Below are 57,671 nucleotides of genomic sequence, written 5' to 3' on the forward strand. Positions count from 1 at the left end.
ATTGCGAAATGCCATGAGAGCTAAGCCTGAAGCACTGACTAAAATTAAAAGGAAAATAAAGCCTCGATCTACAGGTCTTTGCTCACGGTCACCATGTAATGGGTGACGTTTAAGATTTAAATAGAGCAAGCCCGATGGTCCAATCACTAAGCCAATCCCACCCAAAGTACCCAAAATCACAGGCAAGCTAAAGATAGGGTAAGGCGCATGTAGGTCAAGAAAATAGTGATATAAAGTCGCTACACCCGTAGCTGCAAAGCAAAGCATAAAGCCATAAAACGTCAGGTGATGGAACACACGGCGGATTTGTGTATAACGGTCATCTTGTTCATTACAGCCTTTACCATGACCGCCATCTAAATATTTAAGTGTTAATACATTTTGAGTGGCTTGAACCAGATCTGGTTTCTCAACTTTGCCATGAATGACTTTAGAGGTTTGTCGCCAGAATTTGCTAACTCCAATGCCGAGTAAAACAATTGCAACTGTAAAGGTCGCTCCAAACAATAGTGCTAAAAAGTTATGCGGGAAAATCGCATAAAAATTACCTTGATAGCCTGCAAATAAGTCAGTGCCTTTCCACCACACTACAGCTAACATGCAAAAAAAGAAAATGAGTGTTAACGTCGAAACAAAAGGAATACCTACAGACTTATAAAGTCGACCTAAAGGCTGAGGTGTAGCAAATTCTTGATAAGTTTCTAAACGTACTTGTGCCATCGCTTTTGGAATATTTACACCAAACTCGTGTGGTGGAGCATATTGGCAAGCATGTAAACATGCACCACAGTTATGGCAGAGGTTTGCCATGTAATGAATATCGGCTTGGTTAAACTCAAGACGTTTGGTCATAGCCGCAAATACAGCACAAAATGACTCGCAGTAGCGACAAGCATTACAAATCTGTAGCGCTCTTTGAACTTCCTGCTCATGGTCAGAGAGCTGAACAACTGGAATTAGGGCTTTGGTACTAGCATTCATGTTCAACTCCTTGTGAAAGTGCATAGTGGGCGGCATTTTTTCCGGCAATTCTCCCAAAGATTGTGCCGATCGACATGCCGACACCTGCGGTATAACCCTGACCAAGTACGTTACCTGCCATCATTTCACCTGCGACGAACAGATTGCGGCTGGCTTTATTGTTAAAGCGTACCGCAGCATCGTCTTCGACTTTTAAACCTAAATAGGTAAAGGTAATGCCGGGTTTAAGGGCATAGGCATAGAAAGGTGGCTGGTCGAGAGGAACGGCCCAATGGGTTTTGTTGGGAATAATATTTTCGGTGGTGCAGTCATCTAAAACGGTATGGTTAAAGGTGCCTTGCACACAGGCTTGATTAAATTCTTCTACGGTATGGCATAAGGTTTTTGCATCCAGTCCGATTTTTTCGGCTAACTCTTGAATGCTATTTGCTTTTACACCCGCAAACACAGGGGGCATAAAGCGACCAATGGCTTTTGAGTCGATAATCGAATAGGCAATTTGCTGTGGCTGTTTGGCAACAAGACGGCCCCAAATCGCATAACGTTTTGGCCAGAAGTCTTCGCCTTCATCGTAAAAACGTTCAGCTTTGTTATTGACCACAATCCCCAAGGAAACGCAGTCAATACGAGTACAAATACCGCCGTCATATAACGGTGCGCGTGCATCTACGGCGACACAGTGCGATTGTGATGGATCACCAATAATATCGGCGCCTTGATCTATCATAAATCTGAGTAAGTTGCCCTGATTAAAACGGGTACCACGAATAATGAAATTATCGGCAGGCCATTCGCCGTTTTCATTTTGCCCCCATGCTTCTCTTAACCATTCGAGATTTGACTCAAAACCGCCTGCGGCCAATACACAGCTTTTTGCTTTAAACACACGGCCATCTTCCGCAATTGCAGCTTCAAAATGTCCTTGGTTTAACTTTAGATCTTTAATTTTTGTGTTGTATAAAATTTCGATGCCAAGTTCTTGGGCACTACGGTAGTACGCATTAATGAGGGCTTTACCGCCGCCCATAAAAAATGCATTGGTACGTGCAACATGCAAAGCACCTGATAGCGGTGGCTGAAAATTCACACCATGTTTACGCATCCAGTCACGACAGGTCGCCGTGCTACGAATCACTAGACGGGCTAAGTGTTCATTGGTTTTGCCCGCAGTCACTTTAAGTAGGTCTTGCCAATATTCTTCTTCGGGATAAGCATCGACCAATACGTCTTGAGGAGCATTATGCATACAGCGAAGGTTACGAGTGTGTTGTGAGTTACCACCACGCCACTCTTTGGGCGCTGCCTCTATTACCAGTACAGAAGCACCACTTTCTTTTGCTGTGAGCGCGGCACACAGTGCGGCATTCCCACCACCAATCACAATTACATCATGCATGGATTTCTCCCTTTCTCAGCTAGGGCTAATGTAGCTTCAAAAGGGAAGATGAAGTGAGAGGCTAGGCTTGAATGGGTGTTTAGTAAAAATAAACACTAATGGCTTAAGTGTTTATGAGTTCCGCACCGGGCCAGCGCTTTTCATTAATCAAGTTAGTTACACAGGCACGAATCACCACTTTCGTGGCTAAGGTGGCAGGTGAGAGCTCTTCTTCAGAGAGACTAATTAAATAGTTAATACGCTCAATAGCAGGTTCTACAACGCGCAGTAAACACAGGTCTTGCCGTGAGTTTAACGATGCACCCGCAGGTTGAATGGTTGCCATTTCGAGTTGGCTAATGCTTTCCATTAACAAGTGCAGCCCATCAATTTCATAGGCCACTTTAAGTTGGTGAATTTTCTGATCGAGCAATAAACGCAGTCCATGTCGTTGGCTCGGTAAAATCAGTGGAAGTTCTTTAAGCTGTGAATGATTAATGGTCTGAGTGTCGATACAGCTTTCAAGGTGGTATTGACCCAGCACTTCTTTAGGCGAGATTAAAAACATCTGTTCTTTGACTAAAGGCTGTATGGCCCACTGTGGGTCGACATCGTCACTAAAGATGATGGCAACATCGAGCTGCCTTGCATTTACCAAGGCTTTGAGGTCACCCGATAACCCTTCAATTAAACGGACTTTAATATCGGGGTAACGATTTCTCATGAGTTTTAAAAAATGCGTGCCTATAACAGCTGCCACACTCGGTGAAAAACCCACGGTGACATGACCACTTAAACGTGAGGAATGCGCAGAGTCTACGGCATGGTCTAGGTGTCTAAGTGCCAGTTGAACCTGTTGAAAAAAAGCTAAACCCGCAGGGGTGGGAACCGTACCCAAAGCGGTACGCTGTAAAAGGCGAATAGAAAGCTCGCTCTCTAATTTTGAGATTTGCTGACTTAATGCAGACGTTCCAATATCGAGATTTTTTGCAGCTTTACCCAAGCTTCCTGACTCGATCACTGCAATAAAATACTTTAATTGTTTAAGTTCCACGGCAAATTCTACTTTGACCTTTGTTAATTATTCTACACTGGTTTATTGCTCTACATTTTGTTCTATTACGCTGCGTAAACCGTTCAAAGAGTAAAGGCAACATCCTCTCAAAATGCTGCCTTTTAGAGCTTTTATTGTTTAACCTGCTCAAGACCCTGTTCTTCAATAATTTGTGTCGCTTGAGGCGATTTCACAAATTTAATTAACTCTTTTGCGACTTTTGCATGTTCCGAGTTTTTACCAATACCAGCAGCAAATACGGTAACTTTTTGGTAAGGCGCAGGGATTGGACCAACTAACTCAACTTGACCATATTTGCCGGTAAAAGGTTTGATTTCACTAATTTGCTGGAAACCAATATCAAACTGGCCTTCGGCAATACGTTTTGCAACGCGGTCGCCTACCACTTTTTCTGCTTTACTCGAAATTACTTTGTATTCGACAGGTGGAAAGCTTGGGAAAACATCTTTTTCAAGATGCGTACCACTCGCACTTGCTGAATAGCCTATGTGCTTGGCATTTAATAAAACTTTTTCAAATTTTGCCGCAGAGCTAATATCTGGTTTTGGTGCACCTTTAGGCACAGCCATGCCAATGCTTGAATTCACCAAAGCGCTTTGTGAGTTTGGGTCAACATAACCTTTTTCTGCGAGTTTGCTTAGTTCAGGAGCAGCCAAGACCACCACGTCAAAACGTTCACCACGATCGAGTCGATTTGGAATTGCAGTCGGTGATTCACCCATAGACGAACCAGATGAGAGGTGAACCGTGTGACCAGTTTGCTTTTCAAATATTGGAATGAGTTTTTCCATAGATGAATAGAAACCGCCTGAGCTAATTACTTCGAGCGTATCTGCATTGGCAAATGTAGATCCTAAGCCTGCACCAGCTAGGCAAATGGTTATGAAGATAGGGGACTTTTTCATGGTGCCTCACTTGAATTGCAAGAAAGCACAGTACGGAGACTTAAGATCTGCCGTACTGTTTATTAAAATTTCAGGTTAAGGAATGAGTTGTTTTAAGCGCTAACCTTTGCAGGTTCAGCAATTGCGTCAGGATCTTTCTGTTTAGAACCACGACATAAATACAAGCTTGAGATGAGACTGCATACTGCAGCGAGCATGAGCCAGAATGCTGGTGTGCTGGCATTACCTGTATTTTCGACAAGGAAGGTACAAGCCATTGGAGTCATACCACCAAAAATCGCGGCTGCAAGACTAAATGCTAAAGAGAAGCCAACGGTACGTACACGTTTTGGCATCACTTCGGCAAGCGTTGCGACCATAGTGCCGTTGTACATACCAAAGAAGAACGAGAAGTAAGCAAGGGTAATAAGTAGGTTTGAGAAGCTAATGTCGCTCACCAACCAGCTTAAAACCGGATAGCTGGTAAAGATCGCAAGTGTCGTAATACCCACTAATACTGGACGACGACCAATTTTGTCGGAAAGTAATCCACCCATTGGTAACCAGAAGAAATTCGATAAACCTACAAACACGGTTGCTAAAAGGCTATCTGTTACCGACATTTCTAAAGTGCGTTTTGCATACACGGTGGTGTAAACCGTAATAAAGTAGAACGTAGTAGTGGTCATGGCACTCATCATCATGCCGGCAAGTACAATACGCCAGTTGCTTACAAGTGTGCTGAAAATTTCTTTTGAAGATGGATGAGTTTTTTGCGCTTTAAAGTCTTCAGTTTCCTCTAAAGTACGACGGAACAAGAAGATTAAAGGAATAATTAAACAGCCAATTAAGAACGGAATACGCCAGCCCCATTCACCTACTTGAGCATGAGTTAAAATGGTGTTGAGCCAGTAACCAAGTAAGGCCGCAAATACAACCGCAATTTGTTGGCTACCAGACTGCCAGCTAGTAATAAAGCCACGGTTTTTATCGGTTGCAATTTCAGCGAGGTAAATTGAAACACCGCCAGATTCAACACCTGCCGAGAAGCCTTGTAATAGACGCCCAATTACCACCAAAATTGGCGCGATAATACCAATGGTTTCATAACCCGGCACAAAGGTAATTAAGATGGTGCCAATTGCCATAAGACTTAAAGTGACAATCAAACCTTTACGACGACCGACTTTGTCGACATAGGCACCCAAGAAAATAGCGCCGAGAGGACGCATAAGAAAACCCGCAGCAAATACGGTAAATGTCATCATTAAAGAGACATATTCATTATCAGAATGGAAAAACTTTGCTGCGATATAGGTGGCATAGAAACCAAAAAGAAAAAAATCGTACTGTTCTAAAAAGTTGCCACTCGTTACATTTAATATTTTTTTAAAAGTAGCCCTACGGTTATTAACGACATCCATTGGAGACCTCCTTGGCCTAACAAAATGGAAACATTCACGATCTTCAAGGTTTGGACGTAAACTGATTCAATCAATAAACCTAAATAGGAAATGGGTTAGAGATGAGGTTTAAAGGTGTCCTTCGTAGAAAATGTGATGCCTTGTTTCCAGTTCAAACTACACATCTATGTTTCGATAAACAGAAAACCACTTATCATTCGAAGGAAAATGTAATCTTAAAAAGCAGGAGGGAGTGAGAGGAGAAAATTAATTAGGTATTTAGAAAAATTAATGACCCTTTATAAAATAATTTCAGAACATGGCCAAATCTGGTTTTGAATCAATTCTTTCACACATGCCTTAATGGCTGACTTGGCAGCAAGTGCGGCAGGTGATAATTCTTCTTCGGCAAGGCTCACCAAATAGTTAATTCGTTCAACTTCAGGGTCGACGACCTTAAGCAATTGCAGCTTGTGTTTATACTCTTGTAAGCAAGCACTACCGGGCCTCACACTTGCAAGGTCAAGATGAATCAGACTGTCCATAAGCAAATGCAAGCCATCAATTTCATAGACGACATTGAGCTGCCCAATCTTGTGCTCAAGCAGTTTTCTTAAGCTATGACGCTGACGTGGCAACACTAAAGGAATATCGCCAATTTGCTGCGACTGAATAATTCCGCTTTTAATACATTCGCTAAGTCCGTATTTTTCGAGCACTTCTTTGCGTGCCATTAAATACATTTGCTCGCGTACCAAGGGTTGAATTGACCACTGTTTATCAATTTCATTGGTAAAAATAATGGCGATATCAAGCTGACGCGAATTAATCGACTGAATCAGGTTCCCCGACAGGGTTTCCACAATCTCTAAACGAATATCTGGATAACGTTCAGACATTAGTTTCATTAAAGGGATGCCAATTAAAGCGGTAATGGTCGGTGGAAAACCAAGGCTGACATGACCGGAAAGCCGTGCTGAATGTGCAGCATCTATGGCGAAGTTCACTTGACGCAAAATAAGTTGAGAGTGCTTTAAAAAGGCAAGGCCAGCAGGAGTTGGAGTCACACCAAAAGCATTACGCTGTAATAAGCGAATGCTTAACTCTTGCTCGAGCTTACTAATTTGCTGACTAATCGCCGAAGCACCCACATCGAGTTTTTGGGCAGCTTTTCCAATACTGCCCGATTCAACGACCGTCAAAAAATACTTTATTTGCTTGATTTCCATAATAAATGTATTCGCTCATCATCCTTGATTTATAGAGATATGAAGGATTGGGAAATCTATCATGCGTTTTAATATTAACAGCAATACAGGCAAAAAGTTCTTAAAAAAAATAACTTCTCATTTTAAAAGAACAATCGTTTTTAGGGTGATTGAAAAATAATATCCATGTTGTAGCTACACAAACTATAACTTTTCAATATGGCATCTACGGTCAAATTATTGGCGTTTTGAGCTAAGCATAATCGTTCAAATCTACATAAAGTGAGGAATCAAAATAAAAAAATATCCAGGATGGATCTATGAGTTTTGTTGTGAATAAAAAAATATTTATCTTAGGAATAGCATCGATTTGCACAAGCACATTACATGCTGCTGCATTTGATAAAACAGGGCAGTCTGTAGCGGCATTTTTACAACCGGGCAACTATTTTGAAGCAAGTTTAGGAATAACAGATGCCGATTTAAGTGGTGTAGAGTCGGGTACCAACCCTTCACATCATTCAATTTCAGATATCGCCAATACCGATTATCGGCCTACGGCAGCGTTAAAACTACAGTTGGCACCGCAGTATTCATTTGGTCTGTTATATGATCAGCCTTTTGGTGCTGACACGGAATATTCAGGTGTAAATGGCTTCGTTGCAACGCCAAAAGATACCGTTATGTTACCTGGAATTACAACCACAGGGCTTGCCAGCGCTACATTGGGCCATGCTCCTACAGGAAATGCAAAATCAGAATTTGATATACAAAATTTAAGCTTCATTTTGGGTTACCAACCCACAAAAAACTGGAATCTTTATGCGGGGCCAGTCTATCAAACTTTTAAAAGTCAGGTTGAATTAAGGGGTAATGTATTTAGTCTCTATAATGGATATGACTTTCATACTAAAACTGTAAGTGATTTAGGGTGGTTAGCAGGACTTGCTTACCAAATTCCAGAAAAAGCTGTGAAAGTCTCATTAACCTACCGTTCAGCCATTACCCATAAAGTAAACGCGACTGAAAACGCTCCTTTAATTGATATGTTAAGCACTCAACAAGGTCGTGATTTAGTTAATCAGCATCTAGATTTCATGATTTCTATTGGTCAGATGACTCCACAAAAGAAAGCTTACTTAAATCAGATTATTGCTAATTTGCCAGAACAAGAAGATACAGGTACAACAAAATTTAAATCTCCTGATTCAGTGAATTTGGAGTTCCAGACTGGACTGCGTCAGGGAACGTCACTATTTGGTAGTTTACGCTGGGTAAATTGGAGTGATCTTGCTTTGCAACCTTATCGCTTCGGTGAGATCTCAAAAGTTGTTGGCGTACTATCAACGCCAAGCCGTCCGGAAGGTTTTAATTTGGTTCGTTATTATGACGACCAATGGTCTTTAAATTTGGGTTTAGGACAACGCTTTTCGCCAAAATGGTTAGGTTCTGTGTCAGTTGGATGGGACTCTGGAGCAGGAGATAAAGTGTCAACGGGTGGCCCAACTAAAGGGTATTACAACTTGGGCGTGGGTGCTCAATATAGCCCGACATCGCGATACTTTATTTCTGGTGGTGTGAAGTATTACTGGTTAGGCGATGCAAAAGCTCAGCTTGGCGCACAGGCGGGTAGTGACTATTATGTAGGTGAGTTTAAGGATAACCACTCAGTCAGCTATGGCTTAAAAATTGGATATAAATTTTAAAATTAAATCAGTCATTTATAAGGTTTTAATTACATGAATAAAATCATTAAAAACGGTATGTTTTTAGGGTTGTCGACTTTGATTTCAGGTTATGGAACTCTTCTCCATGCGGAAGCAAGTCCAACAAATTTACCCGCAGTTTCACAAAAAGCGTTAACCATTATTGATAGGCAAACCGAGTGGTTAAATAAGGTCTATAAAGACATTCATGAACACCCTGAACTTGGGTTTATGGAAAAGCGTACTTCTGCCATTGTTGCCAAAGAGCTTAAGTCACTAGGTTTTGACGTTAAAACGGGAATAGCCAAAACAGGCGTGGTCGGCATTTTAAAAAATGGTGAAGGGCCAACGGTTATGTACCGTGCCGATATGGATGCCAACACTGTTGAAGAGGCAACTGGTCTACCATACGCGAGTAAAGTGCGCGTAAAACTTGATGATGGAACCGAAACGCCTGTAGCCCATATGTGTGGTCATGATGCACATGTGACATGGATGCTTAGCATGGCAAAAACATTAGTCGCTTTAAAAAAGGAATGGAGCGGAACTATTATTTTAGTTGCACAGCCTGCTGAAGAGCCGATCACAGGTGCAAAAGCTATGGTGACCGATGGCTTGTGGACAAAATATAACTTGCCAAAACCTGATTATTTCTTTGCAGTGCATACAACACCTGCACCTGTGGGCGTGGTCATCAATGCACCGGGGCCACGTATGGCAGGAACCGATCAGCTTGATGTTTTATTTAAAGGTGTGGGTGGGCATGGCTCATTACCGATGCTCACCAAGAACCCGATTAGCATGGCGGCCAATGCACTAAATCAATATCAAACCATTATGGGTAATGCAGTTGATCCGCAACAAGCGGCAGTGTTATCAATTGGCTCAATCCAAGCTGGAAATTCGAATAACGTGATTCCTTCTACGGCCTTGGTCAAAATGAATTTGCGCTGGTTTGATCCAAAAGTACGCGAGACCATGTTAAATAACATTAAGTCTATGAGTGAAGGCGCGGCTCAAATGCAGGGGATGGGTAAAGACCAAATGCCGACCTTTACTTTTAAAGGTTCAAGCACACCTGTAATTAACAATAAAGAATTTTCTGCACGTTTAAATGGGCCTTTAAAAGCACTATTGGGAGATAAACATGTTCTAACTGAATATCCTGCGGTTATGGGGTCAGAAGATGTTCATCATTTATTGGGCGAACAAAAAGACATTCCTTTTAACTTTATGTTTATTGGTGTGGCAGACCCAGTTGTGTTTACAAATGCAGTCAAGCAAGGCAAACCTGTGCCTTATATTCCACATAGTCCAAACTACATTGTTGACTTAAAAGCTTTACCAGTGGGAGCCAAAGTCACTACAGTTTCGATGCTAGAACTACTTACTAAAAAATAAGTTACTCATAAAAAAAAGATGCACTTACATGCATCTTTTTTGTCTAAGTTTTTAAAAGTTAAGAGCAAGCCAGATATTTTTCTCGATAATGGATAGGTGATAAATCGGTCCAGCGGCGAAATGCGCGGGTAAAACTACTGACATCAGTAAAGCCAAGAATATAAGCAATCTCAGTAATATTGTGGCTTGAATTTTTAATATACGATAAGGCGAGTTCGTGCCGAGTCTGATCCAGTAACTCACTATAAGAGGTGTTTTCGGCAGAAAGTTTGCGTTGCAGACTCCGTATGCTTAAGCCCAGACTTTTCGCAACATCTTGTTGTTGAAAATCACCTGTAGATAATTTTTCGATTAATTTTACTTTCACTCGTGCCAATATATTTTCTTTATCGAACCGCGCCAGATAACGATTAATAATTTCATCATATTCTTGGGTGAGAGTCGGATTTGCACCTTCTAGTGGTTGTTCTATGGTTGCCGTGTCAAACACAATCATGTCTTTGGGTGCATTAAACACAATCGGGGCTTTTAAAATACTCTGAAAAGTTTCTAGATCTTCTGGCTCTGAGCGTCTAAGTTCAATGCGTAAGGGTGAAAAAACAGAGCCTTGTAAGGCACGACTTGAGCGAATAAAAACGGAAATAAATGCATCTATTGACTCGGGCTGAACTTCGTCGGGAACATGAATCACGAAATAATGATTATTTCCTTGCCCATAAAACTCTAGCTCTGGAATATCCGTAACCACACGAAAATAACGAATAATTCTTAGAAACATCTCTTTTAGGGTGGTGCTGGTAATCAGTGAATGCCCTAACACATGAAAAGTATTTTGATTGACTTGGCTGGCAACTTTAAGGCCAAAACATGAATCTTGAGTTTTCTGAACTGCTAATTTCCATAAATTTGCTGTTTGTTTTAATGAATATCGTGCATCAGGATTACTCAGAGCCTGAATATCTAAACCTGCTTGTTCTAATAAAGGTTGACTATCAACACCGGCTTTTTCGAGCGCTTTTTGAATCGCTTTCACCCAGCTAGCCAGTGCCGTTGCTGTCTGTGGCATGTTATGTCCTATAACTTGTGATTCATATTCCTCTGAACAGTATAAAAGATTCAAAACTAAAAAATCTTTTGTTTATTCTGAATCTTTTTATTTTGGCATCCATAGCCAATAGATTGGCGTTTCGAGCTAAGCACACTTAGGGTGATCTAAATAAAGTAGGGGCATGGAAAACTGAGGAATAACGGATGACCTATATTTATAAAAATCCTGCCGGAATGACCGATAGCGAAAAAACCGAACATATTAAAAAAGTAGTAACAGCAGAAGGCGTGGCTTTACGCAAACGCCATCCTATTTTGAATCATCAAAATGCCATTGGGGCGATGATTCTATTTATATCTTTGGTCGGCATGATAGCGACTGCCGTGCTCTATATAAATCATCAACTTTCAGCTTGGTTTGCAATTCCGATTATTGCTTTTTTTGCATCGCTCACGCATGAGTTAGAGCATGATCTGATTCACTGGATGTATTTTAGAAAGAAACCATGGGCACATCATTTAATGATGGGTTTAGTCTGGTTAGCTCGACCAAGTACCATTAACCCGTGGAAACGTCGTGAGCTGCATTTTAACCATCATAAAAACTCAGGCACCGAAGTTGATTTAGAAGAAAGAGCTTTAACCAACGGAGAACAGTGGAGCATACGTCGTCTCATCGCGATTGGTGATAACGGCTTGGCTGTCTTGTTCCGTATTATTTCTGCAAGCAATTGGACGGTGAGAAAAGTAATTTTTAAACGTGCATTTATGGCTTATTTTCCGTTAGGAATTATTCATTGGTCGCTGTGGTATATCTTTTTAGGTTTTCATGCAGTAGATGCTGTTTTAAGTTGGGCGAATGCACCGATTGCTTGGTCAGCTACCACTTTAAATATTATGCATGTGGTTAATATTTTGACTGTTGTTTGGGTTGCACCGAATGTACTGCGTACCTTCTGCTTGCACTTTGTGACTAGCAATATGCATTACTACGGCGATGTCGAATTGGGTAATGTCATTCAGCAAACTCAGGTGTTAAAACCTTGGTGGATGATGCCGTTCCAACTGTTTTGCTTTAACTTTGGTTCAACGCATGCCATCCACCATTTTGTGGTGAAAGAACCATTCTACATTCGCCAAATGACGGCACCGGTTGCCCATAAAGTCATGCGTGATATGGGAGTACGGTTTAACGATGTTGGAACCTTTAAAAGAGCAAATCGTTGGAACATAAATGATTTATCAGAGTCAAAAAGTTAAAACATAGCTTTTTATCTCACTTAAATGGACTGAGTTCTGTACGAAGCGCTCAGTCCATTAACCATAAACTCACTATAGAGTTTCTTAAAAATTAAACGGCTCTACTGAAACTTAGTAAAAAGCAAAATCACACCTAACACACATAAGATTGAACCAATCACCCTATTAATCTGTACTTGCTTGGCTAACATTTTTTGTCTTAGTAGCATGGATGAGAACAGTACAGCCACAAGTGAAAACCATACAAAATGGGCAAATGACATAAAAAAGCCATAAGCCAAAAGAATGGTTTTAGGCGTAGTTAAGCTCACAATTTGCGTATAGGTACTAATCACAAATAGCGTGGTTTTAGGGTTCAGGGCGTTAGTAAAAAAGCCGTATTTTATCGCTTGAAAACTGCCTATAGCGTTTAAAGCAACAGCGTCTAAAACAGGTTTTTGAGTAAAAGTTTTATAGCCAATATAGATCAGGTAAAGCGCGCCAATATACTTAACAATATTCAAAATTTGCGGCGTATAAGTCATCACAAAGGCAACGGCAACTAACGTATAAGTTACATGTACCAACACGCCAAGCGATATTCCAAGTGAAGTGTACACACCTATTTTTCGACCGTACAAGTAACTATTTTTAGTAACAATCGCGAAGTCAGCGCCGGGACTAATCACTGCCAAAATCGTAATGAGAATAACCGCAATGAACTCTGCCATTATCTTGCACCCTCACTGAAAATGAGGGGATTAATCTGTACTTTTTGGAATGTATTTGAGAGGAGAACTGTTTTGCTTAAAGCAGTTATTCTTATCGTGAGAAAGATTGGGGCTTTACATTTATGAAGATAGATATAGATATCTAATATGTTTTTCATCATCTAAAATAGGTTTTAATAAAGATGATTTTTATTTTGAACAGAAACCTAAAAATAAAAATCGATAAAAACGACTACATAACTATGAGTTTTTGGAATGATCGAAAGAATATCGCTGAATTCACTAAAATTTTTCTATTTCGTGGCGAAGTATGGCAGCGTGACTTTAGCTGCAAAGAAATTATTTGTGACGCAAAGTGCGGTTAGTAAACAGATTTATAATTTAGAAGAAGCCTTAAATACGGCTTTGTTCGACCGAAAAAATAAAACGCTTGTGATGACTAAGCAGGGTGAAACTTTATTGAGTTGTTGCCATCAAGTTTTTGGTCAACTCGATGAATGTTTAATGGAGCTAAGCCAACCCAAAGCCGAAAACAAACAATTGGTCTTGTCGTGTGAACCGACACTTTCTATGAAATGGCTCATACCGCGTTTATCTAAGTTTAAAAAGCTCGGTCATGATTTTGAGGTTGTGCTACTCACAGCAGGCGGCGTGGTCGATTTTGAAAAAGATAATATTGATATCGCGATACGCCGAAATGACTTTGATTGGGGAGAGCATATTTATAGTGAAAAGATTGCCGATGAATATATCGCTCTAGTTCAAGCACCCAAGCCATCGGAAACAAACGACTTACTCATTTCGACTTCTAGACCAAATTTTTTCAAAAACATGAGCCGCATTGCTGAGTTAAAGCAGATTTTAAAAGGCTACTCCAAAGTTGAACTTGAACATTTTTATCTATGTTTAGAAGGGTGTTTGGCGGGACTCGGCGCAACGGTCATCTCAATTTATATGATTGAAAAAGAGCTTGAGTGGAACTTACTGCAAAAAAATTCACCAGTCGTTCAAGATGGTTCAGCCTATTTTCTACTTTCTCATCGTGCTTTTGAGGAAGATCCACGCAAAACCCTATTTTTAGAATGGCTAAAAGCAGAGATGAATGAGAGTCAACATAAATTGCTTTAGGCTTATCTGTTTTATTCAAAGAAAATGATTTAATTAATTGAAAATAACCATAAATTATAAAATTTAAGGTACTACAACGCGAGTGCTGTATATTGAATTTCTGCTGTCTAAAATTCCCGAAGATGAAAAATATTTAACTTCCTACTTATTTATAAAACCCTAAACATGAATTTCACTCAGTTTTGAATGAGACTAAATCATTTTTATTCATGTTGTGATTGCGGTATAAATCTATCCATGCTCTGAAGCGCTCCAGTTATTTACTTTTGATAAGACCACAAGGCACAAAACTGACAAGGCTGGAAAGTTCAAAAAGAGCAAAAAGATTTTTTAGGTTTATCTCAGAAATTAGGGTACTGATCACAATGAGTAAAGAATTTACATTTACGATTAAGAGTATTTGTTTCGATGAGAACTATCGTCCAGCAGACAATACGCGTATTACAACCAACTTTGCTAACTTGGCGAGAGGGATGAGCCGCGAAGAAAATTTGCGCAACACATTACGGATGATCGACAATCGTTTCAATGCCTTAGCTCATTGGGACAACCCTAGGGGCGACCGCTATGGCGTTGAACTTGAAATCATTTCAGTTGAAATGAATATTGATGCCGAAAACCGTACTAGCGGGCTTCCTTTAATCGAAATATTGAAAACCAATATTGTTGATAAAAAGACCAATGAACGCATCGAAGGCATTGTAGGTAACAACTTCTCGTCTTATGTACGTGACTATGACTTTAGTGTGCTGTTGTTAGACCACAACAAAAACAAGTCTACGTTTAGCACGCCAGAAAAGTTTGGTGAATTACACGGTAACTTATTTAAGAGCTTTATTAACTCTGAGACTTATAAAGCCAACTTTAAAAAGGCACCTGTGATTTGCTTAAGCGTTTCAACAAGTAAGGTGTATCACCGTACTGAAAACGAACATCCTGTTTTGGGTGTTGAATACAAGCAAGAAGACTATTCATTAACCGATGAATATTTCCAAAAAATGGGCTTAAAGGTTCGCTATTTCATGCCGCCGCATAGCGTTGCGCCGTTAGCGTTCTACTTTACTGGCGATTTGTTGAGTGATTACACCAACCTTGAGTTGATTAGTACCATTAGTACGATGGAAACCTTCCAAAAGATTTACCGTCCTGAAATTTACAATGCAAATTCAGTGGCTGGAAAGTCTTATCAACCAAGCTTGAAGCACCAAGATTATTCACTTACTCGAATTGTGTATGACCGTGAAGAACGTAGCCGTTTGGCTATAGAGCAGGGGAAGTTTGTTGAAGAGCAATTTATCAAACCATACCAAGCGATTCTTGAGCAGTGGTCTGCGAATTACGCTCCTAATTAATCAACATATAGGTCATTTATTATGAAAAAGTTATTACCGACTTCAACTGCTGGCAGCTTACCGAAACCGTCTTGGCTTGCAGAACCTGAAAAGCTTTGGTCGCCGTGGAAACTCGAAAACGAAGGCTTAGTTGAAGGTAAAAAAGACGCGTTACGTTTAGCACTTCACGAACAAAAACTTGCGGGCATTGACATTGTTAGCGATGGTGAACAAACCCGCCAACACTTTGTGACTACGTTTATTGAGCACTTAAATGGCGTAGATTTTGAAAAGCGCGAAACAGTTCGTATTCGTGACCGTTATGACGCAAGCGTACCGTCTGTTGTAGGTGCGGTGTCGCGTCAAAAGCCTGTGTTTGTTGAAGATGCAAAGTTTTTACGTCAGCAAACTGATCAGCCAATTAAATGGGCGTTACCTGGCCCAATGACTATGATTGATACGCTTTATGATGGTCACTACAAGAGCCGTGAAAAGCTTGCTTGGGAATTTGCCAAAATCTTGAACCAAGAAGCGAAAGAGTTAGAAGCTGCTGGTGTAGACATCATTCAGTTTGACGAACCTGCATTTAACGTCTTCTTTGACGAAGTAAATGACTGGGGTATTGCGACTTTAGAGCGTGCAATTGAAGGCTTAAAATGTGAAACTGCGGTGCACATTTGCTATGGTTACGGTATTAAAGCCAATACTGACTGGAAAAAGACACTCGGTTCAGAATGGCGCCAGTACGAAGAAGCTTTCCCGAAACTTCAAACTTCTAACATTGATATCATCTCGTTAGAATGTCACAACTCGCGTGTGCCAATCGACTTACTCGAACTTATTCGTGGTAAAAAAGTCATGGTCGGTGCGATTGATGTTGCAACAAACCAGATTGAGACACCGGAAGAAGTTGCCAACACACTTCGTAAAGCGCTTCAGTTTGTAGATTCAGACAAGCTTTACCCGTGCACAAACTGCGGTATGGCGCCTCTTTCTCGTGAAGTGGCACGCGGCAAGCTAAATGCCTTAAGTGCAGGTGCAGAAATCGTTCGCCGAGAACTTACGGGTTTTGATCTTACTGCTTAATATTTACCAATAAGTGGTATAAAGGGTTACTTTTTTGATGGTGGTTGATAATCAAACAAGTAACCCTCATTTTACTTACTACATGTCGCTCTAATCAGATCGCATGTCGATAGTACCTTCCTGATGGAGTTGGGCGGTATAGCAAACACACAGGAAAAGGTACGGTTCAATTTAGGAATAATGTCATGGTTCAAGCAACAGACTTTAGAAATGCAATGTCTTTACTCACAAGTGCGGTTAGTGTTGTGACCACGGCAGGCATGTCTGGCCGTTTTGGATTTACTGCCTCTGCTGTTTGTAGTGTGACTGACACACCGCCGACATTATTGGTCTGTATGAACCAAGCTGCGAGTTCACATGCACATTTCCTAGATAACAAAATCTTAACCGTGAATGTGTTAGGCGCGCACCACGAACATATTTCAAAAGCATTTTCATCTAAGCTCACACCCGAAGAACGCTTTAAACATGGCGAATGGATTGAGTTAGAAACAGGCGCACCTGTGTTGGAAGATGCTTTGGTGAGCTTCGATTGTGAGATTGAGCAAATTCAACAAGTCGGCACACACACGATTTTTATATGCCCGATTGTGGCGATTAAACAAAGCCAACATGACCAAAGTTTGGTTTACTTTAACCGTGCTTATCACCAAGTGGGGCAGACAGAGACTGTCTAATCCTACTTATCATTTCGTTATTTCATATTAAAAGACTCATTAAGAAATCAATAAGCACGGATCGCTTCTGTTTAATTTTAAAAATACAATTAAATATAATATCTTAAATAATAATTAAGTTAATCTAATGAAAAACAATAAGAAATTTAATCACTTGTCATTAAAGCTACATTGACACATTTCAGCTCTCGGATTATGCTTTGCGTGCTGGCCACATTGCCAGCCGGCTTTGACAGGCTGATCTTTGAGAACATTGAAAAAACTCGTTTTTTTGATGTAGACCCACTCGTCTCCCTTTTTGTAGCGGTAGGACGGAAGGGGGACGCCTTTGTGCGTGCTGGGTTCTCGAAGCCAGTCTGTCAACCCTCTTTCGTTCTGCCACCATAATTCCAAATGAATGCTTTGGCAGAACTCCCAAAATCAGGAGTTGGCTATGCACATCCATCATTTCTTGGCCTTAAGCGCCAAAAGCTATAACGACACCACTTAATTCATCTTTAAACAGTTTGGAGGCTTACCCGCTTTTCAGACTTTAAGTCATTACGGCTAAAAACTTATATCAACAATAAAACTTGAGATGTGCCAAGCACCGTCTTACGGCTTTGCTGTGCTTTTTTTCTCGCAAAAGGGCACAGGCTTTTTATCTCATTTAGAAACAACAAGAATTTATAACGGTAAAACTATGCCAACTTTAGAAATATCTTCCAAAAAATTACAGGTGGTTCAAACCGCAATCCAACTCTTTACCACGCATGGGTTCCATAATGTAGGGGTAGACCTCATTATCAAAGAAGCCAAAATACCGAAAGCCACGTTTTACAACTACTTCCACTCCAAAGAACGCTTGATCGAAATGTGCATCGCCTTTCAAAAAAGCCTGATCAGAGAAGAAGTACTCTCCATTATTTACTCAAGCCGTTACTACACCCAAAAAGATAAACTCAAAGAAATTATTGTCTTACATACCAATCTAAACAGTCTGTACCATTTGCTGCTTAAAGCCATTTTTGAAATAAAACGACTGTATCCGCAAGCCTACCGTATGGCGGTTGAATACCGAAAATGGCTACATCGGGAACTTTTTGACCTGATTTTTAGCTGTGAGACCCGTGCTTTTAAATTTGATGCAGACATGGTTTTAAACCTTATAGATGGCTTGATGCTACAGGTTTTAAGCTCTAACAATTTGGATGAAAGGGATGTGGTGTTGGAGAAGTTTTGGGGGAGAGCTTAGAACCGATCTATATATGACCTCGTTACCTTATGAGTAGAAGTAGGTTGAAAAGCGAATTGAGCTAAACCTAATTCTGTGAGTCTAATTTTCATTGTTTCTTGAGAAACATTAAAAATTCCAGTCATAGGTAAAATGATTCTACTATAATTTTCAAAATTGCAGGGTTGTGAATCAATATATAATGGCGAGAAACCTCTATTTCTGATTCCATAAAGGCGTAAATAATAGTTTAAAGTTGCTTTTAATCGATTTTCAGGCAGTAGTAAGCAACCCGCAAAATAATTTGCTTGAAATTCTAGTCGATCAATATTTTGGGTAATTTCTATATCTATAGAGTGAGATTCCATAGCTGGTGAAAAGTTCTCTGAAATTATATATTTGCTATGGTTAAGAAAAATATGTGCTATTTCATGTGCTTTTGCAAAATTAATTTGATGTTGAGAATAGAACCCTACTCCAAAAATGGTAATAGTTTTTAATTTAGTTTCTAGCTTACCAATAATATTTGGATGTTCGGGAGTATCAATCTCAATAAGTTTATAACCTAGAGTATTTATTATTTCATTTAAATCTATCTCATCGTTTTTATAAAATTTATCAAATAAGTTTTCTGCAAGGATACTTAACTCTTTTTTAGATTTATAAGGGATAGTTTTAGAGTATGAATTTACACGGTGTTGTGTGAAAAATTCTTTTGGAGACACATCTTTCTGCAAAGAAAGGAAATCATAAATTAAATCTTTTGGAATGCTTGTAAAGCGTAGTGGTGTCTGAATAAAGATATTCGTAGCAGAAATATCTTGTAAATTTTCTGAAGTGAGCGCATTACTTATGATTTCATCGTTATTCTTTATTCTATTAATAGTTCTATTGTAAGCATCCGGCTAACACAGCCTTACCAAGCGGTCCTATAAGCCTTAATTTAGTTCCCACCTAAAAACAAGTGGGGACTTAATCCATGAACATGGATATATATTCAGCAACACCTCCTGTTGCTAAAAAACGCAGAACATACAGCAAAGAATTCAAACTCAGTATTGTCAATGCCTGTAAAAATCCTAATACCTCGATCGCTTCGGTCGCACTGCAACATAGTATTAATGCCAACCTTGTCAGTCGTTGGATCAGGATCTTCAGCCATCATGAGGGTGCCGTGCAGGATCCTACTCATGTGAATCCAGCATTTATTGCTTTGCCTTACACTGCTGCAATCAGCCAACCTATTGATGAGAGGATCACGTTGTGTATCACCGTGCCTCATACGAATAATGATATTCAGCTAAAATGGCAGACATCAGAAATACCTGCCTTGGCAGAATTACTCAAGGCACTGGCAACATGATCCGTATCAATGAAATTTGGCTCTCTACCCAGCCCATGGATATGCGAGCAGGAATGGATACTGTCATGGCTCAGGTGGTGAGAGCCTTTGGCTACATCAAACCGCATTGCGCCTACCTGTTCTGTAATAAACGTGGTCATCGTATGAAAGTGTTGGTACATGATGGACTGGGCATCTGGCTGTGTGCCCGGCGTTTGGAACAGGGTAAATTTCACTGGGCTCAAGTTCACCAAGGTGAAACCGTGGCCCTCAGCCCGGAACAGTTACAGGCATTAATCCAAGGTTTGCCCTGGCAGAGAATTGGATTGCAGCAAGTGGTGAATATGCTCTAAACCAAGCTCGACCATTCTGCCATCCTCCAAACGTTCTATTTCATTCTCTTCATGACCTCAGGCATACTGCGGTCATGAATACGCTGCCTGACTTAAGCCAACTGACCCATGAACAACTGCTGGAATTCACCAGACAGTTGGCGATGCAGCATCAGTCTCTAGCACAATCAAACCAACAATTGGATGCCAAAGTTCAACATCTTTCTATTCTCAATCAAAAATACGAGCATGAACTGGCGCTGTTTAAAAAGCACAAATTCGCCCAAAAGAATGAACACTTAACGGCAAAACAAATCCACCTATGGGATGAAGCGGTTGAAGAAGATATTGCTGCTGTTGATCTGGAATTAGAACGATTAAATGCAGATAAAACCGATGCAGCGACACAGAAAGCCAAAACCAATAAACCTAAACGTCGACCACTGCCAGATCATCTACACACCATCCGTATTGAGCATGAACCTGCATCAACCCAATGCACTTGTGGATGCCAACTCCGTCGTATCGGCGAAGATGTCAGTGAGAAACTGCATTTCAGACCGGCACAGTTCTATAAGGAACAGCATGTGCGTGGTAAATGGGTCTGTGATCAGTGTGACACTCTGACTCAGCAAGCGATGCCCGCCTATGTGATTGATAAAGGCATTGCTTCACCTGAATTGCTCAGCCATGTGCTGGTATCGAAGTATGCCGATCATTTGCCGCTGTACCGTCAACGTCTGATCTATCAGCGGGCGGGAATCGAACTTTCTAGATCAACTTTATCTGACTGGATAGGTCGCTGCGGTGTAGAACTGGAACCTCTGGCCAATGCCTTAAAAGAGGTGGTGCTGCAACAGCGGGTGCTGCATGCAGATGAAACACCGGTCACCATCATGCGGATGGGTGAGAATGAGAAAAAACCGAAGAAAGGTTATGTCTGGGCCTATGCCACCACACAGTACAATCCAGTTCAGGCGGTGATCTATGACTTTCAGGATAGTCGTTCAGGCCAGCATGCTGCAGAGTTCTTGAAAGGCTGGCAGGGCAATCTAGTCTGTGATGATTACAGTGGTTATAAAGCACGCTTTAAATCAGGCCAGGTCATAGAGGTCGGCTGCATGGCCCATGCACGTCGTAAATTCCATGAACTGCATGTGACCGGGAAAAGTCAGGTCGCTGAACAGGCATTGGTGCTGATTCAGAAACTGTATGCGATAGAAGCAGAACTCAGGAAAAAGACCGATGGTACAGCGGAAGACCGCCGCGAATACCGACAACAGCATAGTCAACCAGTGATGCAACAACTATATGAATGGCTCAACCAACATCATCTGACAGTGCCATCGAGTTCTCCCACCGCCAAGGCCATCAATTACACTCTGAAGCGTTGGCCAGCCTTAAGCCGCTATCTGGATGATGGCAATCTACCGATATGCAACAATTGGGTAGAGAATCAGATGCGTCCCTGGGCGTTGGGGCGCAAGAACTGGCTGTTTGCAGGTTCGCTGCGCAGTGGTCAGCGAGCGGCAAACATCATGACTTTAATCCAGTCAGCAAAGCTGAATGGGCTGGATCCGTATGCCTATTTAAGTGATGTGCTGAAAAGGTTACCGACACATAAAGTGACCCAGATTGAAGAGTTACTGCCGCACTGCTGGAAACCTAAATCGAATTAAAAAATAGGTATGGGATTCAGCGGACGCTTACGTTCTATTAAATATAACTTCATGATTATCATTAGCTGTAATTCTCCACAGCCCTATCTTTCTATTTTTTGCAACATTTAATGCTCCTTTCTGAAAGCCATTTTTAGTAATGCAGATAGCCTTTGTATAATGTTTTCCGACTTGACTAACTTTGGTTGAAAACTCTTCAATATCGTCCACAGGAACGCTTTTTTCATAATTTTTACATTCAATTAGGATTACTAAATATGGTTCCTTTTGATCAAATAAGAAAACTTCAATAGCTACATCAAAGATAATGTAGTCCTCTCGATCCTTTGAATAATATTTCTTTTGCTTGTAAATTTTAGTGTGACTTGGATTAAGCCCCATATACCCTTTTTGGATTAGAGCTGAAAAGTAGTCAAAAACAAAATTTTCAAAAATATCGCCTTTCTTTTTAGTATCCATGTATCAAAAAAGTATTGAATTTTTTTGATCATATATAAAAATCAGTAACTTGGCTATATGGATATAACGCCTTAATAACTAAATGAGGTTATCCACAACTTTTACAAAGAACTTTCATACTCCACATACCCATCTTCAATTGCGGGAATAATCTCTACAAACTCAAAATAGGGTACTGTACAAAACTCAGAGTCTCGAATCGTATCAATCACAAAATAATAATCTTGCAGAGATGACGTCTCAAACATAGCAATATCACTCGCTTTAGTGCTAAACGCTTCAACGTCATACCACCGAACTTTTACAGTCGGGTACTTCTCAAAAATAGGCTCAAACTTTTGTGCACTAAACTCAGCCCGCTTTTCACGAGCTAAAGCCAACCAAGCGTGTAAGGCTCTTAAATATCAGAAAAACATAATTTTCATCACAACAGATATTCTTGTAGTTCTTTTTCAATTGTTCCGCTAATCAACGTTGAATAGTCACTATCCTTAGTATCTAAATGACGCATTAACCACACATCTTGTTTTAAAGTTTGTTCAGGTAGTATGGGTACTAAACCAGAAGCCTGTGCAACAAAGCAAGGCAGGGCTGTAATTCCTTGTCCTTCAATGGCTGCTCGTAGTTGCGAGTGCATGTTATCAAAAGACAAAGCAGGCGCTGCATTTTGAGTGAGTTCACGCATCCATTGTGCTAAGAACGTATATTGAAGCCTTCTATCCCAACCGATTATACGATGATTCAATAAATCATCAGCCGTTTCAGCATGCTCTGTGAAACTGGCGAGATAATCCTTACTACCATAAAGCCCATATTCTAGTTGGCCAAGGCGTCGAATAATATAACGCCCACTTTCTGGTCGAACAAGTCGAAGAATAATGTCAGCTTCCCGTCGAGAAAAATCAACAGGAACGACACTCGTTGATATCTCTAATTGTAAATCTGCATGCTTGAGTTGCAATGCTGTTAGTTTTGACTGAAGCAACTGTTGCCCAATTAACTCAGGTAAAGCAATGCGGAACAATGATTGTTGCCCTTGATCGTTGTAACGTTCCATCGCTATTAAATGCTCTTCAGCTTTTTCAGCCAAAGCAAAAAAATGTTTTCCAACATGGGTGAGTGTATAGCCATCACTGTCTCGAGAAAAAAGAATCGCATTGAGACTTTTTTCTAGTTCAACAGCTCTGCGATGTACGGTAGAAACACTAATACCAAGCAATTTTGCACTGCGGCTCAACCCGCCAGTTCGCCCAATAGCTAACAAAATTTTAGTATCGTCCCAGTTCATACCTTTCCATATTTAGAAAATGCATTTGCAATAAAAACTATAGTATCGCCGATGTTTAGATTTATACAATTCAAACAAGTACTACAAGTACTACAAGTACTACAAGTACTCAAAACTCATTATATGAGACGACTATAAACTTTTTAGAGCTAAGGCATGTGTCGTTGCAATTAAATAAGATTTTCTGGTTATGGCAAGAGCTATTTCTGAGATCACAATATTAACAACAGGGGAGTTCTGCCATGACGACCATTTATGTAATTGATGCATTTACTACCCAACCAAATACAGGAAATCGAGCTGGGGTTGTTCTAGATGCGGACCATCTTACGACTCAAGAGATGCAAGATATTGCTGCATTCACAGGCTATTCGGAAACTGCCTTTGTTTTGGCACCTAAAGATCAAAGCCATGGCATACATGTTCGATATTTTACCCCTACACATGAAGTCCCGATCTGTGGACATGCGACGATCGCTACTCATTTTTTACGTGCAACTACTGGCCACCAATCAGACTATCCATTAATCGCAAAAACAGGAGCTGGTCATTTACCCGTTTCAATATTTGGAAGTCCAGAAGTATTATTGGTGAAAATGACTCAAGGTCGTGTAGAGTTCTTACCACCTTTTAATGCGAGTCAACGGAGTGAACTTGCAGGTGCACTAGGTGTGAGCGAAAGTGATTTTGCGGATTTACCAATACAAGTTGTCACGACGGGGCATTCCAAGGTGATGGTGCCGATGCTGAGCAGAAGTAAGCTTGATGGATTAACTCCAAATAATGAAAAATTGAAAGCTATTAGTGCTGAAATCGGTTGCAATGGTTTTTTCCCCTTTGTTTTGGAAGGGAGTAGGCAAGAACCTATTACTTATGGTCGAATGTTTGCACCTGCAATCGGTATAAATGAAGATCCGGTAACTGGTAATGCAAATGGTCCAGCGGGGGCGTATCTTGTTCATTACGATTTAATCGAATGTGACCAGAAAGTAAGTTATTGGGGATATCAAGGCTTCGCAATAGAAAAACCGGGACGGGTTTTAGTGACAGTTGAGAAAACAGATTCAATATTACACGTTAGCATTGCAGGCCAAGCAGTTTTAGTTGGCTCAGTTTTGTATTCTGGAAAAGATTGATGATCTTTGAGAAATTATGGCATCTTGCGTATTCCAAAGAATTTCTTCTCTTTACGTAAGTTTATCATCTCAGATATCCATTTAAGATGTAATTGCTTTAAGCAAAGGAATGATTAACGCTGCAGGCATAGCAGGTGAAAATGATTTAAATGATTTACAGCAGCGAGTTGAAAAGGCTGTATTTGGGTATTTAGACCTATCATAAATATTATCAATTTATGGATCTGTAGATATGAGAAAAGGGTTGTTAGTAACACCCTTTTTTCTAAGTGAAATACATTATAGTTTACTGAAACTGTTCTAAAGCCTCTTTCGCGGGTTTATATCCATTATCGGCAGCTTTTTTGAACCAAAATTTTGCTTTTTCATAATCTGAGTAAACATTAGCATACATATAGGCTAGATTGTTTTGAGCTTCAGGTACACCTTTCTCAGCTAGTTGTATATATAGCTCTAAAGCTTTTTCATTATCTTGTTTAACTAAGTTACCATCTGAATAAATATTTGCTAAGTTATATTGAGCTTCAGAAAGATTTTGTATTGCAGCTTTTTCATATAATTCTAAAGCTAAATTAATATCTTTTTGTACACCATCTCCTGAAAGATAAGCATTTGCTAGATTATATTGAGCTTTAGCATAACCTTGATTAGCAGATAGTTTATAAAACTCTAAGGCTTTAGATCTATTTTTGTTTACATAATAGCCATTATCATACATAAGCCCCATATTGTATTGAGCTTCTGGAAAATTATTTTTAGCAGCTTTTTCATACCAATAGTAAGCTTTTTCTTCATTTTTCGACGTACCAATTCCTTTGGAGTACATTCCTGCTAAATCATTTTGTGCAATAGGTAAGCCTTGTTCAGCCGCCATTTGGAAATAAGAAAAAGCTTTTTGATAATCTTGTGGAACATTTTTTCCTAAGAAGTATTTACTACCTTGTTCATATAGTTTACTTGACTCACTTTGGTTATTATTTTGTGGTGAAAGTGATTTTGAGCAGCCTATAATATTTAAGGTACACAAACTTATAACGCTAAAAATTATTAAATACTTTATATGCATAATGTATCTCTTATAAGCTAATCTGGTTCAATTTAATACTAATAATTATAAAAAATCCGACATCGAGTCGGATTTTTTATAGTCTCAAATTACTTTGAGTAAGAACGCTTCAACTTACCAGCTTAACGCACCACCAGTTTGGTAGTCAGTTACGCGAGTTTCAAAGAAGTTCTTCTCTTTACGTAAGTCCATCATCTCCGACATCCACGCAAATGGGTTAGTTACACCAGCAAATTGCTCTGGTAAACCTAACTGAGATAAACGACGGTTACAGATGAATTTCAAATATTCTTCCATCATGCTTGCGTTCATACCCAATACGCCGCGTGGCATTGTGTCACGTGCATATTCGATTTCAAGCATCGTACCTTCAAGAATCATTTGAATCACTTCTTGTTGGAACTCGGCAGTCCAAAGGTGAGGGTTCTCAATCTTGATTTGGTTAATCATGTCGATACCAAAGTTCAAGTGCATAGACTCATCACGCAAGATGTATTGGAACTGCTCAGCAACACCATTCATCTTGTTACGGCGACCCATACTCAAAATTTGAGTAAAGCCACAGTAGAAGAAGATCCCTTCAAGAACACAGTAGAACGCGATCAAGTTACGAAGTAAACGTTGGTCGTTTTCAGGCGTACCTGTGTGGAAAGTAGGGTCACTTAACGATTGAGTGTACTTCAAGCCCCAAGCTGCTTTACGCGCAACCGATGGAATCTCGCGGTACATGTTGAAGACTTCGCCTTCATCCATACCTAAAGATTCGATACAGTATTGGTAAGCGTGAGTGTGAATTGCTTCTTCAAACGCTTGACGCAAAATGTACTGACGGCATTCAGGGTTCGTGATGTGACGGTAAATTGCCAATACGAGGTTGTTCGCAACCAAAGAGTCCGCAGTCGAGAAGAAACCTAAAGAACGCATAACGATCGTACGCTCATCTTCAGTTAAGCCATTTTCAGACTTCCAAAGTGCGATATCGTGGTTCATGTTCACTTCTTGAGGCATCCAGTGGTTTGCACAACCATCTAGATATTTTTGCCAAGCCCACTCATATTTAAATGGAACAAGCTGGTTCAAGTCGGCGCGACAGTTAATCATGGCTTTGTCATCAACCTGAACGCGTTGCGCGCCCATTTCTAACTCTTCAAGGCCAGGAGCAACATCCAAATGTTCTAAGGCTTCAGATGCTCGAGCCATTGAATCGGTTGGATTTGTTGATCGCACGGAATGGGTTCCAGTGGATTGTGGAGCTGCCACGCTCTGCGATGATGGCTGCGCAGCAGATACATTCTGCGAATCAGGCGTTTTTTCCGGGTTGACGGGCGCAGACTTGTGTTCAGGTGCAGCCGGTTTTTGCGAATCATCTTCAAAATCGTCCCAACTAAGGATAGACATTGTTGTTCTCTCTTCGTTGTATATATCTATGTTCGACATCTCTAAACGAAGATGTCACTACTATACGCTCATAATGTGTAAACAAAATTAAGTTTTATTGATGTATGACCAAATTTTGGGCCTTTGGTCCATTATCCCTACAACTTATTTTGCTTACGCTGTTGTTTACGGATTTTAAAAAAGGCGTAAACCATAGGCGTATAAAAGAAAATAAAGGCAAAGATTAAGATTCCAACACCAAGCATATAGTTATGGCTGAGATGAAAAAACATAATCTTTACCTCGTTTAAAGTTGCTCTTTTGTGTTAAAGAGCAACTTTATTGAATGTTATTGGCAAGCTTCGCAATCTGGGTTGTCGATTGAACAAGCCATAGGAACCGGAGCTGCTTGAGTGAAGCCGTCTTCTTCAACTGCTTCAGGCTTCTTCGCTTCTACGACTGGAGCTGCCGCAGGTGCTGCTGCTTCTACAGTTGCAGGTTTAACCGCGTTTAACGCACCTGTGTTAATTGTAGATTTTTCAGCAGATGTTGCGCCTAACGCACGGAGGTAATAAGTCGTCTTAAGACCACGTAACCATGCCATCTTATAAGTGATGTCAAGTTTCTTACCGTTTGCACCAGAGATGTAAAGGTTAAGAGATTGGGCTTGATCAATCCATTTTTGACGGCGTGATGCAGCATCAACAATCCAGCGTGGCTCAACTTCAAACGCAGTTGCAAAGATTGCTTTTAATTCTTCAGGAATACGAGCAATTTTTTGTACTGAACCTTCAAAGTGTTTGAGGTCATTAACCATCACTGTGTCCCAAAGACCACGTTCTTTTAATGCGCGAACAAGGTAAGGGTTAATTACAGTGAACTCACCAGACAAGTTAGATTTCACATATAAGTTTTGGAATGTTGGCTCAATAGACTGAGAAACACCACAAATGTTCGAAATGGTTGCAGTTGGAGCAATCGCCATTACGTTTGAGTTACGCATACCGTCTTTTTGAACTTTGGCACGTAAACTGTCCCAATCTAAACGTTGAGTACGGTCAACTTCAAACATGCGTTCTGGACGAGATTTCGCAACAATTTCTAAAGAGTCGATTGGAAGGATACCTTGATCCCACAATGAACCTTTAAATGTTGAGTAAGCACCACGTTCAACAGCCAAGTCACTTGAAGTTTGGATTGCATAGTAGCTAATCACTTCCATTGACTCGTCAGCAAAGTTCACAGCTTCATCAGAACCGTAAGCCATACCCATTTCGTAAAGCGCATCTTGGAAGCCCATGATACCCATACCAACAGGGCGGTGTTTTAAGTTAGAGTTCTTCGCTTGTGGTACAGCGTAGTAGTTAATGTCGATAACGTTATCGAGCATACGAACTGCTGTTTTAACAGTGCGCGCTAACTTCTCACGGTCTAATACGCCGCCTTTAACGTGTTGAACAAGGTTGATCGAACCTAAGTTACATACCGCAATTTCGTCTTGGTTGGTGTTTAACGTAATTTCAGTACATAGGTTAGAAGAGTGAACTACGCCAACGTGTTGTTGTGGTGAACGTAAGTTACAAACATCTTTAAACGTGATCCAAGGGTGACCAGTTTCGAACAACATAGAAAGCATTTTGCGCCATAAGTCTTTCGCACGTACTTTCTTGTGCAACATGTTCTGTTCTTTCGCAACAGATTCATAGTATGCATAGCGTTCAGCAAACTCAGCACCAGTTAAATCGTGTAGGTCTGGAGTTTCAGACGGAGTGAATAGTGTCCATTCGCCATCTTCAAACACACGTTGCATAAATAGGTCAGGAACCCAGTTTGCAGTGTTCATATCGTGAGTACGACGACGGTCATCACCCGTGTTTTTACGAAGTTCTAAGAATTCTTCGATGTCTAAGTGCCAAGTTTCTAAGTACGCACATACCGCACCTTTACGCTTACCACCTTGGTTTACCGCAACGGCTGTATCGTTCGCAACTTTAAGGAACGGAACAACACCCTGAGATTTACCGTTTGTACCTTTAATATAAGAGTTCAAGGCACGTACAGGTGTCCAGTCATTACCTAAACCACCTGCCCATTTAGAGAGCATCGCGTTGTCACGCATTGCACCATAAATGTCATAAAGGTCATCACCAATCGTTGTTAAGTAACAGCTTGAAAGCTGTGGACGTAATGTACCTGAGTTAAACAGGGTAGGCGTAGATGCCATGTAGTCAAAGCTAGACAACAAGTTATAGAACTCGATTGCACGCTCTTCTTTGTCTTGCTCATTAAGTGCAAGACCCATTGACACACGCATGAAGAATAATTGTGGTAATTCAAAGCGAACGCCATTTGAATGGATGAAGTAACGGTCAAATAGAGTCTGTAAACCTAAATAGGTAAACTGGTTAGAACGTTCCGGTTGAATCGCTGCTGCTAGTTTTTCTAGATCGAACTTAAGCAAGTCCGGTGAAAGCAAATCAAGCTCTACACCTTTTTTCAAGAATGCTTCAAGTGCATTGTTTTCAGCTGTATCGGCCGGTAAACCTAAGAATGCTAAGCCAGTGCTTACCAACTCATCACGAAGCAAACGTGCAGTTACGTATGTATAGTTAGGTTCTTGTTCAATACGTGTACGTGTTGCCATCATCATGGTGGTAGCAATATCGCTTTCTTTTACGCCGTTATATAAGTTTTTAACGGTTTCATCGATAATTGCTTGAACATCAATACCTTCTAAGCCTTCAGCAGCTCGATTTACAGTTGCTTGCAGTGCACTTAAATCAAGTGGTTGAAGCTGACCGTTTGCATCGGTAACTTGCAAGGTAGGGTGATGATTAGAATTTGTGTCTTTACGGGCACTTGCGCGTTGATCGCGATAGATAACGTAAGCACGAGCGACTTTGTGCTCCCCAGTACGCATCAGTGCAAGTTCAACTTGATCTTGAATCTCTTCAATATGAATGGTACCGCCAGAAGGTAAACGGCGAGTGAAAGTGTTCAGTACCATTTCCGTCAGTTGGGTAATACGGTCGTGAATACGGCTCGAATCCGCACTTTGTTGACCTTCCACAGCAAGAAAAGCTTTACCAATCGCAACAGAAATTTTCTCTGCATCAAATGCAGCAACATCTCCGGTGCGTTTAATCACCTGAATTTGACCGGGAGTCGAAGTAATTACGCTCATGCCAGCATAGCTCCATTGTCACTTTTGTTATGTTCATAGACCGTTTGAACCGAGCAAAAAACATGCCACGATATTTGAGGGATAAACACAAGACTTAGTAGTTAAAGTTTATTTTCAACACAAGATACGGGATTTTTTACGGTAGATCAATCTTGACTTTTTAGTAATTTTTTATCTGTATGATTTGTCGGGAGATAGCATACCAAAGCTGTGAAAAAACACTTATAGATAACTTTGTGGATAACTCAAAAAACAAACACTTGAGTGAATTTAAATTTAGTGAAGAAATAATTTGTTTAATATTCATACATAGGAAATATGAATAGATTATGACATTTAAGAACAATAAGCAGATAATAAAAATACCTGAAAATTCAAAGATTAATAAAATGCAACAAAACATGGTTGTCATGTATCAGTTTGGTGAACGCCTACTTGTTTACAATGTAAACGTGTGTATATTGCAAATGATAAACGAATGTATCTGCAAGATTTTTAAGATACATGTAATGAGATTTATAGGGGCAATGATATGAGCCAAGAAGAAAAGTTACCAAAGATTCTGATCGTTGAAGACGACGAGCGTTTAGCGCGATTAACTCAAGAATATTTAATCCGTAATGGTTTGGAAGTTGGTGTAGAAACCGATGGTAACCGTGCAATTCGTCGTATTATTAGTGAGCAACCGGATCTTGTGGTCTTGGATGTCATGTTGCCGGGTGCAGATGGTTTAACCGTTTGTCGTGAAGTTCGCCCACACTATCATCAACCAATCTTAATGTTGACTGCACGTACTGAAGATATGGATCAGGTACTTGGTCTGGAAATGGGTGCAGACGATTATGTCGCGAAACCAGTTCAACCACGTGTATTATTAGCGCGTATTCGTGCTTTGTTACGCCGTACGGATAAAACTGTTGAAGATGAAGTTGCTCAACGTATTGAGTTTGACGACCTTGTCATCGACAATGGTGGCCGTTCGGTAACGTTGAACGGTGAGCTTGTTGACTTTACAAGTGCTGAATATGACTTGTTATGGTTGCTTGCATCAAACGCTGGCCGTATTTTATCGCGTGAAGATATCTTCGAACGTTTACGTGGTATCGAATACGATGGTCAAGACCGTTCAATTGACGTACGTATTTCACGTATTCGTCCAAAAATTGGCGATGATCCTGAAAATCCAAAACGTATTAAAACTGTACGTAGTAAAGGTTACTTGTTTGTTAAAGAAACCAATGGATTGTAAAATCTGATTAAACTTCCTATAAGGTTGGTCGAGTGTTTAAACACAGTATATTCCTGCGAATATATGCGGGGCTGGTAATTCTTGTTGTTTTGGTAGCTGTTTTTGGGTATTTACTGGTACAAATTATCAACTACCAACGCGCACAAGAATACCGAGAATCTTTAACTGATGGTATTTCTTATGTCATTAGTGAAGGAGTCGCTCGACAACCTGGGAAGCAGCAAAAAATAGATTGGATTTCTGACGCATCTGATTTGCTCGAACTTCCAATTTATTATACCGATGCAAGTAAGGTTGAGCTGTCTCGTACCGAGAAAAAGCGGATCGAAGCACAAAAATCTGTAGTTCGTTACGATGCAAGCAATAGCATTGCATATGTCATTATTGGCTTACGTGAAGACCCACAACATTACCTATCTATAAAAGTCGACAAAATCACTGAACGCCAAATGAAGGCTCTTCCTATTTTTGTGCTCGACTATTTAATGTTTTATCCGGGGCAGGAACAAGAATATCTTGCCAAGATTCAGAAGCATTTCTCATATCCGATCAATATTCAAAACATTCAAGATGTAAATCTGGATTCTGAACAGATTGGACGTTTGCGCCAAGACCAAAGTGTCATGTTGTACAAAGATAGCGCAACAGTGCGCGGTACAACCATTTCGATTGTGTCTCCAATACCGAATCATCCTGCGCAGGTGTTAGTGCTGGGTCCGGTTCCAATGTTTAACTGGATGCCTTTACAGCTTTCGGCGGGTATTACCTTATTTAGCTTATTCTTATTAAGTCTAGGTGTTTACGGTTTGATTTTGCCGTTAGAGCGCAAAATCCGACAGGTGCGTTATGCATTAAACCGTATGAAATCGGGTGATTTGTCACTGCGTGTTCCTATTGAAGGAAGCGATGAAATGGCAAACTTGGCTTCAAGTTATAACAATATGTCTGACCATATTCAGCGTTTGATTGAGGCTCAACGTGAGTTAATGAGAGCGGTATCTCATGAGCTGAGAACGCCTGTGGCACGTATTCGCTTTGGTACAGAAATGTTAGCCGAAGAAGATGATTACAATCATCGTATGCATCAGGTCGACATGATTGATAAAGATATTGAAGCACTCAATACCTTAATTGATGAAATTATGACTTATGCAAAACTAGAGCAGGGTACACCTTCATTAGACTTTGCAGAAATTGTACTTTTTGAAGTGTTGGATCAGGTTGCAGTTGAAACTGAGGCTTTAAAAACACAGAAAGAAATTGAACTTATTCCACCGCCTTTATATGTGAAAGTAGATGCAGAGCGTCGTTACCTTCACCGTGTCGTGCAAAATCTGGTAGGTAATGCAGTCCGTTATTGTGATAACAAAGTTCGGATTACGGGCGGTATTCATAGTGATGGCATGGCTTTTGTCTGTGTCGAAGACGACGGACCGGGTATTCCTGAGCAAGACCGCAAACGTGTATTCGAAGCCTTTGCCCGTTTAGATGACAGTCGTACACGCGCATCTGGCGGCTATGGTTTGGGTCTCTCTATCGTAAGTCGTATTGCTTACTGGTTTGGTGGGGAAATTAAGGTAGATGAAAGTCCAAGTTTGGGAGGCGCACGCTTTATTATGACTTGGCCAGCACATCGCTTTAAACAACCGCCATTAAAGACCAATAAAAAAGCACCTGCATAAGGTGCTTTTTTTATTGGTTCATTTATAACTGAGTTGCATCAGGTTCCAAAATAGGTTTGCCGCTTCTCAGGCTATTAAGTGCATCTGTATTAAAGTCAATCAAGAGCGAATTATTTTTAGCATCAATTTGATATTTTTGAATAAGAGGCTGATCCCCATCCAAAGTCTCAACTCTATATGAGTCTGCAATATGTAAAATGCCTTCTAGGTTTGTTGTAGTTGATGCGAAATCTTGCCTAAAAATTTCATAGACATCTCGCAAGTCAAAAATGGCATTATCTGCATCTGGGTGTTTATGAATATAGCTTTCTATATGTCGCACCAGTAATTGTGCAAACAAGTAATAGTCTGGTTTATGCGTATATTCTAGATTCATGCATTTTTCTCCTTATTATCTGTTATTAGCATACATGGCAAAACAGAAGATATTGTATAAAATTCATTACACTAGATGATGACTTGGAAATATTACAAAGAAATAAAAACTCTATTACGCCCTTGGCGCTTTGCTTGATAGAGTGCATCGTCTGCTTCTTTAAACAAACTTTCAATAGAGCGGTGATAGCTTGGAGAATATAAGCTAATACCAATACTTACCTGCACAAAGATGGGTAATTTGCCATATACATAAATCGGTTGCTGACTAATTTGAATGCGTATTCTTTCCGCGAGTTCAAAGGCAGCCTCTCTGGTGGTATCCGGAATAAAAATTGCGAATTCTTCTCCACCAAAACGTCCTAGTAAGTCATGAGGATGTAAAATATTTTGTATGGTCGTTACACAGGTCTGTAAGGCTCTATCCCCAATTAAGTGGCCATAACTATCATTCACTTTTTTAAAATGATCGACGTCCAACATAAAAAAAGCAGAGGTCTTATTTTCCTTTTGTACTTTTTCTTGGAGTAGGCGGACTGACTGTAAAAATTGGCGTCGAGTTAAACTCGAGGTGAGTTCATCATGGGCAATTGCATGTTGTAACTTCTGAATTAATTCAGAATGGAGTGCGCTAATACTGGAAACGGTAAGTGGCGCAACCGTCATCATGATCAGCCCTATACGTATAGAAATGGTATTGCCTAAATAGTCTTGCGGATACAGTAATAAATAATGCCCTGAGACATGATAAATAATATATGCACTGGTAAAGGATGTAATGAGAGCAACAATAATCGGTTTATAGCGGATAGCGCACCAGATTAATGCGGCGATGGGGTAGAGTAGGGAACCTGGACCCGAGTCGTAATAACTCACTCCTATCGAAATTAAAACAGCGAATAAAGGCAAAAAATCAATCGCTTTGATATATATACGATTACCCTTAAGGTGGTTTTTTATTTTAAGGTAAGGGGGGATGTTTAAAATAATGGGCAACAACAATAAGGCATTTTGAAGCTCTGATGTAACCCAATAACCAAATTCGGCCCAAAAACTACCAATCATAAATTTGGTGTTAAACATAGGCACAAAAGTTGCTGCAAACAAAGCACCGGTTATGCTGCCAATCCCGCATAGTGCGAATAAGAGTAAATAAGAATAGCCTTGATAAGCTGCTTTTATATGGCGATTAAACAATATTGCGAGTGCTAAAGTCGTTACTACATACAGGTAGTTGGATATCGTTAAAATAAGGGTGAGAAAAAGAGGTGTGCCATTAACTAAATCGGCAATCATATAACCGGTAAAAGCACCAGCAAAACTACCTATTTGGCGTGTTTGTGGAAATCGAAGCAATAGGCCTAGAAATACCGAGTTAGCAGGCCAGAAAAAAGCAAGAAAACTAAGAGGACGAGATGCAATTCCAATAAAGCAACATAACGTAATAATGATGGTAAATAAGAGAAAAAATTTCAGGGAGGTAGAAAATGAAAATTCACGAAGTGAGTATGGCATCAGCTGCCCTTAATGATAAACACTCTTATCCAAGAGTAATAAAATATTAATGCATGATTAAACATTCATCATAATTCAGAGGGGAAGATGAATACAATAAAAAACCGATTAATATTATAAAAAAGTAAGGTGTTTAATTTGACCGATTGAGCAATTGTGCAAATAATATTAAAAATCAGAAAATGAAAAAAATCATTACAAGTGCGAAAACTATCAAATAAACCGATTATAAGCGGTGAAACCCCCTCTACAAGACATAGATGATTACTTTTGATTGGAAAATCATCCAAAAGACTAAGACGCTTCAACTAGCAAGGGAAATTAGAAATCAGGTACAATTGGCGGGATTAATTTTGTGTTTGGTGTATTTGAAGGCCAATACATACATTCTTTGTTAAATAATAGGCCTGCCAGGAGTTATCCCCGCATGAGTGCCATTACTCCATACGACTGGGCGATTATCGCCTTCGTGATCGGCGTTACATTTCTTTGCGTCTTTATGCTCACAGTTCCCTTACTCCTCGGGGGGAAATCGTGGGGACGTGCTAAGCAAGAGCAGTTTGAATCAGGTGTCGTGAGTGCTGGTGGCGCTCGCATTCGCCTGTCTGCAAAGTTCTATCTAGTTGCAATTTTCTTCGTTGTTTTCGACTTAGAGGCACTTTACCTCTATGCATGGTCTACTTCGGTGCGTGAAGTAGGATGGTTGGGTTATACCACTGTCGTAATCTTTGTCGTTGACCTATTAATTGCGCTTGTTTATGCCTTCTCTGTAGGTGCTTTAAGTTGGGCACCGGCAGATCGCCGTAAATTAGCAGGTGAGAAGATTAAAGTCGGTTCACCAACAATGAACATTGCTGAAATTACACGCTTTAACTCTATTGAAGAGCTCGTAACTGACCCTACAGGCCAGATTCCAGCCCAATCATCAGGTCGTGTTAAGTCAAAAACTACACCTGCATTGTCATCTGAAAAGGAGTAAGTCGGGATGAAATATACTCTGACCCGCGCGAATCCGGATGCTGATCAATATCCATTGCAAGATCGTCAAATTGTGACTGATCCACTTGAAGAGGAAGTGAATAAAAACGTATTCATGACTCGTTTAGAGGATGTCTTGCATACAGCAGTAAACTGGGGACGTAAAAACTCTTTGTGGCCATTTAACTTTGGTACATCATGTTGTTACGTTGAATATGCAACGACCTTAACAGGCGTGCATGACTTGTCCCGTTTCGGTGCAGAGGTTATTCGTGCTTCACCTCGTCAGGCTGACTTGATGATTGTTGCAGGTACCTGCTTTGTAAAAATGGCTCCGGTTATCCAACGTTTGTATGAACAAATGTTAGAACCTAAATGGGTTATTTCAATGGGTGCTTGTGCAAACTCTGGAGGTATGTACGACATCTATTCAGTAGTACAAGGTGTAGACAAAATTATTCCTGTTGACGTGTACGTCCCAGGTTGTCCGCCTCGTCCTGAAGCATTAATCCAAGCATTAATGCTTTTACAAGACCAGATTCAATTAGAGCGACGCCCGCTTTCTGCCGTGATTGGTGATGATCTTCAGCCAGTGTATAAGCCAAAGATGATGCCAGAACGTGATCGTAAGAATGCGCAGCGTATTGCCGTTAAAAACTTACGCTCTATGGATGAGATTAAATAATTTTTTGACGGTGTTTTGACATATCTAACCGATATGTTCATCGAGAAAATTGACAGAATTTGTATTAAATAGGAAGCCAAGCCAATGGCTGAAACTGACATTGCTATGCCAGAATCAACACCAGTTGATTCACGCCCAGCATTTGCAATCGTAGAAGAGCTCAAAACCAAATTTGGTGAGAACTTTTATGTGCAGGCGACTTTTGAAGAGTTTCCAACAGTCTGGGTTGAGCGCGCACGCGTGCAAGAAGTCCTCATGTTCCTGCGTAAAGTGGAACGTCCTTATGTAATGCTGTTTGACTTATCAGCGATGGATGAGCGTTTACGTCAACATCGTGATGGTTTGCCAGCATCTGACTTCACTGTGTTCTATCATTTATTATCGCTTGAGCGTAATAGTGACATTCGTATCAAGGTTGCCTTGAACGAAAACGATCTTAACCTCCCGACAGCGACAAATATCTGGCCAAATGCCAACTGGTATGAACGTGAAGCTTACGATATGTTCGGTATCAATTTCGAAGGGCATCCAATGCTTCGTCGTATCTTGTTACCAACTTATTGGGAAGGTCACCCGCTTCGTAAAGAATATTCAGCACGTGCGACAGAATATACGCCGTACATGCAAGACAAAGCGAAGCAAGATTTCGAACAGGAACACTTACGCTTTGTACCAGAAGACTGGGGTCTTAAGCGTGGTAACGCTGACGAAGACTTCATGTTCTTGAACTTGGGTCCTAACCATCCATCTGCGCACGGTGCATTCCGTATTGTATTGCAGTTAGACGGTGAAGAAGTGAAGGACTGTGTTCCTGATATCGGTTATCACCACCGCGGTGTGGAAAAGATGGCTGAGCGTCAAACATGGCACTCTTTCATTCCTTATACTGACCGTGTTGACTACTTGGGTGGTTGTGCGCAAAACATGCCATATGTCATGGCTGTTGAACAGCTTGCTGGAATTAAAGTTCCTGAGCGTGCACAAGTGATTCGTGTCATGTTGAACGAATTGTTCCGTATTAATAACCACTTACTTTACTGTGGTACGGCAATTCAGGATGCCGGTGGTATGACACCAGTATTCTATATGTTCGCAGACCGTCAAAAAGTATACGACATCGTTGAAGCAATTACGGGTTACCGTATGCACCCGGCATGGTTCCGTATTGGTGGTACAGCACATGACCTTCCAAACAACTGGCAAAAACTTGTTAAAGAATTGCTAGATTGGATGCCAAAACGTTTGAACGAATACTACACAGCTGCATTTAAAAACTCTGTGTTTATTGGTCGTACACGTAATGTTGCTCAATACGATGCCAAATCTGCGCTTGCATGGGGTGTAACCGGTACTGGTTTACGTGCAACCGGTATTGATTTCGACGTTCGTAAATATCGTCCATACAGTGGCTATGAAAACTTCGACTTCGAAGTTCCGGTTGAGTATGAAGGCGATGCGTACGCTCGTGTACTTGTTCACTTCCGTGAAATTGAACAATCACTCAAAATTATCAAACAGTGTTTGGATAACATGCCTTCTGGTCCATATAAAGCGGATCATCCATTGGCTGTTCCACCACCAAAAGATAAGACGTTACAAGATATTGAAACTTTGATTACGCACTTCTTGAGCGTGTCATGGGGTCCTGTCATGCCTGCTGGTGAAGCGTCATTCATGACTGAAGTTGTGAAAGGTGCAAGTACTTATTACTTGACTTCGGATAAGGCAACGATGAGTTATCGTACTCGTATCCGTACACCGACGTTTACTCACTTACAGCAAATTCCTTCAGTGATTAACGGCAGTTTAGTATCTGACTTAATCATTTATCTGGCGACCATTGACGTGGTTATGGCTGACGTGGATCGCTAAGAGGTAACGCAAAATGATGATTCTGACTGATAAAAAACCACGTGTGAATGTTGAAGGGATTTTGACTGCTGAAGAAATCCACGAAATTGAACATCACATTGGTCACTATCCATACCCACGTGCAGCTTCTTTAGATGCATTAAAGTGCGTACAGCGCCGTAATGGCTGGGTAGATGATGCTCAAATGAACGCCATCGCACAATTATTAACGATCAGTGTTGCAGATTTGGAAGGTGTAGCAACGTTCTACAACCGTATCTATCGCCAACCTGTAGGTCGCCACGTAATTTTGCTTTGTGACTCAATTGCTTGCTTCTTGATGGGTGCTGAAACACTTGCTGAAGCATTCCAACGCGAATTAGGTATTCAGTTTGGTCAAACGACGCAAGATGGTCGTTTTACGCTGCTTCCAATTTGCTGTCTAGGCAACTGTGACAAAGGCCCAACGTTAATGATTGATGAAGATACTCACGGTTTAGTAGAAGTGACATCAATCAAACAGTTATTGGAGAAGTATGTATGAATACTGAACCAAAACCAATTTATGGCGACGGTAATCCGGAAACTCATCCACTGACTTGGCGTTTAAGCAAACAAGAATCAGTACGTAGTGCTGACGATTACGAAGCACTTGAAGGTTATGCCGGCTTTAAAAAAGCATTAGGTATGAAACCTGCTGAAGTGCTTGAAGTCATTAAAGCTGCAACTGTAAAAGGTCGTGGTGGTGCAGGCTTCCCTGCAGGGATCAAATGGTCTCTTATGGCGCCAAATGATGGCGGTCCACGTTACTTGATCTGTAACGCCGATGAGATGGAACCAGGTACCTTTAAAGACCGTTTGTTGATGGAAAAACTTCCTCACCAATTGATCGAAGGTATGTTGATTGCAGGTTATACCCTAGAAGCAACTCAAGGTTATATCTTTATTCGTGGTGAATATATCGAGGCTGCACAATACCTAAATGAAGCGCTTGAGCAAATCCGCGCTAAAGGTTACTTAGGTAACAACATTTTAGGTTCTGGCTGGAACTTCGAGTTACACGTGCACACCGGTGCAGGTCGTTATATTTGTGGTGAAGAAACTGCATTGATTAACTCACTTGAAGGTCGCCGTGCTAACCCACGTACTAAACCACCATTCCCGCAAGTTGCTGGTGCATGGGGTCGTCCAACGATTGTGAACAACGTTGAGACTTATAACAACTTGCCAGCAATCATGCTTCGTGGCCCAGAATGGTATATCGGTTTATCAGCAGGTAAATCAAAAGATCCGGGCACAAAGATTTATGGTGCGTCAGGTAAAGTAAAATTCCCTGGTCTTTGGGAACTACCATTTGGTACGACTGCACGTGAAGTAATCGAAGAACATGCTGGTGGTATGCGTGATGGCTTGAAGCTTAAAGCATGGTTACCAGGCGGTGCGTCTACTGACTTTTTACCGGCGGATACCATTGATTTACCAATGGATGCTGAAACCATTATGAAAGCAGGTTCTCGTTTAGGAACATGTTTATTAATGGTGGTAGACGAGACCCAATGTATGGTGTCGTTGACCCGTAATCTGGAAGAATTCTTTGCGCGTGAATCATGTGGCTGGTGTACACCTTGCCGTGATGGTTTGCCATGGGCTGTTAAAGCGCTTAAAGCACTTGAGACAGGTGAAGGTAAGAAAGAGGATATCGACCACTTACAAGAACTTACTCGTAAATTGTGGATTGGTAAAACTTTCTGTGCCCACGCACCAGGTGCGATGGAGCCGCTTATGGGCGCACTCAAACATTTCCGTAGCGAGTTTGAAGCGAAAGTGACTGATCGTCCTGTCGTGCAAACTAGCAACGTAGAACAAGCTTAAGGGATTCGACTATGGCTACAATTCATGTCGATGGAAAATCGTACGAAGTCAATGGATCAGAAAACTTGCTACAAGCATGTTTATCCCTTGGCATTGATATTCCGTATTTTTGTTGGCACCCATCCTTAGGTTCTGTTGGTTCATGTCGTCAATGTGCCGTAACTCAGTATGCAAATCCTGAAGATACGCGCGGACGTCTTGTGATGTCATGTATGACACCAGCATCTGACAATACCTATATTTCGATTGAAGACAAAGAAGCAGTAGATTTCCGTGAATCTATTGTTGAGTTCTTAATGACCAACCACCCACACGACTGTCCAGTGTGTGAAGAGGGTGGTCACTGTCATTTACAAGATATGACTGTAATGACAGGTCACGACCGTCGTCGCTATCGTTTTACTAAGCGTACACATTACAACCAAGAACTAGGCTCATTCATTGCACATGAAATGAACCGTTGTATTGCTTGTTATCGTTGTGTTCGTTACTACAAAGATTATGCAGGCGGTACAGACTTTGGTGTATATGCCAATGCATCACGTGTTTACTTTGGTCGTCCAGAATCAGGTACTTTAGAGTCTGAATTCTCTGGTAACTTGACTGAAGTATGTCCAACTGGTGTATTTACCGATAAGACTCATTCAGAGCGCTATAACCGTAAATGGGATATGCAATATGCACCAAGCGTGTGTCATGGCTGTTCTTCAGGTTGTAACATCTCTCCGGGTGAGCGTTATGGCGAAATCCGTCGTGTAGAAAACCGTTTCAATGGTTCGGTTAACCAATACTTCCTTTGTGACAAAGGCCGTTTTGGCACAGGTTATGTAAACCGTGCAGATCGTCCACGTCAACCTCAGTTCCGTAATGGCGAAACAGTAGCTACTGTTTCTGTTGACCAAGCGTTGGACCAAACAATTGCGAAACTTGAAGGTAAAAAAGTTCTAGGTATCGGTTCGCCACGTGCAAGCTTAGAATCAAATTACGCATTGCGTGAACTAGTGGGCCAAGCAAACTACTCAACAGGTGTTGCACAAAAAGAGCAAAGCCTCGTTGAACTTGCTGCTTCAATTATGCAAACAGAGGGTATTTACAACCCGAACATGCGTGAAATTGAAAGCTACGATGCAGTACTAATTTTGGGTGAAGATTTAACTCAAACTGCTCCACGTATGGCATTGTCAGTTCGTCAAGCTGCAAAAAACAAAGCTCGCGAAATGGCTGCAAAAACACGTACACCGGACTGGTTGGCTGAGCCTGTACAACGTATTGGTCAGGAAGCGAAATCTCCGATCTATATCTTGGCTGCAACTCAAACTCGTCTTGCAGATGTTGCGACAGGTGAAGTTGTTGCATCTCCAAATGATATTGCGCGTTTAGGTTTTGCAGTTGCTGCGGCAGTTAAAGGTGAAACAGTTAATGGTTTAGATGAAGATGCAAAAGCATTTGCTCAAACTATTGCCGACACTTTAAAAGCAGCAAACAAACCGTTAATTATTGCGGGTACGAGCTTGCAAGATGCTTCAATTATGGAAGCGGCAGCAGAGTTAACGCAAAACCTTGGCTCAAAAGCTGGTTTAAGCCTTGTTGTTCCTGAAGTGAACTCTATGGGCTTGGCATTATTTGGTGGCTTAAGCCTTGAACAAGCATTTGCTCAAGACTACGACACACTTGTTATTGTTGAAAATGACTTATTCCGTCGTTTACCGGCCGCTCAAGTTAAAGCAGCATTTGATAAAGCTGAAACAGTAATCGTGCTTGACCACAGTGAAACTGAAACTGTGAAACAGGCTGATATTGTACTTTCAGCAGCAAGCTTTGCTGAAGGTGATGGTACTGTCGTAAGCCAAGAAGGTCGTGCACAACGCTTCTACCAAGTTTACGATCCAAGCTACTACAAACCTGAATACGCGATTAAAGAATCTTGGCGTTGGTTGCATGCCATTGAAACTGGCCTTAAAGGCAAGCCAATTGATTGGACAGTACTTGACGACGTAATCGAAACAATCGTGAAGAACGTTCCAGTACTTGAAGCAATTCAAGATGTTGCGCCAGACGCTGGCTACCGTGTACATGGTTTGAAAATTGCTCGTGAACCACGTCGTTATTCTGGTCGTACAGCAATGCGTGCGCCTTTATCGGTTCATGAACCTAAACAACCGACAGATCCAGACTCAGCATTAACATTCTCTATGGAAGGTTATGTAGGTCCGCAAAAAGCTTCTTCGCTTGTACCATTTGCGTGGGCACCAGGTTGGAACTCTCCACAATCTTGGAACAAATACCAAGATGAAGTGGGTGGTCACTTAAAAGGTGGTGATTCAGGCGTTCGTTTATTCGACCGTTTAGCAAAACGTCCAGCACGTAGCTATGTCGCTCCAACAGCTGTAGTTGCAAATCCTGAAAGCTTCCGTCTTGTACCAATGCACCATATCTTTGGTTCTGGTGAATTCACAATTAAAACACCTGCAATGGAAACTCGTATTCCTGAAGCTGTATTTGCTGTGGGCGAACAAGACGCAACACGTTTGAATCTACAAGAAGGCCAACGTATTACAGTAAAAGCAGGCGAAACAACTGTGAGCTTACCTGTACAAGTAATCGAATATTTACCTACAGGTTATATTGGTTACCCAGTTGGTTTAGCTCCGACAGTATCTTTAGCTGAACCTGTTTCAGTGGCATTAGGAGTGTAATTCATGAATCAAGAAATTATACGTCAAACGCCACTTTGGGCTGAGAACTGGCCAATTGCTTACGCTGTTGTTCAAGCAGTTGTGATTTTGCTTGTTGTTGTTCTTGTTGCAGCGTTGATGTCTTTCATTGAGCGTCGTTTGCTTGCTTGGTGGCAAGACCGTTATGGTCCAAACCGTGTTGGTCCTGGTGGTATGTTCCAGATCGTTGCCGACATGCTTAAGATCATGTTCAAAGAAGACTGGACACCAAAATTTGCTGATAAATTAACTTTCCGTTTAGCTCCGGCAGTTGCGATGGCAACTGCGGTGCTTTCGTTCATGGTTATTCCTGTAAGCCCTGCATTGGGTGTTGCGGACATGAGCATCGGTTTGTTGTTCTTTATGGCAATGGCTGGTATTGCGGTTTATGCAGTGTTATTCGGTGGTTGGTCATCAAATAACAAATATTCATTACTCGGTGGTTTGCGTTCAGCTGCTCAAACAATTTCTTATGAAGTGTTCTTGGGTATCTCGCTAATGGGTGTGGTTGCAATCGCTGGTTCATTTAACCTTCGTGAAATTGTTGAAGCTCAACGTGATGTTTGGTTCATCATTCCACAGTTCTTAGGTTTCTTGATTTTCGTTGTTGCAGGTGTTGCGGTAACTCACCGTCACCCATTTGACCAACCTGAAGCAGAACAAGAATTGGCCGAAGGTTACCATGTTGAATATGGCGGTATGAAATGGGGTATGTTCTTCGTTGCTGAATATGTAAACGTTGTACTTATCTCTGCATTGATCGTGACTTTATTCTTTGGTGGCTGGTTAGCTCCATTTAATTTAGAAATTCCATTTGTTCCACCAGTGTTCTGGTTTGTGATTAAAACAGCATTCTTCGTAATGATGTTTGTATTGGCACGTGGTTCTTTAATGCGTCCACGTTACGACCAAGTCATGAACTTCGGTTGGAAAATTTGTTTGCCGCTGGCGTTGGTTAACCTATTGGTAACTGGTGCTGTGATTCTGATGAATCAGGCCTAAGACAGCAGGGAGTACAAAATGTATAAAATTCTAGCTGGAGTTGGGTCAATCGTTCGGACGTTATTCATGGTATTTACCCATGGTTTCCGTAAACGTGACACAATTCTTTATCCAGAAGTACCAGCAGAGGAAATTGTACCACCTCGCTATCGTGGTCGTATTATCTTGACACGTGACCCGGATGGGGAAGAGCGTTGTGTGGCATGTAACCTTTGTGCGGTTGCATGTCCGGTTGGCTGTATTTCACTGCAAAAAGCTGAAAAAGAAGACGGACGTTGGTATCCGGAATTTTTCCGTATCAACTTCTCTCGTTGTATCTTCTGCGGTATGTGTGAAGAAGCATGTCCAACTACAGCGATTCAGCTAACTCCAGATTTCGAGTTGGGCGAATACGTACGTCAAGACCTCGTATATGAGAAAGAAAACTTGCTCATTTCAGGTCCAGGTAAATACCCAGACTATAACTTCTACCGTGTAACTGGTATGGCAATTAACGGTAAAGAGAAAGGTCAAGCACAAAAAGAAAGTGCACCAATCGATGTACGGAGTCTATTACCATGATGTGGCCGTTTTATTTGATGGCGCTCGTGGCCATCGTTTCTACGGTTCGTGTAGTGACTAACACGAACCCTGTACATGCATTGCTTAGTCTGATTGTTTCATTGCTTGCTGTTGCTGGTATTTTCATGATCGTAGGTGCGCCGTTTGCCGGCGCCCTCGAAATCATTGTTTATGCTGGTGCGATTATGGTCTTGTTCGTATTCGTTGTGATGATGCTTAACTTAGGGCAACACACAGTTGAACAAGAACGTAAATGGCTTTCTTCAGATGCTTGGGCATATCCAGCACTCATGAGCTTTTTACTTGGCTTACTTTTAGTTTGGATGCTCGGTGGTGAATATACAACCATCTCTGCACCACTTGGAGCACAAGTAATTGGACCAAAAGTTGTTGGTCAAGCGCTCTTTACACACTATTTATTGTTGGTTGAAGTTGCCGCGATGTTATTGCTAGCAGCCCTTGTTGCAGCATACCACTTAGGTAAACGTGAACCAGGTGCAGAAGAGGAAAAAGAATAATGGGCCAGATCCCTTTAGAACATGGTTTGATTGTTGCAACCATTCTTTTTGCACTCGGTTTTTACGGTGTAATGGTGCGACGCAACCTTTTATTTATGTTAATGAGCCTTGAGATCATGATGAATGCTGCAGCGTTAGCATTCGTTCTTGCGGGTAGCGTATGGGCACAACCAGATGGACAAGTCATGTTTATTCTGATTTTAACCCTTGCTGCTGCAGAGGCGTGTATCGGTCTTGCGATTGTCCTTCAGTTCTATCATCGCTTCCATCATTTGGATGTGGATGCTGCTAGTGAGATGCGCGGATGAGTTATTTATATCTAACAGTATTATTTCCGCTAATCGGTTTTATTTTATTGGCGGCTGGGCGTGATAAGCTCTCTGAAAATGTTGCAGCAATTATTGGTGTAGGTTCTGTAGGTTTATCTGCATTATTTGCATTGATTGCTGGTATGGCATTTACCAGTAGCGGCCAGCAAGTTTTTGTTCAAAATCTTTGGACATGGTTCAATGTTGGTGGTTTCGCGCCTGGCATTAGCTTACATTTAGATGGCTTATCTTTACTCATGATGGGCATGATCACGGGTGTTGGTTTCCTAATCCACATCTTTGCATCATGGTACATGCGTGGTGAAGAAGGGTATGCGCGCTTCTTCTCTTATTTCAACCTATTCGTTGCAAGCATGCTTTTGCTTGTGTTGGGTGACAACTTAGCGTTGTTATTCTTAGGTTGGGAAGGCGTAGGTCTATGCTCTTACTTGCTGATTGGTTTCTATTATGCAAACCCTGCAAATGGTTGGGCAGCGATCAAAGCATTTACAGTTACCCGTGTAGGTGACGTATTCTTACTTATCGCTTTATTCTTGCTTTACCAACAATTTGGTACGCTTAATACTCAGTATATCGTTGAACATGCAGCAGAAGTAATGACGAAGAGTTCGTCACTTACTATCTGGACTGCATTAATGTTGTTCTTGGGTGCTGCTGGTAAATCTGCACAAATTCCATTGCAAACATGGTTAGCAGATGCGATGGCAGGTCCTACACCTGTTTCTGCATTAATCCACGCAGCAACAATGGTAACAGCTGGTGTGTACTTGTGCTGCCGTCTATTCAGCGTATTTGAACTTGCACCTGAAGTGATGCAATTCATTTCGGTAACAGGGGCTGTAACTTTATTAGTTGCAGGCTTTGCTGCTCTCGTACAAACAGACATCAAACGTATTTTAGCTTACTCAACTATGAGTCAGCTTGGTTATATGTTTATGGCTGTAGGTGCTGAAGCGTATCAAGCTGGCTTGTTCCACATGTTGGCTCACGCATTCTTCAAAGCATTATTATTCTTGTCTTCTGGTGCAGTTATTCTTGCTTACCATCACGAACAAAATATTTTCAAAATGGGTGGTTTGTTCTACAAAAACAAATTCCTATTTGCATGTTTTGCGATTGGTGGCGGTGCATTAGCAGCTATCCCATTCTTAACAATCGGCTTCTTCTCTAAAGACGCGATTCTTGGTGAGGTTTGGGTACAAGGTCAATCGATTGCTTTATATAACAGCTTATATTGGGCTGGTGTAGCAGGTGCATTCCTGACTTCAATCTATACCTTCCGTTTAATCTGGGTTGTATTCTTCGGTAAAGAAAATACACATTACCATGAGATTAAAGGTGCTACTTACTGGGCTCCATTAGGTATCTTGGCTGTATTGTCTACTTTTGTTGGTGCTGCATTAAAAGCTCCAGTAGCAAATATTTTGAATACGGCAAAAATTCCTGAATTCCATGTTGCTGAACAATTTGTTGAAGGCATGCATGGGGCAGAGCATTTAGCAGTAGGTATTGCGCTTGTTGGTTTAGCTGTTGGTATTGGTCTATTTGCATTTGCTTACGGTGCAGTAAAATCGTTTGCAAAAACAAGTCTTGGTGCTGGCTTAGCTCATATTTGTCGTACTGCATTTGGTTTCGATGCGTTGTATGACATCGTTTTTGTTAAACCTTATTTATTCTTCGCCAAACTATTTGGTCGTGATCCGATTGACAGCTTATGGCTTGTTCTTCCTGCGCTTGTTAAAGGCGGAAACAGTTTCACAAGCTCACGTCAAACAGGTTCATTGCGTGAATACGCATCAAGCATGTCACTCGGTGTAGTGGTGTTATTGATGATCTTGATCGTTATTCAGGTAGTGGGGAAATAAAATGGAAAACAATTTAATTTTACCCGCGCTGATCCTTGTTCCGTTCATTGCAGGTTTTACTTGTTGGTTAGTCGATAAACTCGACAAAACTTTGCCACGCTGGATCGCCTTAATTGGTATGCTCATCACGTTAGGCTTAGGTCTTGCACTTTGGCAAAGTGGTACTTATAGCTACGAGTTAGGCTCAAAAGTCCCAACTTGGACAGCTGAGTTTTACTTACCGTGGATTCAATCTCTCGGTATTGGCATTCACCTAGCAGTGGATGGCTTGTCTTTACTCATGGTGTTATTAACAGCTTTACTTGGTGTACTTGCTGTTGGTTGTTCATGGGGTGAGATCCAAAAGAATGTTGGTTTCTTCCACTTAAACTTGTTATGGAGTTTAGGGGGCGTTATCGGCGTGTTCTTGGCAATTGATTTGTTCCTATTCTTCTTCTTCTGGGAGATGATGCTTGTACCAATCTACTTCTTGATTGCGTTATGGGGTCATAAGGGTTCAAACGGTCGTTCACGTGTTTACGCTGCAACCAAGTTCTTCTTGTATACGCAAATCGCTGGTTTAGTAATGTTAATCGGTATCCTTGGCCTTGTGGTTTATGGTTACATGATGACTGGTATGATCGGTTTTGATTACAACTATTTATTAGCTGTAGCGAATCGTTTACCTGCTGGCTTCGCGTATGGTTTCATGATCTGCTTCTTTATTGGTTTTGCAGTGAAGTTACCAGTTTTCCCATTGCATGGCTGGTTACCGGATGCCCATGCTCAAGCACCTACAGCGGGTTCTGTAGACTTGGCTGGTATCTTGATTAAAACAGCAGCGTACGGTTTGCTTCGTTTTGTAATTCCATTCTTCCCGGCAGCTTCTGCACAGTTTGCAGATATTGCAATTATTTTCGGTTTGATTGGTATTTTCTACGGCGCATGGTGTGCTTACCAGCAAACTGATATGAAACGTTTACTTGCGTATACGTCGATTTCACATATGGGCTTCGTTTTACTTGCTATTTATGCAGGTAATATTTTGACCTTCCAAGGTCTAATGATCATGATGTTGGCACATGGTTTGTCATCAGCTGCATTGTTCATTATGTCTGGTCAAATCTACGAGCGCTTACATACACGTGATTTACGTTTGATGGGTGGTCTTCGTGGTCAGCTCCAGTATTTACCGTTCTTCTTAATGTTCTTCGTCGCAGCTCTTGTTGGTGTGCCAGGTTTAGGTAACTTTATTGGTGAATTCCTGATTTTGATGGGTTCATTCAATAAATATCCTGTATTCACGATCATTGCTTCTATCAGCCTTGTATTTGCAGGTTTGTATGGCTTGATCTTGATTCACCGTGCTTTGTTTGGTGAACCAAACTCTGAACAAAAGCAACACTACACTAGTCCATTAAAAGACTTATCTGCTCGTGAAGTTAGTATTTTGATGATTTGTGCGATTGGTCTCGTTTGGCTTGGTATCTATCCACAAACATTCTTGGATGTATCTCATTCAAGCATGCAGTGGTTGGTCAATAGTTATGTACCAGTACAAGAAGTCGTTGAAACTGTTCAGCAAACAGCTACTCAACTTGACCATGTGGAGATCCAATAATCATGAACTTCACAGTATCATTTTCTACGCTTATGCCTTTAGCACCGGTGATGATTGTTGCTTTGACAGCAGTCGTCGTCATGCTGTTAATTTCAATTAAGCGTAACCATAATTTAATCGCAACAACCTCTGTTGTCGGTTTAAACCTTGCTGCACTTTATATCTTGTTAGAATTATTTGGCGGTAAATTTGTGCCGGCAAATGTGATGGGCATGTTTATGGTTGATCCATTTACCATGTTCTATCAATTCATGATTTTAGTTGCATCATTGGCTTGCTGTACTTTGTCTCATGCATATATTGAGACTTATAAAGACAACCGCGAAGAACTCTATCTTCTGTTACTTGCTTCTGTAGCAGGTGCAATGTTGATGGTTGCAAGTTCACACTATGCATCATTCTTCATTAGCCTTGAGTTAATGTCGATTCCTGTATACGGTTTACTTGCTTATACATATCAACGTAGTCAGTCGCTTGAAGCAGGGATTAAGTATCTTGTGCTTTCTGCAACAGCTTCTGCAATGTTGTTGATGGGTATGGCGTATATCTACGCTTATACTGGTTCACTTTCATTCTATGATTCTGTACAAGCTTTATTTGGCGCAATCAAACAGCCAATGGTGTTATTAGGTTTAGCACTCATTATTTTTGCTGTTGCATTCAAATTGTCGCTTGCACCGTTCCATAAATGGACACCAGATGTATATGCAGGTGCACCAGCTCCAATGGCAACGTTCTTGGCGACTGCTGCTAAAGTTGCAACAATTGGTTTGTTCGTACGTTATTTGCTTGCTTCTGGCGCAATCATGGTGAACTCGCTAGTGACTGTTTTGACAATCATTGCCGTATTGTCAATTTTAGTCGGTAACTTGCTTGCTGTTCGTCAGGTCAACTTAAAGCGTATTTTGGGTTATTCATCTATTGCTCACTTTGGTTATTTGTTAATTGCTTTAATCAGCATGACATATGCAAGCTTGGGCAGCGTAACTGTGTATGTGGTGACTTATGTATTAACGACTATTGGTGCTTTTGGTGCAGTAGCGTTAATGTCTAGCCCATATAATAACGTAGATGAAGCGCAAAGCCTTGCAGACTACCGTGGTTTGTTCTGGCGCCGTCCAGTACTTACAGCAACATTAACAGTCATGATGTTATCTTTGGCTGGTATTCCATTAACAGCAGGCTTCATTGGTAAGTTCTTGGTTGTTATGGCTGCTGTAACAACTCAACACTGGTTCTTAGCTGCAATGATTATTGTGGGTAGTGGTATTGGTTTGTATTACTACTTACGTGTGATGGTTGTTATGTATATGACTCCACCTGAAACTCCTCGTATTGATGCTGATGCACATTGGGGACAAAAAGTGGGTGGTTTAATGGTATTGGCTGCTGCTGCATTAGTTATTATTTTGGGTGTTTATCCAGATCCAATGATTAATTTGGCATTAAAAGCAGAAATTTTATCTCCATTACATTTCATGCTTTCTCAGCAACAATAATTCTTGTGTACAAAAAAGCCTCCAAATATGGAGGCTTTTTTTTATTGATAGTTAAAAAAAGATTATAATAAATACGTTTTTATATTTTTAGGTAACATCTGTGGCCATTCAAGAAATTCGTCACCCACTTATTCGTCATAAATTAGGTTTATTACGTCGTGCTGACATCAGTACCAAGAATTTCCGTGAGCTTGCTCAGGAAGTGACTATGTTATTGACATATGAAGCGACGAAAGACTTACCAGTTGTGGATTGTGAGATTGAAGGTTGGGCTGGCAATGTTACTACTCAGCGTATCGCGGGTAAAAAAATAACGATTGTACCGATTTTGCGTGCAGGTATAGGTATGCTTGATGGTGTGCTTAACCTAATTCCAAGTGCAAAAGTAAGTGTGTTAGGGCTTGAGCGTGATGAAGCAACTCTAGAAGTACGTACTTACTATAAAAAGTTAGTTCCTGATGTCGCTAACCGTATTGCCATGATCATTGATCCAATGTTGGCAACAGGTAATTCTTTAGTTGCTGCTATTGATGTATTAAAGGCAAGTGGATGCAAAGATATCCGTGTTATGGTGCTAGTTGCAGCACCTGAAGGAATTGCGAAAGTAGAGGCAGCACATCCTGATATTCAGCTTTATACTGCATCTATTGATAATGGCTTAAATGAACATGGTTATATTGTTCCAGGCTTAGGCGATGCTGGTGACAAGATTTTTGGTAGTGTTCAAAAAGACTAATTTTTGAAATAACGATAAAAAGAGACTTCATTAAGCCGTATAACTTTTAAGAGCGGAAATGAAAGTCTCTTTTTATTTACTACAGTAATTGCATTGGTAAAGTAGGGTGAAAAATCATGAAGCAAGAGTTTTATACTGGAAGGATAAAACAATATAACGCCGATAAAGGATTTGGTTTTATTTCGACGACTGAAGGAGATATTTTCTTTCATATTTCTGATTTCCCTGCATCCGAAGGTGAACCGAAAAGAAATGAAAAAGTGAGATTTCTTGCTGCAGATAATCGAGGAAAATTTAAAGCTATTAAGATTGAGCGTATCGATCCTAATCCTGCGAAGACTAAGAAAACTAAAATTGCTGATCACAATAAAGCGATCACAAGTGAGTTATTGTCTAATTTCCGACGCTAATGAATGTGAAGATCAAGCTTTAAGCCTGATCTTCATCGCAAAATTTTAAAAATGCTTTAAGGCCCGGACCTTGATATTTTTGGCGGTGCACTAGCATATAAAGAGGGCGGGTAAGTTGCCAAAATGGAGTATCTAAAATAACAAGTTGACCTTTTTCACTTAAAGGTTCAATCGCTAACTTTGAAATACACGACATTCCTAAACCACCAGCCACTATTTTTAAGATCGCTTCGTTATGTCCAAGCGTCAAACGAATGTTTGCATCTGGTAAATCTTGCAAAATTGCATTATCAAAGACTTCACGAGTACCTGAACCTTCTTCACGTAATATCCATTCTACGTCATGAAAATCTTGAGGGGTAAGTGGGCGATTTAAACGTGTTAACGGATGGTCAGGTGAGCAGCACACTGCTAGCTCATCGTCACGCCAATGAATACATTGGAGTTGAGGTAAGTGACAAGACCCTTCAATTAAAGCTAAATCAAGCTGAAACTGATTTACAGCTTCAATCATTTGGCGTGTGTTACCAACTTGAAGTTGTAAATGTGCTTGTGGATGACGTTGTAAGAAGTTAGCCATTAAATCTGGCATTAGATAATCACTGATGGTTAAAGTAGCACCGATACGAAGGTCAATACTCTGTAACTCACCCTTGGCTGCTTGTTCAAAGGCCTCACAGCGGCCTAAAATTTCTAATGCTTGGGGAAGCAGAAAACGTCCAAGATCATTTAGCTGCAAGCGCTTACCTAAACGATCAAATAAAGGAGCACCTAAGCCGTCTTCTAAATCGGCTAAAGCCATACTTGCTGCACTTTGCGTCAGTCTGACCGCATCACTGGCTTTAGTAACGGTTCCTTCTTGGGCGACTGCTACAAAAACAGCCAACTGGCGTAATGTCATCCGCATGTTTAAAAAGCCTTAACATTTAAAAGTATTCATTATTTCGGCTGTCATGCTAACATGAGCGCACTATTTCATGCCACGTTGAAATCATGTCAATTGAAAAATTTAGCGTAGAAAAAGTTTTATCTGTTCATCGTTGGACCCCAACACTTTTCAGTTTTACCATGACGCGTCCTTCGCATTTTAAATTTACGGCGGGGCAATTTGCGCGTATTGGTTTAAAGGTAGGAGATGAGCTGGTTGTCCGTGCGTATTCGGTGGTGTCTTCTCCGTTTGATGAAACGCTAGAGTTTTTCTCAATTGTAGTACCAGACGGTGCCTTCACTTCGAATCTACAGCATTTGAAAGTGGGTGATGAGCTTTATTTGGAAAAAATTCCATATGGTTACTTGACGTTGGCACGCTATCAACAGCCTTTACCGCATGATCTGTGGTTACTGGCAACAGGTACAGGCTTGGCTCCATTTTTGTCGATGCTACAAGACTTTGAAACTTGGTCTAATTACCAGAAAATAAACTTGGTCTACAGTGTTCGTACTGCGGCTGAGCTGGCTTATGTTGACCGTATTCAAGAGATTGCTGAAACGTTTGGGGAAGGGCATAGCGGTTTTAAATTTATTCCTATCATTACCCGAGATCCATCTGCGCCGTTGCATGAGCGCTTACCTGTATTAATCGAAAATGGTGAGTTAGAAAAAGCAGCAGGTTTGGAACTCAGCCCAGCATCAAGTCATGTCATGCTTTGTGGAAACCCACAAATGGTTGATGATACGAAAGAGGCTCTAAAACGCCGTGGTCTTACAATGAATCGTCGCGGTGAAGGAAATATTGCGGTAGAAAATTACTGGTAAAACAGGAAGTAAAATATTTTAAGAAAAATTTTATGGATATGTTTATTAATGGACAAACATATCCATAAACTCACGGATCTCTGCAATCGCACTGTCGACATCTGTTGAAAGCCATGTTGGTTCAAATAATCCCGCATAGTGTTCAAGGCGGTCTTGAGGAACAACTAGGCGAACAGGACAATCTTCTTCGAGTAAACGCCACGGTAAAATTGGAACTTCATTGTCCAGAAATACATTAATATTACGAATATCAACAATCATCGCATTAATGCATTCAGGAAATGGCATGACCGAGAACTCTTCGGTACGGCGACGGAAGTATTCAAGATCACCCCATTTAAGTTCATAACTTGGTTTATTAAATTCAATAATACCAATGAGATGGTCATCTCTTGTCTGATGCAAATAACATTGATGTGTGACGTCAGTGTCGAGATCAAGAGTTACGCTTTGCTGACGATACATCATAAAATTGAGTAGCTTTAAAACAAGGGGGCTTATTATAGCCTATTTTATAAAAAGTAAGAGCTAAAACATATTGTATTACAAATCGGACTTTAGCGAAGATTCTGAATATCGAGAAGTTAGATTCTAAAACGTTCTAATTAAAGTGGCTAAATTTTATACTAAATTAATATTTTTAAAAGTAGAGTTTTGCAACCGTAGACACCTTCTCATAATGCTTTTTCACACAATGCAACAAATCAAATTGTTATGATGAATATAAAGTTAATGATAATAGAAGAGGGGAAAGAAGATGCATGATTTTTCAAAACCGCCTCATGTGACGAGTCCGGAAGAGACTGCAAAAAAAAGAAGATTGCCAGTTTATATTTTAATTATTGTTGGGCTTTTTCTTCTCGCACTTGTGGTTTATATGGTTGCTGATCACAGCAAAACGCCAAAAGAGGAAGCCGCATTTCAACATGAGACCATACCACAAGTCATCAGTGGTACTTCTGATTTGAAGACCTATGAAGGGTAATAAGCTAACCAGTATATCGTGATAAAAAGCCTTTAGGATGTGACCTGAAGGCTTTTTTTGCAATCTTTTGCATCAATTTGTTGTATTTATGCAGAAGGTTGTTGATTGAAAAATATTCAAAACATAAGGTGACATAGACCGCATTTATCGTCATTTTTTACAACGAACTGGTGTTTTTCATTTAGTGATAACACTGAAAAGAACATAACAATTGAGGACATAACAATATGAATGAATTTTTTAATGGGCCTCGCGGCGCTCAGTTTGATGCGATGTATTACTGGGATCAGTTTCATCCTATTTTAGCTGCAATTGTCATCTTACTGGTAGGCTGGATCATCGCTTTATTGGTGGCGGCAGGTGTAAAGAAACTTCTGCAAAAAGTAAATACCAATGCGAAATTATCTTCAGCGACTGGACGTACACCCAATATAGAAGGTCTGATCTCCAAAGTCGTATTCTGGTTTATTCTGATTCTCGCCGTTGTTGCTGCTTTAAATGTGCTCAACATTAGTGGAGTGAGCGGTCCATTTAGCAACATGGTTAATCAGGTACTCGTCTATATACCAAATATTATTGCTGCTGTAGTGGTGGGTTTTATTGGCTGGATCGTTGCTCGACTGGTGCGGGCGGGGGTGACCAATGTTTTATCCCGAACTCAACTTGATGATAAGTTAAGCAGCGAAGTGGGTGTTGGGGGAATTAGCCAGAATATTGGTGAAATTCTTTACTGGCTTGTATTGTTACTTTTCCTTCCGATTGTTCTTTCAATCTTAGGATTAACAGGCTTACTGATTCCAGTTCAAAATATGGTAAATGATGCTGTAGCATTCTTACCAAATATCTTTATTGCTGGCGTTATCGTTTTTGTTGGTTATATCTTGGCAAAAATTGTACGCGGTATTGTTGAAGGATTAATTAATAGCTTAGGTGTGCAATCTCAAGCGGAAAAAATTGGTCTTTTCAAAAATTCAAATGTAGGCAAATTCTTAGGTTCATTTGTTTTTGCCATCATCATTATTACGACATTGATTGTAGCATTTGAAGCTTTAGGTATTGAGACTATTTCTCAGCCAGCAACAGCAATGCTCAATGAAATTTTACAAGCTATTCCAAACATTATTGCTGCTGGTTTAATTTTACTGGTTGCTTATATTGTTTCACGTTTTGTTGGTCGCTTGGTTGCTGAGTTAATTGCAGGAACTGGTGTTGATGAAATTCCAGCAAAATTAGATGTACAACGCTTTTTAGGTCAAACTAAAGTTTCTAATGCCGTTGGTTGGCTAATCGTGTTCTTTACCATGTTGTTTGCAGTTTCTGAAGCTGCTGACCGTCTTGGTTTCGATCAGATTAGTGGCCTAATCGCAATGTTTATCCATTTCGGTGCAAACATTCTATTGGGCGCTGTAATCTTGGTGATTGGTTTCTGGCTTGCAAATGTTGTGGCGAACGTTGTTCAACGCGGTGAATATAATAGTTCGCGTTGGTTAGGTAGTTTGGTTCGTGTCTTGATTATTGGTTTAGTCCTTGCACTTGGTTTAAGAGCGATGGGTATTGCCGATTCGATCGTAAACCTTGCGTTCGGCTTAACGCTAGGCGCAGTTGCAGTTGCTTTCGCTCTTGCATTTGGTTTGGGTGGTCGTCAACCAGCAGAAAGACTTTTATCTGATTTACTGGATAAAGCTAAGAAAGAGGCAAATCAACCAAATCCTTTATATCAACCGCCTACTACTAATAATACAACAGGTAGTTCGTCTACGGTTTCAACTCCGTCAACGACTACAACTGCACCATCAACAACAGTTTCATCTGATGCAAAACCAGCTGATTCTACACAAGTAAATCCATCACAACCACCAGTAAATAAACCGTTTGGTTCTACTGGCGAAAATGATGAAATTTAGTAGGTGTAACTAATTTTCAGATAAACAGTACAAAAAATCTTTGATTTTTGTGATAAGTTCGACCACTCTATATTGAGTGGTCGTTCTGTCTTTGACAGCTATAAAAACAAATAAGTGAGGAAAATACGATGAAAAAACCTGGTCGTTTTTTAGCACCTGTTGTAATTGCTGGGATTACCGTTGGTTTTTTAGCAAGTGCTTATAAATTTGTATTTAGCAAATCTGAATCATCAAAACAGACAACAAGCCATAAGCATGATTCTGAAAAATCATCCAATGATTCGAAAGCATCAAATTAGCTTATTCATTATTTAAACATATTGTGCTGCTGCATAAGCCGAAGACCAAGCCCATTGGAAGTTATAGCCTCCTAAGTGGCCAGTCACATCAAGTACTTCTCCAATAAAGAATAGTCCTTTCTGCTTTTTGCTTTCGAGTGTTTTAGATGAAACTTCAGTTGTATCAATTCCACCTAAGGTAACTTCGGCAGTACGATATCCTTCTGTGCCTGATGGTTTAACGGTAAAACCATGTAGCTGCTCGGCAATATGCTCTAGCTGTGCATCACTGATATTACCAATGGCTGTCTCGCTCTGCTCTGGCCATATAAGTTGTTGTAATTCTTGTACAATACTTTTTGCCGTAAATTCGTTCAGAAGAGTACGCAGTAAAACTTTAGGTTGGGCTTTCTTTTTATCTTTTAAATAAGTTGCTAAATCTTGGCTCGGGAAAAAGTCGATTTTAAAACTTTCACCTGTATTCCAATAGTTTGAAAGCTGTAAAGAACTTGGACCACTCAAACCACGATGCGTAAATAATAATGCTTCAGTAAAGCTATTCTTCGAGTTAGTTAGAGTCACATCTAAAGCATTACCACTTAGGCGTGTAGTGATTTCTTTAATATGATCCGAAAAAGTAAATGGTACTAAACCAGCACGGGTTGGGAAAACTGTATGTCCAAATTTTTGTGCTAATTCATAGCCAAAACCAGAGCCTCCTAAAGTTGGGATGGATAATCCACCTGTAGCAACCACTAATGATTCACAGCTAAAACGGCCCTGATTGGTGTGTACTGAAAAACCACCTTGTTCTAATGGATCGACTTGTCCAACCTCACAATGGGTCTGGATTTCGACATTGTTTGTTTTATTACACTCACTCACCAACATCTCTAAAATTTCTTTAGCGCCGTTTAGCGTAAATAATTGCCCGTGTTTACGTTCTTCATAGGCAATTCC

The 57,671-nt window shown here is 40.7% G+C and carries 53 protein-coding genes and 3 pseudogenes (2 of these 56 only partly in view); 35 read left to right on the top strand and 21 right to left on the bottom strand.

Going from position 1 to position 57,671, the window contains the following annotated elements:
- From tcuB to EGS71_RS16760, 6 genes are all read right to left on the bottom strand, one after another.
- A protein-coding gene (gene tcuB / locus EGS71_RS16730; RefSeq protein WP_000994370.1) for a tricarballylate utilization 4Fe-4S protein TcuB crosses the window boundary here: on the bottom strand, positions 1-981 show its 5' portion. Its footprint begins 153 nt before the window's first position; only the first 981 of its 1,134 coding nucleotides appear in the window; its start codon is at positions 979-981; its stop codon lies off the left edge, out of view.
- Entirely contained in the window at positions 971-2,377 is a 1,407-nt protein-coding gene (gene tcuA / locus EGS71_RS16735) for an FAD-dependent tricarballylate dehydrogenase TcuA (protein WP_000543972.1), read from the bottom strand. Before tcuA ends, tcuB begins: the two co-directional genes overlap by 11 nt.
- 103 nt (positions 2,378-2,480) lie before the next feature.
- A complete protein-coding gene (locus EGS71_RS16740) occupies positions 2,481-3,410 on the bottom strand; it encodes a LysR family transcriptional regulator (protein WP_000421128.1) in 930 nt (309 codons plus the stop codon).
- A 131-nt stretch (positions 3,411-3,541) separates the two neighbouring features.
- Positions 3,542-4,336 carry a substrate-binding domain-containing protein gene (locus tag EGS71_RS16745; protein ID WP_000749499.1) on the bottom strand — a complete coding sequence of 265 codons (795 nt, stop codon included), beginning with the start codon at positions 4,334-4,336 and terminating at the stop codon, positions 3,542-3,544.
- A gap of 92 nt (positions 4,337-4,428) precedes the next feature.
- Positions 4,429-5,739: an MFS transporter gene (locus EGS71_RS16750; protein ID WP_000383636.1), complete on the bottom strand. Its 1,311-nt coding sequence runs from the start codon at positions 5,737-5,739 to the stop codon at positions 4,429-4,431.
- Between the two features lie 278 nt (positions 5,740-6,017).
- Complete coding sequence (locus EGS71_RS16760; protein WP_000403826.1) at positions 6,018-6,947, bottom strand: LysR family transcriptional regulator; 930 nt, start codon at positions 6,945-6,947, stop codon at positions 6,018-6,020.
- Between the two features lie 299 nt (positions 6,948-7,246).
- On the opposite strand from EGS71_RS16760, the gene EGS71_RS16765 reads away from it, so the two are divergent.
- Both EGS71_RS16765 and EGS71_RS16770 read left to right on the top strand, forming a co-directional pair.
- Entirely contained in the window at positions 7,247-8,632 is a 1,386-nt protein-coding gene (locus tag EGS71_RS16765; RefSeq protein ID WP_000011626.1) for an outer membrane protein transport protein, read from the top strand.
- A 33-nt stretch (positions 8,633-8,665) separates the two neighbouring features.
- Positions 8,666-10,033, top strand: coding sequence for a M20 family metallopeptidase (locus EGS71_RS16770; RefSeq protein WP_001033442.1), 1,368 nt, complete (start codon positions 8,666-8,668; stop codon positions 10,031-10,033).
- A 58-nt stretch (positions 10,034-10,091) separates the two neighbouring features.
- On the opposite strand, the gene EGS71_RS16775 is transcribed toward EGS71_RS16770, so the two are convergent.
- The gene (locus EGS71_RS16775) at positions 10,092-11,099 is read right to left on the bottom strand and encodes an AraC family transcriptional regulator (RefSeq protein WP_001136631.1); all 1,008 of its coding nucleotides are present in this window, start codon (positions 11,097-11,099) and stop codon (positions 10,092-10,094) included.
- Between the two features lie 215 nt (positions 11,100-11,314).
- Here EGS71_RS16775 and EGS71_RS16780 point away from each other — a divergent pair, with 215 nt between their 5' ends.
- Complete coding sequence (locus tag EGS71_RS16780; protein ID WP_081400949.1) at positions 11,315-12,340, top strand: fatty acid desaturase; 1,026 nt, start codon at positions 11,315-11,317, stop codon at positions 12,338-12,340.
- Positions 12,341-12,441: 101 nt separating this feature from the next.
- Here EGS71_RS16780 and EGS71_RS16785 read toward each other — a convergent pair whose 3' ends face one another.
- Complete coding sequence (locus EGS71_RS16785) at positions 12,442-13,050, bottom strand: LysE family translocator (RefSeq protein WP_000807293.1); 609 nt, start codon at positions 13,048-13,050, stop codon at positions 12,442-12,444.
- A 255-nt stretch (positions 13,051-13,305) separates the two neighbouring features.
- Here EGS71_RS16785 and EGS71_RS16790 point away from each other — a divergent pair, with 255 nt between their 5' ends.
- The 5 genes from EGS71_RS16790 (at position 13,306) to EGS71_RS16815 (ending at position 18,506) form a co-directional block, all read left to right on the top strand.
- On the top strand, positions 13,306-14,178 hold the full coding sequence (locus EGS71_RS16790; protein WP_000572813.1) for a LysR family transcriptional regulator: 873 nt from the start codon (positions 13,306-13,308) through the stop codon (positions 14,176-14,178).
- A 365-nt stretch (positions 14,179-14,543) separates the two neighbouring features.
- On the top strand, positions 14,544-15,530 hold the full coding sequence (locus tag EGS71_RS16795; protein ID WP_000031359.1) for a DUF1852 domain-containing protein: 987 nt from the start codon (positions 14,544-14,546) through the stop codon (positions 15,528-15,530).
- 21 nt (positions 15,531-15,551) lie between these two features.
- Positions 15,552-16,595 (top strand): methionine synthase, encoded by a 1,044-nt coding sequence (locus EGS71_RS16800; protein WP_000735355.1) that lies wholly within the window; start codon positions 15,552-15,554, stop codon positions 16,593-16,595.
- Between the two features lie 185 nt (positions 16,596-16,780).
- Positions 16,781-17,272 (top strand): flavin reductase, encoded by a 492-nt coding sequence (locus EGS71_RS16805; RefSeq protein ID WP_000249482.1) that lies wholly within the window; start codon positions 16,781-16,783, stop codon positions 17,270-17,272.
- A 682-nt stretch (positions 17,273-17,954) separates the two neighbouring features.
- Complete coding sequence (locus EGS71_RS16815; protein WP_032006605.1) at positions 17,955-18,506, top strand: TetR/AcrR family transcriptional regulator; 552 nt, start codon at positions 17,955-17,957, stop codon at positions 18,504-18,506.
- Here the strand turns inward: EGS71_RS16815 and EGS71_RS16820 are convergent.
- Positions 18,503-19,381 (bottom strand): annotated as a pseudogene (locus EGS71_RS16820) (ImmA/IrrE family metallo-endopeptidase); the annotation flags it as partial. The gene EGS71_RS16815 and the pseudogene EGS71_RS16820 overlap by 4 nt on opposite strands.
- Positions 19,382-19,464: 83 nt before the next feature.
- Here EGS71_RS16820 and EGS71_RS16825 point away from each other — a divergent pair.
- The 3 genes from EGS71_RS16825 (at position 19,465) to EGS71_RS16835 (ending at position 21,838) form a co-directional block, all read left to right on the top strand.
- Positions 19,465-19,848 carry a transposase gene (locus tag EGS71_RS16825; RefSeq protein WP_001055589.1) on the top strand — a complete coding sequence of 128 codons (384 nt, stop codon included), beginning with the start codon at positions 19,465-19,467 and terminating at the stop codon, positions 19,846-19,848.
- Positions 19,845-20,180 carry an IS66 family insertion sequence element accessory protein TnpB gene (gene tnpB, locus EGS71_RS16830; RefSeq protein ID WP_000619347.1) on the top strand — a complete coding sequence of 112 codons (336 nt, stop codon included), beginning with the start codon at positions 19,845-19,847 and terminating at the stop codon, positions 20,178-20,180. Before EGS71_RS16825 ends, tnpB begins: the two co-directional genes overlap by 4 nt.
- 74 nt (positions 20,181-20,254) lie before the next feature.
- Positions 20,255-21,838: an IS66-like element ISAba25 family transposase gene (locus EGS71_RS16835; RefSeq protein WP_001094424.1), complete on the top strand. Its 1,584-nt coding sequence runs from the start codon at positions 20,255-20,257 to the stop codon at positions 21,836-21,838.
- A gap of 30 nt (positions 21,839-21,868) precedes the next feature.
- Here EGS71_RS16835 and EGS71_RS16840 read toward each other — a convergent pair.
- The 3 genes and pseudogenes from EGS71_RS16840 to EGS71_RS16850 all read right to left on the bottom strand — a co-directional run.
- Positions 21,869-22,297: pseudogene (locus EGS71_RS16840) on the bottom strand (restriction endonuclease); the annotation flags it as partial.
- A 101-nt stretch (positions 22,298-22,398) separates the two neighbouring features.
- Complete coding sequence (locus tag EGS71_RS16845; protein WP_001162235.1) at positions 22,399-22,677, bottom strand: darcynin family protein; 279 nt, start codon at positions 22,675-22,677, stop codon at positions 22,399-22,401.
- 44 nt (positions 22,678-22,721) lie between these two features.
- Complete coding sequence (locus tag EGS71_RS16850; protein WP_001103906.1) at positions 22,722-23,585, bottom strand: LysR family transcriptional regulator; 864 nt, start codon at positions 23,583-23,585, stop codon at positions 22,722-22,724.
- A gap of 242 nt (positions 23,586-23,827) precedes the next feature.
- Here EGS71_RS16850 and EGS71_RS16855 point away from each other — a divergent pair, with 242 nt between their 5' ends.
- Positions 23,828-24,721, top strand: coding sequence for a PhzF family isomerase (locus tag EGS71_RS16855; protein WP_000208328.1), 894 nt, complete (start codon positions 23,828-23,830; stop codon positions 24,719-24,721).
- 85 nt (positions 24,722-24,806) lie between these two features.
- Positions 24,807-24,926 (top strand): annotated as a pseudogene (locus EGS71_RS22575) (TetR/AcrR family transcriptional regulator); the annotation flags it as partial.
- An 81-nt stretch (positions 24,927-25,007) separates the two neighbouring features.
- Here EGS71_RS22575 and EGS71_RS16860 read toward each other — a convergent pair.
- From EGS71_RS16860 to EGS71_RS16875, 4 genes are all read right to left on the bottom strand, one after another.
- A complete protein-coding gene (locus EGS71_RS16860; RefSeq protein WP_000547729.1) occupies positions 25,008-25,787 on the bottom strand; it encodes a tetratricopeptide repeat protein in 780 nt (259 codons plus the stop codon).
- A 114-nt stretch (positions 25,788-25,901) separates the two neighbouring features.
- Positions 25,902-27,185 (bottom strand): ribonucleotide-diphosphate reductase subunit beta, encoded by a 1,284-nt coding sequence (locus tag EGS71_RS16865; RefSeq protein WP_000025827.1) that lies wholly within the window; start codon positions 27,183-27,185, stop codon positions 25,902-25,904.
- 137 nt (positions 27,186-27,322) lie between these two features.
- Complete coding sequence (locus EGS71_RS16870) at positions 27,323-27,457, bottom strand: hypothetical protein (protein WP_000465010.1); 135 nt, start codon at positions 27,455-27,457, stop codon at positions 27,323-27,325.
- Between the two features lie 56 nt (positions 27,458-27,513).
- Entirely contained in the window at positions 27,514-30,348 is a 2,835-nt protein-coding gene (locus tag EGS71_RS16875; protein WP_000111540.1) for a ribonucleoside-diphosphate reductase subunit alpha, read from the bottom strand.
- A gap of 329 nt (positions 30,349-30,677) precedes the next feature.
- Here EGS71_RS16875 and EGS71_RS16880 point away from each other — a divergent pair, with 329 nt between their 5' ends.
- Genes EGS71_RS16880 through bfmS form a run of 3 tightly spaced genes read left to right on the top strand, consistent with a single transcriptional unit; the run spans position 30,678 to position 33,279 of the window.
- Positions 30,678-30,884: a hypothetical protein gene (locus EGS71_RS16880; RefSeq protein ID WP_000143214.1), complete on the top strand. Its 207-nt coding sequence runs from the start codon at positions 30,678-30,680 to the stop codon at positions 30,882-30,884.
- Entirely contained in the window at positions 30,881-31,597 is a 717-nt protein-coding gene (bfmR, locus tag EGS71_RS16885; RefSeq protein WP_000076440.1) for a response regulator transcription factor BfmR, read from the top strand. Before EGS71_RS16880 ends, bfmR begins: the two co-directional genes overlap by 4 nt.
- Positions 31,598-31,629: 32 nt before the next feature.
- On the top strand, positions 31,630-33,279 hold the full coding sequence (gene bfmS, locus EGS71_RS16890; protein ID WP_000472468.1) for a sensor histidine kinase BfmS: 1,650 nt from the start codon (positions 31,630-31,632) through the stop codon (positions 33,277-33,279).
- A gap of 22 nt (positions 33,280-33,301) precedes the next feature.
- Here bfmS and EGS71_RS16895 read toward each other — a convergent pair whose 3' ends face one another.
- Both EGS71_RS16895 and EGS71_RS16900 read right to left on the bottom strand, forming a co-directional pair.
- The gene (locus EGS71_RS16895) at positions 33,302-33,655 is read right to left on the bottom strand and encodes a hypothetical protein (protein ID WP_001047853.1); all 354 of its coding nucleotides are present in this window, start codon (positions 33,653-33,655) and stop codon (positions 33,302-33,304) included.
- Positions 33,656-33,747: 92 nt separating this feature from the next.
- Positions 33,748-35,169 (bottom strand): sensor domain-containing diguanylate cyclase, encoded by a 1,422-nt coding sequence (locus tag EGS71_RS16900; protein ID WP_001147032.1) that lies wholly within the window; start codon positions 35,167-35,169, stop codon positions 33,748-33,750.
- A 427-nt stretch (positions 35,170-35,596) separates the two neighbouring features.
- Here EGS71_RS16900 and ndhC point away from each other — a divergent pair, with 427 nt between their 5' ends.
- From ndhC to EGS71_RS16975, 15 genes are all read left to right on the top strand, one after another.
- The gene (gene ndhC / locus EGS71_RS16905) at positions 35,597-36,148 is read left to right on the top strand and encodes an NADH-quinone oxidoreductase subunit A (protein ID WP_001274550.1); all 552 of its coding nucleotides are present in this window, start codon (positions 35,597-35,599) and stop codon (positions 36,146-36,148) included.
- A gap of 6 nt (positions 36,149-36,154) precedes the next feature.
- Positions 36,155-36,832: a NuoB/complex I 20 kDa subunit family protein gene (locus EGS71_RS16910; RefSeq protein ID WP_000878003.1), complete on the top strand. Its 678-nt coding sequence runs from the start codon at positions 36,155-36,157 to the stop codon at positions 36,830-36,832.
- An 84-nt stretch (positions 36,833-36,916) separates the two neighbouring features.
- Positions 36,917-38,704 carry an NADH-quinone oxidoreductase subunit C/D gene (gene nuoC, locus EGS71_RS16915; protein ID WP_000852150.1) on the top strand — a complete coding sequence of 596 codons (1,788 nt, stop codon included), beginning with the start codon at positions 36,917-36,919 and terminating at the stop codon, positions 38,702-38,704.
- A gap of 13 nt (positions 38,705-38,717) precedes the next feature.
- Positions 38,718-39,227: an NADH-quinone oxidoreductase subunit NuoE gene (gene nuoE, locus EGS71_RS16920; RefSeq protein WP_000973142.1), complete on the top strand. Its 510-nt coding sequence runs from the start codon at positions 38,718-38,720 to the stop codon at positions 39,225-39,227.
- Positions 39,224-40,555: an NADH-quinone oxidoreductase subunit NuoF gene (gene nuoF / locus EGS71_RS16925; protein ID WP_001091098.1), complete on the top strand. Its 1,332-nt coding sequence runs from the start codon at positions 39,224-39,226 to the stop codon at positions 40,553-40,555. The genes nuoE and nuoF overlap by 4 nt, the downstream gene beginning before the upstream one ends.
- Before the next feature lie 11 nt (positions 40,556-40,566).
- On the top strand, positions 40,567-43,251 hold the full coding sequence (gene nuoG / locus EGS71_RS16930; protein ID WP_000190955.1) for an NADH-quinone oxidoreductase subunit NuoG: 2,685 nt from the start codon (positions 40,567-40,569) through the stop codon (positions 43,249-43,251).
- Between the two features lie 3 nt (positions 43,252-43,254).
- Complete coding sequence (gene nuoH, locus EGS71_RS16935) at positions 43,255-44,271, top strand: NADH-quinone oxidoreductase subunit NuoH (protein WP_001070989.1); 1,017 nt, start codon at positions 43,255-43,257, stop codon at positions 44,269-44,271.
- A gap of 18 nt (positions 44,272-44,289) precedes the next feature.
- Positions 44,290-44,832, top strand: a complete 543-nt coding sequence (gene nuoI, locus EGS71_RS16940) for an NADH-quinone oxidoreductase subunit NuoI (protein WP_000276693.1) — start codon at positions 44,290-44,292, stop codon at positions 44,830-44,832.
- Positions 44,832-45,350, top strand: coding sequence for an NADH-quinone oxidoreductase subunit J (gene nuoJ / locus EGS71_RS16945; RefSeq protein WP_014205902.1), 519 nt, complete (start codon positions 44,832-44,834; stop codon positions 45,348-45,350). The genes nuoI and nuoJ overlap by 1 nt, the downstream gene beginning before the upstream one ends.
- Complete coding sequence (nuoK, locus tag EGS71_RS16950) at positions 45,350-45,658, top strand: NADH-quinone oxidoreductase subunit NuoK (RefSeq protein WP_000529822.1); 309 nt, start codon at positions 45,350-45,352, stop codon at positions 45,656-45,658. The genes nuoJ and nuoK overlap by 1 nt, the downstream gene beginning before the upstream one ends.
- Positions 45,655-47,544: an NADH-quinone oxidoreductase subunit L gene (nuoL, locus tag EGS71_RS16955; RefSeq protein WP_000121137.1), complete on the top strand. Its 1,890-nt coding sequence runs from the start codon at positions 45,655-45,657 to the stop codon at positions 47,542-47,544. Before nuoK ends, nuoL begins: the two co-directional genes overlap by 4 nt.
- A 1-nt stretch (position 47,545) precedes the next feature.
- On the top strand, positions 47,546-49,144 hold the full coding sequence (nuoM, locus tag EGS71_RS16960; RefSeq protein ID WP_000429844.1) for an NADH-quinone oxidoreductase subunit M: 1,599 nt from the start codon (positions 47,546-47,548) through the stop codon (positions 49,142-49,144).
- Positions 49,145-49,146: 2 nt separating this feature from the next.
- Positions 49,147-50,643, top strand: coding sequence for an NADH-quinone oxidoreductase subunit NuoN (nuoN, locus tag EGS71_RS16965; RefSeq protein ID WP_001011955.1), 1,497 nt, complete (start codon positions 49,147-49,149; stop codon positions 50,641-50,643).
- A gap of 100 nt (positions 50,644-50,743) precedes the next feature.
- Positions 50,744-51,379, top strand: a complete 636-nt coding sequence (upp, locus tag EGS71_RS16970) for a uracil phosphoribosyltransferase (protein ID WP_001007343.1) — start codon at positions 50,744-50,746, stop codon at positions 51,377-51,379.
- Between the two features lie 116 nt (positions 51,380-51,495).
- Complete coding sequence (locus tag EGS71_RS16975) at positions 51,496-51,789, top strand: cold shock domain-containing protein (RefSeq protein ID WP_000806835.1); 294 nt, start codon at positions 51,496-51,498, stop codon at positions 51,787-51,789.
- 19 nt (positions 51,790-51,808) lie between these two features.
- On the opposite strand, the gene gigC is transcribed toward EGS71_RS16975, so the two are convergent.
- Positions 51,809-52,696: a LysR family transcriptional regulator GigC gene (gene gigC / locus EGS71_RS16980; protein ID WP_001242992.1), complete on the bottom strand. Its 888-nt coding sequence runs from the start codon at positions 52,694-52,696 to the stop codon at positions 51,809-51,811.
- A gap of 86 nt (positions 52,697-52,782) precedes the next feature.
- Here gigC and EGS71_RS16985 point away from each other — a divergent pair, with 86 nt between their 5' ends.
- Positions 52,783-53,544, top strand: coding sequence for a ferredoxin--NADP reductase (locus EGS71_RS16985; protein ID WP_000021171.1), 762 nt, complete (start codon positions 52,783-52,785; stop codon positions 53,542-53,544).
- A 45-nt stretch (positions 53,545-53,589) separates the two neighbouring features.
- Here EGS71_RS16985 and EGS71_RS16990 read toward each other — a convergent pair whose 3' ends face one another.
- Positions 53,590-54,009, bottom strand: a complete 420-nt coding sequence (locus tag EGS71_RS16990) for a hypothetical protein (protein WP_002000170.1) — start codon at positions 54,007-54,009, stop codon at positions 53,590-53,592.
- 292 nt (positions 54,010-54,301) lie between these two features.
- On the opposite strand from EGS71_RS16990, the gene EGS71_RS16995 reads away from it, so the two are divergent.
- The 3 genes from EGS71_RS16995 (at position 54,302) to EGS71_RS17005 (ending at position 56,732) form a co-directional block, all read left to right on the top strand.
- Positions 54,302-54,529 carry a hypothetical protein gene (locus EGS71_RS16995; RefSeq protein WP_000543705.1) on the top strand — a complete coding sequence of 76 codons (228 nt, stop codon included), beginning with the start codon at positions 54,302-54,304 and terminating at the stop codon, positions 54,527-54,529.
- Positions 54,530-54,756: 227 nt separating this feature from the next.
- Positions 54,757-56,433: a mechanosensitive ion channel gene (locus EGS71_RS17000; protein WP_001001668.1), complete on the top strand. Its 1,677-nt coding sequence runs from the start codon at positions 54,757-54,759 to the stop codon at positions 56,431-56,433.
- Positions 56,434-56,561: 128 nt separating this feature from the next.
- Entirely contained in the window at positions 56,562-56,732 is a 171-nt protein-coding gene (locus EGS71_RS17005; RefSeq protein ID WP_000742883.1) for a hypothetical protein, read from the top strand.
- A gap of 12 nt (positions 56,733-56,744) precedes the next feature.
- On the opposite strand, the gene EGS71_RS17010 is transcribed toward EGS71_RS17005, so the two are convergent.
- Positions 56,745-57,671: the 3' portion of an NAD(P)/FAD-dependent oxidoreductase gene (locus tag EGS71_RS17010; RefSeq protein WP_000071498.1), read on the bottom strand. 273 nt of this gene lie beyond the right edge of the window; the window shows 927 of its 1,200 coding nt (coding positions 274-1,200); its start codon lies beyond the right edge, outside the window — the gene reads right to left on this strand; the stop codon is at positions 56,745-56,747.

The sequence above is a fragment of the Acinetobacter sp. FDAARGOS_559 genome (assembly GCF_003940475.1).
GTDB classification, from domain to species: Bacteria; Pseudomonadota; Gammaproteobacteria; order Pseudomonadales; family Moraxellaceae; genus Acinetobacter; species Acinetobacter baumannii.

Coding starts and splice junctions, on each gene's coding strand:
- EGS71_RS16895 (WP_001047853.1), bottom strand. CDS start 33,655: ATGAATCTAGAATATACGCATAAACCAGACTATTACTTGTTTGCACAA.
- EGS71_RS16780 (WP_081400949.1), top strand. CDS start 11,315: ATGACCGATAGCGAAAAAACCGAACATATTAAAAAAGTAGTAACAGCA.
- EGS71_RS16990 (WP_002000170.1), bottom strand. CDS start 54,009: ATGTATCGTCAGCAAAGCGTAACTCTTGATCTCGACACTGACGTCACA.
- EGS71_RS16805 (WP_000249482.1), top strand. CDS start 16,781: ATGGTTCAAGCAACAGACTTTAGAAATGCAATGTCTTTACTCACAAGT.
- EGS71_RS16815 (WP_032006605.1), top strand. CDS start 17,955: ATGCCAACTTTAGAAATATCTTCCAAAAAATTACAGGTGGTTCAAACC.
- EGS71_RS16770 (WP_001033442.1), top strand. CDS start 8,666: ATGAATAAAATCATTAAAAACGGTATGTTTTTAGGGTTGTCGACTTTG.
- bfmR (WP_000076440.1), top strand. CDS start 30,881: ATGAGCCAAGAAGAAAAGTTACCAAAGATTCTGATCGTTGAAGACGAC.
- EGS71_RS16825 (WP_001055589.1), top strand. CDS start 19,465: ATGAACATGGATATATATTCAGCAACACCTCCTGTTGCTAAAAAACGC.
- EGS71_RS16865 (WP_000025827.1), bottom strand. CDS start 27,185: ATGTCTATCCTTAGTTGGGACGATTTTGAAGATGATTCGCAAAAACCG.
- nuoF (WP_001091098.1), top strand. CDS start 39,224: ATGAATACTGAACCAAAACCAATTTATGGCGACGGTAATCCGGAAACT.
- EGS71_RS16745 (WP_000749499.1), bottom strand. CDS start 4,336: ATGAAAAAGTCCCCTATCTTCATAACCATTTGCCTAGCTGGTGCAGGC.
- EGS71_RS16765 (WP_000011626.1), top strand. CDS start 7,247: ATGAGTTTTGTTGTGAATAAAAAAATATTTATCTTAGGAATAGCATCG.
- nuoI (WP_000276693.1), top strand. CDS start 44,290: ATGTATAAAATTCTAGCTGGAGTTGGGTCAATCGTTCGGACGTTATTC.
- EGS71_RS16775 (WP_001136631.1), bottom strand. CDS start 11,099: ATGCCACAGACAGCAACGGCACTGGCTAGCTGGGTGAAAGCGATTCAA.
- EGS71_RS16985 (WP_000021171.1), top strand. CDS start 52,783: ATGTCAATTGAAAAATTTAGCGTAGAAAAAGTTTTATCTGTTCATCGT.
- nuoC (WP_000852150.1), top strand. CDS start 36,917: ATGGCTGAAACTGACATTGCTATGCCAGAATCAACACCAGTTGATTCA.
- nuoM (WP_000429844.1), top strand. CDS start 47,546: ATGGAAAACAATTTAATTTTACCCGCGCTGATCCTTGTTCCGTTCATT.
- EGS71_RS16860 (WP_000547729.1), bottom strand. CDS start 25,787: ATGCATATAAAGTATTTAATAATTTTTAGCGTTATAAGTTTGTGTACC.
- EGS71_RS16975 (WP_000806835.1), top strand. CDS start 51,496: ATGAAGCAAGAGTTTTATACTGGAAGGATAAAACAATATAACGCCGAT.
- EGS71_RS16800 (WP_000735355.1), top strand. CDS start 15,552: ATGAAAAAGTTATTACCGACTTCAACTGCTGGCAGCTTACCGAAACCG.
- EGS71_RS16870 (WP_000465010.1), bottom strand. CDS start 27,457: ATGTTTTTTCATCTCAGCCATAACTATATGCTTGGTGTTGGAATCTTA.
- EGS71_RS16785 (WP_000807293.1), bottom strand. CDS start 13,050: ATGGCAGAGTTCATTGCGGTTATTCTCATTACGATTTTGGCAGTGATT.
- nuoN (WP_001011955.1), top strand. CDS start 49,147: ATGAACTTCACAGTATCATTTTCTACGCTTATGCCTTTAGCACCGGTG.
- EGS71_RS16760 (WP_000403826.1), bottom strand. CDS start 6,947: ATGGAAATCAAGCAAATAAAGTATTTTTTGACGGTCGTTGAATCGGGC.
- EGS71_RS17005 (WP_000742883.1), top strand. CDS start 56,562: ATGAAAAAACCTGGTCGTTTTTTAGCACCTGTTGTAATTGCTGGGATT.
- ndhC (WP_001274550.1), top strand. CDS start 35,597: ATGAGTGCCATTACTCCATACGACTGGGCGATTATCGCCTTCGTGATC.
- EGS71_RS16855 (WP_000208328.1), top strand. CDS start 23,828: ATGACGACCATTTATGTAATTGATGCATTTACTACCCAACCAAATACA.
- EGS71_RS16995 (WP_000543705.1), top strand. CDS start 54,302: ATGCATGATTTTTCAAAACCGCCTCATGTGACGAGTCCGGAAGAGACT.
- nuoH (WP_001070989.1), top strand. CDS start 43,255: ATGAATCAAGAAATTATACGTCAAACGCCACTTTGGGCTGAGAACTGG.
- nuoL (WP_000121137.1), top strand. CDS start 45,655: ATGAGTTATTTATATCTAACAGTATTATTTCCGCTAATCGGTTTTATT.
- nuoJ (WP_014205902.1), top strand. CDS start 44,832: ATGTGGCCGTTTTATTTGATGGCGCTCGTGGCCATCGTTTCTACGGTT.
- EGS71_RS16850 (WP_001103906.1), bottom strand. CDS start 23,585: ATGAACTGGGACGATACTAAAATTTTGTTAGCTATTGGGCGAACTGGC.
- tcuA (WP_000543972.1), bottom strand. CDS start 2,377: ATGCATGATGTAATTGTGATTGGTGGTGGGAATGCCGCACTGTGTGCC.
- EGS71_RS16880 (WP_000143214.1), top strand. CDS start 30,678: ATGACATTTAAGAACAATAAGCAGATAATAAAAATACCTGAAAATTCA.
- nuoE (WP_000973142.1), top strand. CDS start 38,718: ATGATGATTCTGACTGATAAAAAACCACGTGTGAATGTTGAAGGGATT.
- EGS71_RS16875 (WP_000111540.1), bottom strand. CDS start 30,348: ATGAGCGTAATTACTTCGACTCCCGGTCAAATTCAGGTGATTAAACGC.
- EGS71_RS17000 (WP_001001668.1), top strand. CDS start 54,757: ATGAATGAATTTTTTAATGGGCCTCGCGGCGCTCAGTTTGATGCGATG.
- nuoK (WP_000529822.1), top strand. CDS start 45,350: ATGGGCCAGATCCCTTTAGAACATGGTTTGATTGTTGCAACCATTCTT.
- nuoG (WP_000190955.1), top strand. CDS start 40,567: ATGGCTACAATTCATGTCGATGGAAAATCGTACGAAGTCAATGGATCA.
- EGS71_RS16750 (WP_000383636.1), bottom strand. CDS start 5,739: ATGGATGTCGTTAATAACCGTAGGGCTACTTTTAAAAAAATATTAAAT.
- EGS71_RS16835 (WP_001094424.1), top strand. CDS start 20,255: ATGAATACGCTGCCTGACTTAAGCCAACTGACCCATGAACAACTGCTG.
- EGS71_RS16910 (WP_000878003.1), top strand. CDS start 36,155: ATGAAATATACTCTGACCCGCGCGAATCCGGATGCTGATCAATATCCA.
- EGS71_RS16900 (WP_001147032.1), bottom strand. CDS start 35,169: ATGCCATACTCACTTCGTGAATTTTCATTTTCTACCTCCCTGAAATTT.
- gigC (WP_001242992.1), bottom strand. CDS start 52,696: ATGCGGATGACATTACGCCAGTTGGCTGTTTTTGTAGCAGTCGCCCAA.
- EGS71_RS16790 (WP_000572813.1), top strand. CDS start 13,306: ATGATCGAAAGAATATCGCTGAATTCACTAAAATTTTTCTATTTCGTG.
- EGS71_RS16795 (WP_000031359.1), top strand. CDS start 14,544: ATGAGTAAAGAATTTACATTTACGATTAAGAGTATTTGTTTCGATGAG.
- tnpB (WP_000619347.1), top strand. CDS start 19,845: ATGATCCGTATCAATGAAATTTGGCTCTCTACCCAGCCCATGGATATG.